This is a genomic window from Shewanella sp. SG41-4 (genome assembly GCF_014164505.1).
Taxonomy (GTDB): domain Bacteria; phylum Pseudomonadota; class Gammaproteobacteria; order Enterobacterales; family Shewanellaceae; genus Shewanella.
In genome coordinates this window covers 1-57,671 of the sequence record NZ_JACJFI010000004.1, presented here as the reverse complement: position 1 = coordinate 57,671, position 57,671 = coordinate 1, and the positions used below count along the sequence as shown (strand labels likewise).

The following is a 57,671-nucleotide window of genomic DNA, read 5'->3' as shown; positions in this document are numbered from 1 at the left end:
AAAAACAATTTTACAAACAGGTGTTTGCATCGTTTAAATCATCTATTTGAGCATTGTTAGCAAGGGTGAATATAAGTGATAGTAAGCAATTAACTCGACAAAGATTGCTTCAGTTTTAGCATACCTTGGTCGATACTCACCAGCGGCTGGTAGCCTAAGTCTTGTTTTGCTGCGCTGATATCAAAGTAATGACTGGTCGACAGTTGTCTTGCGACAAAGCGGGTCATGATGGGTTCTTGTTGCTTATTCAATAAGCCATAAACCGTTTCTAGCACCACGCCTGCGGCATAGGCGACACCTGCTGGCACACGCTTAGTTACTGGCGGTAAATCTACACAGGCTAGAATTTTATTGAGCATGGCAGCCATGGTGATAGGTTGATCGTTGCTTAAAAAATAGGCTTTCCCGGCACACTTGGCGTTTGCCACTAAATCAACGGCAGCCAAAATATGGGCGTAGGCGGCGTTATCAACATAGATGGTATCGACCAGTTTATCTTCACTTCCAACTAGCTTAAGTCGCCCTGCTTTAGCACGTTCAATCACTCGGGGTACAAGGTGAGGATCGTTTGGCCCCCAGATTAGATGCGGCCGTAAGGCTGTGGTTCGAAGTTGAGGAGTATTCGCTGCAAGGACGTTTTGTTCAGCAATGGCTTTCGATTCGCCATAATAATTGAGGTATTCAGCAGCGTAAGGTGCTGACTCGTTAATGCCGTTTTCGTCATGCCCAGCAAAGGTTACGCTTGGGGTGCTGGTATAAATAAGATTTTGAATATTAAGCGCTTTACAAGCATTAACAATATTAGCTGCACCGTCGACATTAGGCGAATAATAACTTTGCTTACTGCCCCACACGCCTGCCTTTGATGCCACATGGAACACCAAGTCACAACCTTGCATGGCTTGTTTGACACAATCATAGTCGCTGATATCACCTTGACGCATATCAACACCCAGTTCGACCAGTTTAGGATAATAGCCTCTGGCAAACCCCACGACTTCAATACCTGCAGACAATAGACGCTGACAAATAGCAAACCCTAAAAAGCCGCCAGCACCGGTAACAAACACTTTGTTGACCGATAATGCTAATTGCGTAAGCGCTGTTTGCTCTAGGGGATGTAAATCTGTCAGCTTCATTATTAATACCTTGTTGTTACTTTAGGGCCGGCCGTATTATTACGTTATGCTGAGCCTTATCATTACTGAATGACGGCCTTACTACAGTCTTAGTACAGCGGCCTTACTACAATCTAAGTACAGCCTTATTCTTTCCATTGCTTTTGAGCCCAAACGGCGAGCTTTTCTCTGAATATTTTTGCGTTATGACGTACATCGACCGGGAAATCGGGATGAATTAAAAAACGGCCGATACCTTGAGTATGTGGATGCAGCTCAGCCAATTGAGTTAATTCTTGAAATAGCGCTTTAGCCGTTGAGCAGACAATATCTTTATGCAATTCGATACACAAAACGGGCACAATATCCCCGTGCACATTGACACCAACAATGGCTGAACGTTTAACTTGAGTGTGAGTATTAAACACTCGCTCACAGGGCAGCGTATAAAAACGTTTTAATCTTTGCTTACCGCGCGTGGCATCTACAATATGTCCTTTACGACCACACATCCACAACAAGCCGTCATCATCAAGATAACCCACGTCTCCCATGCGGTGCATGACACGTTCACCGTGATTAATTTTAGCTACATCAGTGGCATGTTGACGTTGATAATAAGCTTGGCTGACCATAGGGCCACTCACCACAATTTCGCCAATTTCGTTGGTGGAAAGTTTTTTGACATCAGACCAATTAGGCTGTGCTGAATCTGTAATGGCAATAATGTTTACACTCACCGACGATATCGGTTTACCGACACAAATGCCTTTGCCTTGATCGGTTAGGTCACTGGTATTAAATAAAGCATGACTGCCAATCATACTGATAGGCAACGACTCTGTCGCACCATAAGAATTAAGTACTTCAACCTGTGGATTGAGCATGTTGCTAAAGCGCTTGATTGAGCTAATGGTTGCCGGAGCACCTGCTGATATCACTCGCTTAACACTTGTGAGTTTATGCTGGCTTTGCTCACCAGCTTGGCCTAGTCGCTCTAATAAAGCTGGGTTAACAAACATGTTGCTGCATTGATATTTGTCGATGGCGGCAAACAAATTGTCAGGATTCGCGGTAATCGGTTTGCTGGCATCCATGTCTGGCACAATTGACGCCATGCCTAATGCTGGGCCAAATAATGAAAACAGCGGGAAAGTCGCTAAGTCACGCTCGCCAGGGGTGATGCCATAATCGTGTTTAAGTGCGCTTATTTGTGCCTCAAACATACCATGGCTGTACACCACGCCTTTAGGGGTACCTGTGCTACCACTTGTAAACAAAATAGCCGCCATGTCGTCTGGCTTTAGTAGTGCCATATCGCAAGGTTGAGCAACATTACGGCCAATTTCGATAATGGTTTCTAAACTTGTTGCGTTAGCTAACCAGCGTTGAATGCCCGAGCCACCCACATTAATCACTTGCTTAACACTGCCTTTGCCCCACCCCAGAACACGCCTAGCAATATGCGCTTTTGGAATGCCGATAAATGCATCCGGCTGCGACTCTGCAAAACACTGTTTAAGGTTTTTGATACCCATGCCTGGGTCAACTAAAATAGGGATAATACCGGCTTTGAATAAGCCAAACGTTAACGCGAAAAACTCAATGCTGGGTGTGACCATCAATACGGCTTTCATGCCGCGCATAATACCATACTGAATTAACCCTTTGGCAATCATGTCCGATTGACGGTGTAAGGTAACAAAGTCTATTTCCTGATAACTGAATTTACCTTGTTTAGCGTGCTGCACAGCAACTGCAAGATCGGCAGGCATTGTTTGTGCAGCCGTTTTAAGGTGCTGACAGATATTGGCATTAGCAAGTATAGAGGTTTGAGTCATGTGGCTTCATTTTGGGCTAATGTGAAGAACGCATATGCTGGCTAACAATAACGCCAATATATAGATAATTTTAGACGGTTAAATAGCTAAAAGGCTCAAATGAGCCTTTTAGGGTGTAATTAATTTTTTGCGATAAAGTCTTTAATTAAGCCAATCACTTCGTCGCTGGCATCTTCAAGAATGTAATGACCGCAGTCAGCAAACTCATGCACCGTGGCGTGAGGCATTCGCTGTCGCCATTCTTCTAAGAAATACTTATCAAACACAAAATCTTGTAAACCAAAACAAATCAACGTCGGTACGTCAGCAAACTCGCTTAAGCTATCGCCAATGTTAGTCACTAAGTCGTAGTTTCTATCACCAGGCTTAAGTGGAATGTCTTGAACAAAGCGTAATGTTGAAATACGGTTTTTCCACGAGTTAAATGGGGCTACATACGCTTCGCGCACTTCTTTAGACATAGGTTTGCGTTTAACACCTACGTAAGATGCCGCTGACGAAAATGCATTTAAACCACGTACTAGCAAGGTACCTAATACGGTTTCGCGGCAAATCCATAATGCCCATGGGAACGGCTTAGTTTTAGGAAGATGAAACGCGGCAGTGTTTAAACACACAATGCGTTTAATACGCTCAGGGTGACGAGCCGCAAAGCCCATACCAATCATACCGCCCCAGTCGTGTACCACTAGAGTAATGTTTTGTTTTACATCTAAGCTTTCAAGTAACGCTTCTAAGTCATCAATACGGTTTTTTAGGGTGTAATCGTATTGTGGATCATCGGGTTTGTCTGATAAGCCGCAACCAATATGGTCTGGCACAATACACTGATGCTGATCGCTCAACGCGCTCACTAAATTACGATAGTAGTAACTCCAGCTAGGATTACCGTGCACCATAACGACAGGCTCGCCTTGGCCTTCGTTTATGTAATGGAGTTTATTGCCGTTACGGTCTAAATAATGACTTTTAAATGGCAGTAAGTTGTCAAGCATGATGCATCCTGTTAACTATTTTTATAATGATATGCAAAAAAATTCAGTGCAGCCCAAGGCTTACCACTTAATTCCTAACATCATGCAGTTCAAACCACTGCCTATCCCTAAAAAGCTGACTTGGTCGCCAACACGTAAAAAACCTTCATCGTGGGCAATTGCAGCAGTAACAGGTAATGATACTGTGCCCATGTTGCCTAAGGTTTGATAGGTGGGATATTCTTTTTCATGTGGAATGTTTAATGCGTTTAGCACTTGCCTGCGGTTTGATGCACCCACTTGATGACAAATCACTTTATCAACTTGCTCCACGACCCAGTCGCGTTGTTCTAAAAAGTGCTCCCAAGTGTGCTTAGCAAGCTCTACGCCTTCTTTTAGTAAGGTAACAGCATCGGTACGCATAAACTCGCGATACAATAAGTGCCCTGCTTCTTGTAAGCCCCACTGACACAATTGATGATGCTCTGGTGCAGACAAATGGCTCGCACCTAGTAATTGATGATGACGTGTGGTGGTAAGTGGCAAAGTACCGTCGGTTAAAATAACCGCTACCGCACCTGAACCACCGGTTAAGGTAGCCAATGACTGAGCAAAATTTTGCATTGTCGGTTCTGCTAGCATGTGGTCAATAGTCGCATCCACAATGTCTCGTGCAGATTCACACGACACAACCATACCGGCTTTGATTTGGCCTAACTCAATTCGGTTGGCAATATCTAAAATACCCGACAACACACCTAAACAGGCATTACTAATGTCGTATATTGCAGTGTCTTTAGACACGCCGAGTTCAGCTGCAATTCGGCAAGCGGTTGCGGGTTCGTGTTGGTCACGGCATACACCGGTGTAAACCACTGCACCTAAATCGCTGACATTAATACCGGTTTCATTCACGGCTTTACGTGCAGCAGCAATAGCACCGTCTGATAGACGATAACCTTTAGGCCACCAACGGCGCTCAGTAATACCCGTTAATGCGGCAAGTTGCCCCATTGGAATACGAAACTTTTGATATAGCGGCGCTAAGCGAGATTCTAAATCGCTACTCGACACTATTTGTGGTGCTAGCTCATAAGCCAGACTATTGATAAAGACGCGTGAATATTTCATTAAACCGTATAATTCGCTTCGCTCTAGCAAGCCCAAAGCCACTAGAATAATTGTTATTCGTTATTAACCCGCCATTTGAACAAGAATGGCCTAATTATTCAATCAAAAACAGCAATCCAATGCAGTAATTGGGAAGATTATTTGTGGCTAAATTTTATTGTGTGATTAACTAGCTTGTTGATTTTTACAGTTTTAAGGAAATTAGACCAGTATAAACAAAGGTTTAATTTACAATTTTGTGACAAAGGCTACCATTAGTTTGTTTTAATTGCTTGGATCATCGCATTTCGTGGCGTAACACTGTTTGCACAAAATTCAGTCAATGTAACTTGATAGCCCTGCTCTTGTAAAAAACACACTCGATCGAGCAACAGCCAATGCTCTAATGTGCGTCGAAATAAATGTGCCACTAAATCGATTCGCTTAGTCAGTCTTTGTCGCTCGATTCCAAGGTGCAAATAATGGCTCAAATTAATCTTACTGGATATAGCTAAATGCTTTTCATTTGCTGCCCATTGGCAAAAATCGTTAAAACTACCACTAAGCTGGCTTTTTTTAATGGTTGGCACCGGTAGATAAGCCTCTATGCCGCGTGTTTTTCGCTGCAAACTGTCAAAACCTAAGCGCCATGATATTTCTTGATTACGTAATGTTTGTTTTTTGGTGCCTGCAATAACACTTTGTTGCAATGGCAGCTGTAAGTCATGCTTTGAAAGTTTAATCGCACTCACTTTGGCTAAGGACGATAGTGGTTGATAATGGGTATGCTCAATCAAATGATAACAGCAAGGTGAAATAGACATCACTCGGGTGCCTGCCGATACAGCAAGTTTGAGTAAACGAATGTGTAAGTCACCACAAGCATGCAATGCGATTGCATGTTGTTGTTCTAACAAAAGCGGTTGATTCGGGTCGATTGGCGCAAACGCATCGGCACAAATAAAAGTTTGTGGTAATTGCCATTGCTTAGCAAAAATCTGGCCTTGTGTGCATAAGCCCGCTTGCCATTCAATACTGGTTACCTCAATGTTTTGCTGCTTAGCCACCAAACGGCCTAAATGGCCTTTGCCTGCACACCACTCTAAGATAGGTAATCGAGGTAATTGAGGGTGATATTGCGGATTAACTTGCTCCGTAAATGCGCTGATTTGTTGCCACTTGCGACCTTTAATATGTGCACTAAAATGGGCTAAATCGCTAGTTGGATGTTCATTACTCAGCTGTTCAGTGTCTTGCATCGCTTGAGTATCGTCACGGTTAATCGCACTTGTAGGCAAAGTGATGGCTAACAAGCTTAATTGGTTAATCAGTTGATCTTTGTCTAGAAACTGACCTTGCTGTATGTCTACTATCAAACTTGGTAATAATGCACCAACAAGATGTTGTTGATCTGCATCGAGGTTATCTATTTCAGCGTCATCTAGTTGCCACACGGTTTGGGCTAAATGTGGAAACTCCTGCTGCCAGGGTAAGTGGTCACACTCAAATGCGACTAGCTGCCACAAGGGTTTTAGGGCACCAAGAAGCGAATCAATGGCATTAAAAGTCTGTTGATAATTGATTACTGACATATTAAGACTTGTAGTTAACCTTAGCCGATTGAAATGATAGGATGCGAGTCATTAAATCGCAGAACTGGAATTGTAAACTATGCACTCACCTTGTGTCGCCCGTTGTGGCTTAAATGCTGACGATTATTGTATGGGCTGTTTTCGCCACATCGATGAGATTGTATCTTGGTCGCAAGCAAGTGATGAGCGAAAAAAACAAATTTGGAATAGTTTAGAAAGTAGAAAACAGCAGTTTTTAGGTGACAGCAACAACCAAACGTTGTCACGGGAAAAGTGGTTGGAAGCTGAAAAGCGTATAAAAAAATATTAAAAACCAATACTTTAATCGCCATCCCTTTAAATACTTTTATTACAGCTCAGAAACGCTGCCGAGACGGACCTAGGTGTTGTCACTGATTGTTGTGGCTTTAAATCATTAACACCTGGATTCCGGCTTAAAAGCATTACCGGAATGACGTGCGGGTGGATTACCGTTGTAACGTGTGGGTGGATTACCGTTGTAACGTGTGGGTGGATTAGCGGTGTGACGTAATAGTGAACATTAATTGAATGACGTTAGGGTGGATTGCCGTTGTAACGTGTGGGTGGATTAGCGGTGTGACGAAATTGCGCGCATTACTTGAATGACGTTAGGGTGGATTGCCGGTGTGACGAAATAGCGCGCATTCCTTGAATGACGTGTGAGTGTGCATTACTTCGCCCTAGCCCGTCATCCTCGAGATCTCTTATCGGGGATCCATTCTTAGCTTTTAAGTATCTAAAATGCTGCGCTGCAAGTGATATGGACGGCATAGTGAACTGGTATCTGCTTTACTCGTCCTTTGCCTTGCATCCTGAAGCACGCCGCGAAGCGACCTAGCTCCTAGGCTTTTATCGCTTGTCATCGATTTTTATCGCTCTTAACCGCTTCTATCGTCTTAGCTTTACTTCTTCATCATCGCTTTTAAGTCTGCGAACGGATTAAAAGTGGCGGCATCTTGTTTGGCTTCTTTAGTGCTACCGTAACGAATCAACTCTTCAAAGCGTGAATGTTCATTGTCGTGACAATACAGGCATAGTAATTCCCAATTAGTGCCATCTGAGGGATTATTGTCATGATTATGATCACGATGATGCACAGTTAATTCAGATAAGTTTTTATGTATAAATTCTCTAGTACAACGCCCACACACCCAAGGATATAGCTTAAGTGCTTGCTCGCGATATCCTTTTTCACGAGAGGCTTTGTAGTCTCTGGCTTCAGCTAATACTTTATCTAATTTACTTTCGTTGGCTGACATTGATTTATCACTCATAAATGAAATTACCCCAAGGATAATCACTGTTTTCGCTTGGGGCAATTATTTGCTAGATCTTATTTTAAGATTATTGTGTGATTAGCACTGATTAACAATGACAAAGCAATGATGAAACATCACTTAGCTTCTTCTAATCACCTAAAGCCTAGATGCTATACCTGCAAAATATAACACGATGAATCGCGATAAAATGAGATGACGAATGCAGCGCTGATTCATATCAGTGTGGTCGATTTAATCGTGTCAACCGGCTCTTGCCGCCGCGAAACCTACAAGCTGGAGTTAGTCGGCTCTAAGTTTCCGAGCTGTCGCTACTATCGCTTGATAACATCATTACAGATTGCTATCGCTTGATATCATCATTACAGATTGATATCTCTGTTTGCGCTTTATATCGCTTATTACCACTCCAAATAACGATTAGTCGGTTTTAGCTTCTTTACTGTTTGATATTCCGGCGGTTAAATTAAAGCGCATTGCATCTTCAAATGACCAATCAACAAAAATAAGGTCGTCGCGTTTAACCAAACTGGTCACCCCTGCGATTTGGTAACTCAGTTGAAATAGTACTGGCAACCAATCACCTTCTGGCAATGCATCAACGAGGGGCTGTGGTGCAGAGTCACTCATGATAAAACCAACGACAAAACTGCCATTGGCTTGTTTAACTAATACGGTTTTTTGGGTTTTAGGTTGGCCATCGCGATTCATTAAACTGGCGATATCACGAATACTGCCATAGACAGATTTAAACAAAGGAAACTTCATCAGTTGGTTTTCAATCCAACCGTACACCCATGCAATCGGACTAACGGAAAACAATAATCCCGCTACAAACACTAAACTCGCCACCAAACAAAAACCAGCGCCAACAAAGACAGTTTTTATGCCCACAATATCAAGCAATAACTTACCTAAGCCATCCAATGAGATGAACAATGACCAAAATAGCCAAATAGATAACACCATAGGTAATAAATTGGTTAAACCACGAGCAAGGGTATTTTTCATGAACGATTTCTTCTACATCAGATTTAGGCGCCAAAGATAACAAATATCCATCAAAACCGCTAAACAAAAACGCCCTATGCTGGGCTGTTTGATGGATAAACAGTACAACATAGGGCGTTTCTAAAGTCGCGAAGACCTTTTACAGCTCTTTTTCCATTTCTTCATAAGAAATATGTCGAACGTCTTTACCTTTCACATAGTAAATCACATATTCACAAATATTCTTACAACGGTCTCCAACACGCTCAACAGCACGTGCAGCCCATAGTACGTCTAGCACACCAGGGATTGAGCGAGGGTCTTCCATCATATGAGTCATTAATTGACGGATAATACCTTCATATTCTTTGTCTAATTTTGCATCTTCTTTATGTAGCTCAAATGCCTGGTCGGCATCCATACGTGCTAACGCATCTAACGTTGAGTGCAACATACGTGTGGCGTGACGCCCCATGTTTTCAATACTCACCAATAAAGGCTGTTGACTGTTAGCGCGTTTTTCTACCGCAGCTTTAGCTATACGGACACAAGCGTCACCAATACGTTCAAGATCGGTAATAGTTTTAGAAATAGCCAAAATTAAGCGCAAATCGCTAGCAGCAGGTTGACGCTTAGCAATAATACGAGTGCACTCTTCATCAATAGCCACTTCCATGCCATTGACTTTATGATCGCCTTCAATCACTTGTTGAGCTAATTCTGAGTCAAGTGTTGCTAGTGCATCTAATGCTTGCTCAAGCTGGCGCTCAACTAGACCGCCCATGGCTAATACTCGATTACGAATATCATCAAGCTCGGCATTAAATTGGCCAGATATGTGTTTACTTAAATTCATTTTTTCCATGATACCCACCTAAATTCTGTATGTTAATTAAAAGCGTTTTGAGCAAGATTAACCGTAACGACCGGTAATATAATCTTCTGTTTTACGCTTTTTAGGGGTCGTGAAAATGGTGTTGGTATCAGCGTACTCAACCAACTCACCCATGTACATAAAGGCCGTTTGATCGGACACTCGTGCCGCTTGTTGCATGTTGTGCGTCACAATCACCACGGTATATTTCTGCTTTAACTCAGTAATCAATTCTTCAATTGTTAAGGTTGAGATTGGGTCAAGTGCTGACGTTGGCTCATCGAGTAATAATACTTCAGGCTCAATGGCAATAGCGCGGGCAATCACTAAACGTTGTTGCTGACCACCGGATAAACCAAATGCATTGTCATGTAGACGGTCTTTCACTTCGTCCCAAATCGCTGCGCCACGTAATGAACGCTCTGCCGCTTCGTCTAAATCACGACGGTTGCTTAACCCTTGCAAACGTAAACCATAGACTACGTTTTCGTAAATTGACTTAGGAAACGGATTAGGACGCTGAAACACCATGCCGACATTACGACGTAGCGCAGCTACATCGACTTTCTTGTCATAAATGTTCTGCCCATGAAGTAATATTTCACCTTCAATTTTACAACTATCAACCAAATCATTCATGCGGTTAATACAACGTAACAGTGTTGATTTACCACAACCACTTGGGCCGATAAATGCTGTAACTTGTCTTTTAGGGATCTTCATCGACACATCAAATAGCGCTTGTTTGTCACCATAACGTAAATCAAGGTTACGGATTTCAAGTGCGGTATCCTGTGCCGGTAAATTAACTAAATCAACGGCTTCTGTTTGCATTGCTGAACTATCAATAGAAATCATTTTATCTTTCCTCAGGATATCGCTAATTAATGTTCTAGCGAACGGAATTTTTCACGTAAATGGTTGCGCACGCTGATAGCGGTTAAATTAAGAGCAACAATTACAGATACTAATAAGAACGAAGTTGCGTACACCAATGGGCGTGCAGCCTCTACGTTAGGGCTTTGGAAGCCAACATCGTAAATATGGAAACCTAAGTGCATGAACTTACGTTCTAAATGCACAAACGGGAAGTTCATATCAATCGGTAATGTTGGGGCTAGCTTTACTACACCCACTAACATCAACGGAGCCACTTCACCAGCTGCACGTGCCACGGCTAAAATCAAACCAGTCATAATTGCTGGGCTTGCCATTGGTATCACAATGCGCCATAAGGTCTCTGCTTTAGTCGCACCTAATGCCAAGCTGCCTTGGCGTACTGCACTAGGAATACGGCTTAAGCCCTCTTCGGTCGATACAATCACCACCGGCAAGGTTAAGATAGCTAATGTTAGGGCTGACCAAATAACTCCAGGAGAGCCAAATGTCGGTGCTGGTAGCGCTTCAGGGAAGAACAATTGGTCAATTGAACCGCCCATCATGTATACAAAGAAACCTAACCCAAACACACCATAAACGATTGACGGCACACCGGCTAAGTTAATCACCGCAATACGGATCATCTTAGTGATAGGGCCTTTCTTGGCGTATTCGTGTAAGTAAATGGCAGCAATAACTCCAAATGGCGTCACGATCACGGCCATGAGCATCACCATAAATACCGTACCAAATATCGCTGGGAATACACCACCTTCAGTGTTTGCTTCACGCGGGTCATCACTCACAAAGCGACCAATGCCCACAAACCAATGACCCACTTTACCCAGTAAACTCATATGATTGACGTAACTTACGTCTAAAATTGAGTCCAGTGGCAAAGTGACCTCAACGCCACGCATGTCTTTAATTACCACAGAATCACGAGCCGCTTTATCTCGCAGGGCAAACAAGTCTTTTTCAAGCACTAAGTAGTCTTTGTTGAGCTGTTCGATTTGCGCCTTGAAGTCTGCTTTTAGTTCAGTGGTTAATTTACCATCAAGCTCATAACCACGTTCTTTTAAACGTAGTCGCTCCATTTGATGATTTATCGAACCAATATCGCTTTTTTGTAACGCCAAGGCTTCGTCAGAAATCGCCACAGCGCGGTCGATGTGGTCGAACAAAGACGATTCTATGTCTGCTTCATTGGTTAACTCTAAACGTTTGCCGTCTTCGATTACCGCAACAGGATAACCGTAAAAATTACCGTTTTTAGTTCGTTCAAGTTTAGCAACATCAGCAGGCAAAGAACGGCTAACGATGTCTGTACCTAAAATCCAACGAAAATCTAAACCAACAAACTCACGGTTACCGGTTTTGACCAAGTAACGTGTTACAAACTCACCAGGGTGTTTGCTAAATTTATGACCCGCTGAAATTAAGCGCTCAGTAGGCACCTCTTCACGGTCGTAAATCTCACCAATTAAGGTGCTTTTAACACCATTGTTGTCTTCGAGTTGCCATTCATAAACATCAGCTGGCCAAAAGTAACTCAAGCCACGCCAAGCGATTAACAGTAATAAGCCTAATACGGCAATCAAACTGATACTAACGGCACCACCGGTCATCCAAATCCACGGTGAACCTGATTTAAACCACTTACCCATTGCACAAACCTCTCAAGGCGATTGGCGAATTAATCATTAATTGAGTCATCATCTTTCCTTACAGTGAGCTATAACGTTCGCGTAAACGTTGGCGAACAACTTCAGCAATGGTATTAAAGAAGAAGGTGAATACGAACAATACAAAGGCAGCTAAGAACAATACGCGATAATGCGTACTGCCAATGGCCGACTCAGGCATTTCTACAGCAATGTTTGCCGCTAAGGTACGCATACCTTCAAATACACTCCACTCAAGGATTGCAGTATTACCGGTTGCCATTAACACAATCATGGTTTCACCCACTGCACGGCCTAAGCCCATCATGATGGCCGAGAATATACCCGGACTGGCGGTAAGTAATACCACCTTGGTCAGGGTTTGCCAGTTTGTTGCACCCAGTGCCAAACTGCCGTTTGATAAATGACGTGGCACAGAGAAAATGGCATCTTCAGCAATCGAAAATATCGTTGGAATTACCGCAAATCCCATGGCAATACCCACAACCAGCGCATTACGTTGGTCGAATGTGATACCTAAATCATTGGTAATAAATTGACGAGTATTACCGTCAAATAACGCCACTTCAATTATTGGGCTTATCTCAAAGGAGAACCAACCTATAAATATAATCACTGGCAATAGCATTAGTTCTTGATAAGTTTCTGGTAAGCGTTGCTTCCATTTTTCTGGCAATTTACTCCAGGCAAATGCAGTAGCAAGTATTGATGTGGGCAATAACATCAACAACACCACAATGCCGGGCAAATGATCTTCAATCAGTGGCGCTAACCATAAACCAGCCAAGAAACCCAAAATAACCGTCGGTAATGCTTCCATGATTTCAATGGTAGGCTTTACTACATTGCGCACTTTAGGTGTCATGAAGTAAGCAGTATAAATCGCCCCTGCAATTGCTAATGGCGCAGCAAATAGCATGGCGTAAAATGCCGCTTTCATGGTACCAAATGCCAGTGGCATTAAGCTCAATTTAGCTTCAAAGTCGTCAGAACCAGAAGTGGACTGCCACACATATTGTGGTTCAGGGTAACCTTCGTACCACACTTTTTCCCACAACGCGCTCCACGATATTTCTGGATGATCATTTTCAACAGAGAAAAGGTTAAGTTTGTTATCGGCTTCAATCACCAAGGCATTTGAGCGCGGGCTAAAGCCCATTTTACCCGGATTGGTTAACTGAAACTTTTCGTCGAATAACTGACGTTCACTGGTTGTATAAAGCAGTGTTAACTCACCTTCTTCACTCAACACGGCAAAGCTTTTACGATAAAACTCTGTTGCCATTACACTGACAGGAGCAAGATCTTCAAACTCACGAATTTGCTGGTATAAACGACCTTTTTCGCTATTCACTTGGAAGTACTGACTCACAATACCGCTGTCATAACTCACCAAAATAGAGCTGGCACCAGCAAGTAAATTCACTTGCTTAACTTCAGCATTTACCTTTTGAACATCGACAACTTGAAGTAACTCAATAGAGTCGGCATCGCGAGTGTTATAAATAAACAGTTTATTATTCGCACTCAAAATTAGCTGACGGTGATCAGGGGTCATTATCGCTGATATAACATTACTAGGCGCATCTTCAATAAACACTTCAACTGATGACCATTCAACCTCTTCAGTCATCATGTTTTCTTCGCCTTCTTGGCGATTAAGCTTCCAAGCACCATTGGCGTCTTGGTATGCAAAGCTCATGCGGCTGTCGCTAAAATCAAACACCAAATTATAAACAGCACCATCGCGATTAATCGTCAATGGCGTTTCACCCATCGGATAACGTAACATCGGTGTAATGACACGTTTATTTTCTGGGTAGGTTAATCCAAACTCAATGCCGACAACAATCACTTGACCGTTGCTCAGGCCTAATGCAAAACGTTGCTCGCTTGGGCTCGATTTAGCACTGCTGGTTACCGTTGTACCTTCAGGGATTTTTGGTTTGAAAGACGAAATTAATTGACCGCTAACGGCTGAATAAAAATCAACCACACCCGATTCTGTCACTCGATAGAGCACTTCGTTTTGCTCATCACTGCCAACAGTTAAGGTTTTAGCATCAGTATGCTGATAGCTGACACTGGTAACCGGTTCTATATGTGCCCCATCAAAAATTGGCTTGATGACATATAGCAAGTAGAAAAATATTAATAACAGCGTGACAAACACCAATGTGCCGCCAACTGTTACACCAATCTCTGCTGCTTTATCCTTAAATGCTCTGCGGGTTGCATGTCTATCAACAAGTAGACTTTTTTCAGCAGAACCAGGTTGATTGACCTGACTTTCCATTAAGAACCTCTAATAATTAATCGATGCCATAATTAGCGCTTTGAATGTGTAGTCTACTATGCTAACAATAAATATTTATGACTAAATATATGAAAGTAAATCACAGTAAAATAATAACACAATCTTAAGTGGCTGCGATTATATGACGTAAATATGACAGTTGTGTTACAAACATTATTTATCGGAGAAATATCGAATGATGCGTTATCTTATTACTCTTCAAGCACCTGATAGAAAAGGCTTAGTAGAACAAATTGCCAATGTTGTAAGTCGCCATGGTGGCAACTGGCTAGATTCGGAAATGCGTCATATAGACGGCGTTTTCGCTGCAATATTACAGTTAGAAGTGCCTGCACAAAAATGGGACGAGTTAATTGATGCCTTAGAATGCATTGATGGCTTAACTTTAACCTTTGCTAAAACCACCTTAAGCGCTCAACCCATTAAACACCTTCATTACAACTTAGTTGCATACGACCGCCCCGGAATTGTGTTGCATATTTCTAATAAAATGAATGTTCTCGGTGTAAATATCGAACAATTTAGTAGCCAATACGAAACAGCAAGTCACACCGGTATTGCATTATTTAAAGCGACTATGACATTAGGCTTAAGCGACCCAAGCCAAGAAGATCTGATTACTGCATCACTTTATGAAATGGGTGATGATGTTGTGTTAGATAAACTCAGCAAATCAGCATAAGTTGGTTTGAACGTTTAGAACCAATTAAGCCTAAAATCCATTTTGATCATCTGTTAAACTGCCATAAATAATGATGATAAAATGGATTAACCATGTTTGGAACGCTCTCAAAACTCAAAACCCACCTTAATGAAAATCATGAGGTGGAGTACCATTTACCTCTTGGTGACGCGCGTTTAGCACTAAACCCGCTTATTGGTAAGTCATTAACCATGACTCACACTGGTAATATTTTTTGCAGCAACTGCGGTAAAAAGACTAAGAAAAGTTATTCTCAAGGTCATTGTTATGTTTGCATGTCTAAACTGGCCAGTTGTGACTTATGTATAATGAAACCAGAAACATGCCATTTTGATAAAGGTACCTGCCGCGAAGCAGAATGGGCTATGTCAAATTGCTTTGTGCCCCACTATGTTTATTTATCGAATACGTCAGGCATTAAAGTCGGCATTACCCGCCATACTCAAATTCCAACCCGTTGGATAGATCAGGGTGCGACTCAGGGCTTACCTATTTTCAAAGTATCGACACGTAAAATGTCAGGCTTAATCGAAATTGAATTAGCTAAATTCATTAACGACAAAACTCATTGGCAAGCTATGTTAAAAGGCCATAACGATGATGTCGATTTAGTTGAACAAGCAGCCCTACTGATCCCGTTAATTGAAGATAAACTACTAGCTCTTGCAGCCGAATACCAAGACATTGTTATTGAACGCCTTGATGCCAATATTCAAGCGATTAGCTACCCAATTACGCAGTTTCCGGTGAAAGTTAAATCACACAACTTTGATAAAATTGCTGAAGTCACTGGTATTTTGCAAGGCATAAAAGGTCAATACCTTATTTTTGATACTGGGGTGATTAATATTCGTAAATTCTCATCTTACGAAGTCGACGTTAGTTATTAACCGCCAACTCATTCACTGTTGTGTATATATTTGCTGAAGCTAGTGCATTGAAACTCAACAGTGAGTGAGGTATTGACCTATAAAACGAATAATTTAAGCAACCGCTAAAAAAATCATTATGGTGAATGACTAAAATCCCCTAAAATCCTGCTTCTAGAAAATATAACCCAAAGAGATTTGTTCATGGAGTTAGTATTCGCCATTGCTTTATTTGCTTTTTCCGCCGGAATTACCCCAGGCCCTAATAACATTATGTTAATGACTTCTGGTGTGAATTTTGGCATTAAGCGCAGCATTCCTCACTTAATGGGCATTAGCTTGGGTTTTCCGACCATGATATTAGCGGTCGGGCTTGGGTTAAGCGCAATATTTCAAGCTTATCCTTTTATTCATATTGTGATTAAAGTTATTGGTATCAGTTACCTACTTTACCTGTCATGGTTAATTGCCAATAGCAGCAGTAAAATGGAAGGTAAAAAAGTAAGCAAACCGTTTAGCTTTTTACAAGCGGCAGCATTTCAATGGGTAAATCCGAAAGGTTGGATTATGGCTGTTGGTGCTATCGCCACATTTACCTCGGTACAGCAAGAGATCAATAGCCAAGTAGTGACCATTGCCAGCGTATTTTTATGCGTGGCATTTCCGTGTGCGATTGTGTGGCTAGGATTTGGCGTGGCACTAAAACGTTTGCTTAAAAATGAGCGTCAGCAACGTATTTTTAATATCACGATGGCGTTATTATTAGTCGCCTCGATCATTCCTATGATGTTACCGCCGACAGCACAATAATCAATTTAATAACGTTAAAAAGGTTAAGCAATGGAACAACATGAATGTCTTACTCATACCGAAAATTGGGTAAAAGATGTCATTATGAAATACAACATTTGCCCATTTGCACGCCGAGAAGTCGAACGCGCGAGTATTCGCTATGTTGCCATTGAAGAAACTAAAACAAAGTCTGTGTTAAAGGCGTTAATTGAAGAGTGCCAATACTTAGATAGTCATCCCGACACTGAAACAACGCTGTTTATTTTGCCTCGAGGTTTTGAAGGTTTTTACCCTTATTTAGATTTAGTTGATTACGCTACCGATGAATTAATTGAGCAAGGCTACGAGGGTGTTTATCAATTAGCGACCTTTCATCCGGACTATTGTTTTGAAGGTGAACCACAAGATAGTGCGGCCAATTTTACTAATCGTTCCCCCTATCCTTGCCTGCATATTATCCGCGAAGCCAGCATGGAAATGGCATTAGCCAACTATACTGATCCAGAATCCATTCCTGAGCGAAATATTGCTTTTGCAGAACGTAAAGGAAGCGAGTTTTTTGTCCAATTACTGCAACATTGCACTAAATGAGTTGAGAAAGGTCACAGGCGATAAAGAGCGGTGACTAGCGATTAACAGCCTAGAGACTAGGGCGGACTTCGTCCTGCTAGACGCTGCGCTGCTATAAGAGCAGATTAAGCGAGCAAGTAATGAAAACGATAAAGAGCGATGACAAGCGATATCAAGCCTAGAGACTAGAGCGGACTTCGTCCTGCTAGGCGCTGCGCGGCTATAAAAGCAGATTAAGCGAGTAAGTGATGAAAACGATAACGAGCGTTGACAAGCGTTCTAGCATCTAGGCTCGTTCGCTGTGTTTTCGCTTGTCATCTTCGCGTAGATTGTCATCGCCGTTACCGCTTTTCTCGCTCGTTATCGCTTTACCGTTTTAGCGTTTTAGCTTGTAGTTGTAGATAAGGTGAACTTACTGACTTGTTGTGACATATCACTGGCATCACTTAATAGATTGTCATTGAGCAAAGCAATCTGTTGTGATATCTCCTGCGTGTGATGATAGATATCGGTTATTTTCATCGCATTACGATTCACTTCCTCTGCTACCGCTGATTGTTCATGTGTTGAGGCGGCTATTTGTTGGTTCATACTGTCAATCACACTAACGTGTTGAGCAATCAATTTAAGCTCATTGCCTGCATGCTGTGATTCTGCAACACTTTGCTGAGCTTGCACTTGGCCTCGTTGCATCGCGCTTACCGCAATAGCCGCACCCGCTTTAAGACGCTCGGTCATCGCTTTAATGTCTTCTGTTGAACGTTGTGAGCGCTGAGCTAAGGTACGAACTTCGTCAGCAACAACAGCAAAACCTCTTCCTTGCTCGCCCGCTCTAGCGGCTTCAATTGCCGCATTTAATGCGAGTAAGTTAGTTTGGTCAGCAATAGAGCTGATGACCGCTAAAATGGTCACAATATCTTGTACATCTTTATCTAAACGTTCGATACTTTCAGCGGCATTGGCTATTTCTTTGGCCAACAATTGAATCGCATCGCTGGTTTTACTGACGTCATTGTTACCACTCTGTACTTCGATGTTTGCATTGGCTGATGCTTCTGAAACCTGTACCGCATTGGCAGCAATTTCATGGACGGTTGCGCTCATTTCTGTCATAGCAGATGCAACTTGTTCGGCTTCTGACGAACCTTGTTCGACATCGGCTTGCATTGAACGAGTAAAGCCATTCATTTGTTCAACTGCATGAACCAAACTCAATGCATTTCGACGTACGTGGGTAATAACGTGTTCAAATTCTGCCATCATCTGATTAAATGCTATCGAAATTTGACCAAACTCATCATCTGACTGATGGCTTAAGCGAGTAGTTAAATCAAATTGAGTACCTGCATGTAGCACCTGTTTGTGTAGCACACTCAAGCTACGATGTAAGTAGCGAGAAACAACCATGCTCATCACAATAACAAAAATCAGAGCCAGCAATAACACCGCGCCTGTGAGATACATATGCTCAGTTGCTTGTGACAATTTGTCTTGGCTTAATTGCGACAAATCTTGGCTGAATTGTTTTTCAAGCTTAGTTAATAGCTCAATACGTACCGTTGCGATTTTAAACCAATCTTCAGGGCTTTGCTGCGCCATTGCAGCGCTGTCTTGTGCAAAAGCAATTTCACGAAGTTGACTAACATTTGCCATAGCACTGTCTTGTTGGGCTTGTTTAAAAATACGAATATTGTCTGGGCTGGCTGCGGCAACAAACCGTTCGGCATAAGTTTGTTGTTCCGCCACCAGAGTGACAAACTTTCGATATAACCCAGGGGGGAATTCACTGCGACCAAAAGTTGTGCTGAGTACTGCTCGCTCTATTCCTGCGCGTTCTTTTAATTGTAAAAATGCCGCAAATGCTTTGAGTGTTATACCTATTTGGTTATCTACACTCTGACTAGCTGCATTATCCACCATAGATAATAATAGGGTGTTAATGCGGGTGTAATAACTGACTTGCTCCGCGACACTGATGTTAAGAGCCGTGACATTATTACGCATTTGGCTTAGCTGATTAAATGCTGAAGCAACTTCATTATATGTGGATTGTAATTGTTGCGGAAAATCGTCTTGCTGAGCAGCAAGATTAAAACGTTGGATTTGTATGTCGGTTTCAGCACGTTGAGTTGATAAATTGTCTTTAAAGGCTTGTCCTTTAGAGCCGAGAAAACCGGCACTCATGCCACGTTCTTTTTGCAGTTCATGCACTAATGAACTGTTGATAATAGCAACCTGGGTTAAATCAATAACCAGTGCTAATTGATGCTGAGTTTTGTACTCATTATTAAGATACATACCACCGAATAAAATACTGGTTAGTAAAGGAGGAACTACAAGTAAAGCCAGTTTACGCGAAATATTGAGGCTGCCAATCCATTGCCAATTCATACATCATCCTTTGAAAGTTCTTTGGGTAAACGAATTTTTTCGATACCAAACAATAAACTACATTGATAGATTTGGGTAAGTTATTTAAAACAAATTCTGATCTTGCTCACAGCTAATTTAGTTTTGTTTAATTTAATAACGTTTTAAATACATATAATTGAGTAGTTAATACCTGTTCCTGATGCGCTAACGCAACGCCTGCAAGATTGTCGAACCATAGAATCAGTGAATAAATTTATCGTGCACGGTTGCTGTGATAAACCAACTAAACACTATTTTTTAGTGCTATCAATAACAACTTATAAATGCAGGCAAAACTCGCTGATCAATTCAGGCCATTCATTGACCTCATCTACGGAGTCTGCAATATGTAATATCGAATTGGGTAATGCTTTATGCAATTCAATGGCCGTTTCGACGGGATGGGCTTTATCACCGTGCCAGGCTAAAATAAGGGTTGGTATTGTCAATCCGGCAAGCTGCTGCTTGTTTGGTAAATCATTCATTGCGGCGGCGCGGAACAACCGGTCAAGAGTCTGACGAGTCATTAGCTTTAATCCATCGAGCATTCCTAACACGCTGTGTTCATGACCACTAATCAGCCAACTTGGAAGTAATTTATCCCAATGTTTAGCGTTTATTTTAGCTAAACCTTTACCACCCAAAATGCGCGCTGCTTTAGCAATTTTATGATAATCATCCACTTGCGCCGCACGAGTATGCCATGCGGTTGGTGGATTCATTAGGATCAATCCTTTTACCTTTTCTGGATACTTCAACGCAGCATATAAGCTTGTGGCACTGCCCATTGATTGACCGCCTAAAATAATCTCTGACGTGGCGTTAAAATGTGTCGCTATATTGATCATGTCATTGGCTAGTTCTGGCCATAAATAGTCTTCTACGCACTTACCGGCAGAAGATAAGCCATGGCCGACGGCATCATAGCGAATAAGCTGTAATTTTTTAGGGAATCGATGCCAAGCATATAAACCAATCGCATCTTCACTTTGAATGCTGCCAGTTGAGCCATGAGCCCAGATAAGAGTTTGCCCTTTACCGCTGATGGAACAATTAAACTGATTGATATTAAATTGCTCAGTCATGATGTTGAACTCCCCCTAATAAGTCTCTTACCCTTTTACTATTTCAATTAATCTATTTATAAATAATTTAATGGCATCTGTGGAATCGAATCTGAATGCTAAACCGTAATGAATTTCACTTAAGCCTTTGTTGCGACGAGTTGGAAATCGGGTCATTTGAGCATTATGATAGTAATCATATTTAGCGTGAACGCCGTCAATGGTAGCCAGTTCAGTCGAAAACACTTCAAATGCAGGGCGGATGATCAGTAATGGCGTTTTGCCTTCTACATGCAAATAAACAGGCTCTTTTAACTCTGGCAGCATGTATTCGGTGACATTCTTAATATTAAAATTAGTACGACATTTCAAATCATTCAAGGTTGATGCGACTTGCTCAAGGGTTATGCTCATAAAGTAGATGCCTGTGCTGGAGAATGTCATTGATTTATATCACTAGAGTATATGGCCTAGCCGAATAAATAAATAAAAACAAAAAGCCCCGAACATTTGTTCAGGGCTAATGGTGTTAATCAGTTATTTTGGCTATAAAAGCTATTTGCAATAAATGAAAACTAAGCTTCGATACCTTTACTGGCTAAAAATTCGTCGTAAGACCCTTTGAAATCATTAATTCCAGTTGGGGTAACTTCAAGAATACGCGTAGCTAATGATGATACGAATGCACGGTCGTGCGATACGAACATTAAGGTACCTTCGTATTTTTCAAGCGCATTGTTTAATGACTCAATTGATTCCATGTCCATGTGGTTGGTTGGCTCATCGAGTAATAAAATGTTCGGCTTTTGCATGATGAGTTTACCGAAATACATACGGCCTTTCTCACCACCAGACAACACTTTAACCGATTTTTTAATGTCATCGGCTCCAAACAACATACGGCCTAAAATACCGCGAACTGACTGGTCGTCATCATTTTCTTTGCGCCATTGGCTCATCCATTCGAACAAGGTCATGTCATTGGCAAAATCTGCTTCGTGATCCTGTGCATAATAACCAATATTAGCATTTTCAGACCAATTAATTGTCCCTTCGTCTTGCGGGATATCATGCACTAAAGTACGTAATAATGTGGTTTTACCTACACCATTTTGTCCCAAAATAGCTATACGTTCACCCACTTCGACCATGAGGTTAAGTTTACTGAATAATGGTGTGTCGTAGCCTTTAGCTAAGTTTTCAACCACTAATGCATTACGGAACAATTTCTTTTCTTGTTCAAAACGGATAAACGGATTCACACGGCTAGATGCTTTAATGTCATCTAACTTAATTTTATCAATTTGCTTAGCACGTGATGTGGCTTGCTTTGCTTTAGATGCGTTAGCCGAGAAACGTGCTACGAAGGTTTGTAACTCAGCAATTTGCGCTTTTTTCTTGGCGTTATCACTCATTAAACGTTCACGTGATTGCTGTGCAGCCATCATGTATTCGTCGTAGTTACCAGGGAACACACGTAACTCACCGTAATCTAAGTCAGCCATGTGAGTACACACTGAGTTCAAGAAGTAACGGTCGTGCGAAATAATGATCATGGTGCTGTTACGTTGGTTCAACATGTCTTGTAACCAACGAATAGTATCGATGTCCAAGTTGTTGGTTGGTTCGTCAAGTAACAATAAATCTGGATCTGAGAATAATGCCTGTGCCAATAACACACGTAGCTTAAAGCCAGGAGCAATTTCGCTCATTAAGCCAAAATGTTGTTCAATATCAATACCAACACCTAACAATAAATCGCCTGCACGAGATTCAGAGGTATATCCATCCATCTCAGCAAATGCCATCTCAAGCTCAGATACTTTGATCCCGTCTGCTTCACTCATTTCAGGTAAAGAATAAATACGGTCGCGTTCTTGCTTTACTTTCCACAACTCTCTGTGGCCCATGATCACAGTGTCTACGACAGAAAAGGCTTCGTATGCAAACTGGTCTTGGTTTAATTTACCCATGCGTTCGTTAACATCTATAGAGACGTTACCGCTTGATGGCTCTAAATCACCGGCAAGGATTTTCATAAAGGTGGATTTACCACAACCATTCGCGCCAATTAAACCGTAGCGATTTCCGCCACCAAATTTGACTGAAAGATTTTCAAACAGTGGCTTTGCGCCAAACTGCATCGTGATGTTAGCTGTTGTAATCAAAATGAAATTCCAAATCGTGTTGTGTGTTAAAGCTCATATCAAATTATAGTCTACTGGTTCGAGTTAACGTCTGTATGACTCAAGCAAGCAAAAATGATATTGAAACTGGATACGGCAGAGCCGAGGTAAATACGAAGCGCAATAGTGTAAGGATTTTTGGCCTATTTATCAACCTAAACTAGCCCTATATCGATGACGACAAAAAAGCCAACAACGACTCTGCGATGACAGTAAAATCATCGACAGCATAGAGACTAGAATACTTCATGCTCTGAGAACGGTGAAATATCAAATAGCCAATCATCTTCGTTTAATTCATCTTTGAAGTAGTGATATTAGATAAGTACTTGATATCACTTACTCCACTGTATTCGCTTTTATCACTAAGCAGCGATCTAGCTGGATGAAATCCTCACCCATACCTAGGCTTGTCATCACTCGATCTGCCCCCATCTTATTTAAAGCTTCAAATAACCAATAATATAATCCAATCCACCAGTAATGGCAGCGACTTGAGCATCGTTACATTCTTGTGCGGTCACGTGTGGACTGTCTGGATAAACCTCAGTAGTGGTATTGAAGTGATTGTCAGTAATACCTGCACATAAACTGAGTTTTTTAACCGGGTAATTAATGACGCCAAATTGCTCTATCGGCACTTCAATTAATTGTCCATTATCGTCAGGCGCGATATGAGTCACTTTAGCCACAGAGTCAATCACTGCTTTTTGGAAGGCTGGCGTTGGGTTATCACTGTCGCCGACTAAATAGAAACCGTCTGGAATAATACCTTTATCGTATTCAACGCCATCACGCGCAGATAGCAAAGGTCTAAACGCTAACGCATCAGTTTAAGTCGTTTAATGCAAATCAAAATGGGCATATACATCTCCCAAACTTGCCACAAAAGCCATCAGCGCGGCAGACTCTTCTGCAGGACTATTAGCATAAAAAGAGCGATTAGGGTCGATAGCTTTAGGGTTCCAACGGTTAATGGTCTCGTAACCCCACGGGCTAACACACGGCGCGATGGCCACATTAAAATACTGAGTATAATCCTGTGCTTTAGTGGCTAAAAACTGAATCGCGCCATGTACGCCGCTCGTTTCATAACCGTGTACCCCACCAGTCACGAGGATGGTTTTTTTATTGTTATCCCATTGCTGAGATTTGAACGCAAACAGTGGATACTTATCAGCATCATAAGATAATGCGCCGTATTGTACTTGTTCAAACGGACCAGTAATCTGAGCCAGTTTACTCACCACTTCATCTTGATATGAGCGCTTTATGGCAACTTGTGCCAACCATTGTGCTTTTTCTGCGTCGGTCCATTTTTGACCTGGTGTACCAATTGGATACGGTGTTGAATTGCTCATATAACCTCGTTAATCGTTTATTTTATTGAGTTATGTATGTGTAAGTCACTTGATTTTAACTGATGTTTATTGCTCAACTATTTGTTTACTTATATACCGTTTTACTGACCATTTCGCTGGCTAACTGGATGGGATTTAGCAAAGATAACCAATGCAATCCCAACAAAAATAATGCCCGCTGATACACTAAGATGAAAACTGATCACTTCATCTAAAAAGAGAATACCGCCCACTGCGGCAATCACAGGTACCGTTAATTGTAAAACCGCGGCATGGGTTGATGTGAGTCCACGCAATGCTTGATACCACAACGCATAACCAATACCCGAAGCAATTGCACCTGATAAGACGGCTAACAACACTCCTTTGGCAGACAATACCGTTGCTTGTGGTATTGAGACTAATTGCGACGCTGATGTTAATTGAGGTAAGAGCCACACCACCAATATCATCACCGCGACCAGAGGTAAACTGCGAATAAAGTTATAACCTGTATCAAATAATGGGTTAACTGACTTTTTGCCAAGCAAAGTATATCCACCCCAAGCACAGCCGCTAATCGCCATTAATACTAAGCCGGTCATCGAAGGCGCACTCACGCCGGGCAACACTAAATAAGCAAAACCACTAAAAGCCAATAATGCGCCAATCCATTCAAGTAGGGTTAAGCGTTGGCCTTGAAAATAGCTGATTAACATCATGCTAATTTGCACCGCTGCAAACAAAATCAACGCACCAGTGGCGGTATCAAGTAGCACATAGGCGTATGAAAAAGTCACCGCGTAGATAAACAGTAATCCACCCGCAAACATGCTGCCACGGCTAGCAGAGTTACTCACTGTGGTTTTAGTACTTCGCAAAAGCATTAACAACCACAATACCAACGCACCAGCGACTAAACGAATAGCAGTAAAACTACTGGGATCAATGAGTGCCGGAGTTTGTTGGGTCGATAATGCCATACGACACAAAACTGAATTGGCAGCAAAGGCGACCAAGGCAATTAAGGTATACAAAGCGATAGAAAACCTTGATAAAAATGCGGATAAGCTAGACATAACAGAGCTACTTAGTCGATTTTTTGAAACTAAATTTATGAGTAAACCACTGTATTACAGCCACTTGCTGTACGTGGGTTAAGCCAAAGTAAACACAAATCCACGGTGAAATGAGTAAAAACCACGGGAGCGCCGCAGTCGAGCGACCTGAAAACAATAAATACAAAAAACCGCCATAGATAATAATCACGCCCAGAATGCCTACGATTAGCATGATTTTTTTAAGCAGGTATTCTAACTTCGTCACGTCATTAATCCTTAAAAGTAAAAAAGCCACGCCGAGCATAAGCTCGGCGTGACAACATCATAACAAACTGAATGCAGGGAATACCAATCACATTCATTATATGAAAGTGCTCAACGCGTTATATTGCGCTGAACATCCAAATAATAAGTACGATTGATATACATTCGCTTATAAGCGAATACCACCATCAATTTCAAATACACGGCCATTAACGTAGTCGTTTTCAATAATAAAACGCACTGTTGCAGCCACTTCTTCAGGTTGACCTAAGCGCCCTACTGGGACCATTTTCTCTAAACGCTCTAATGCTTCAGGTTTCATCGCTGCTGTCATTTCAGTCGCAATAACACCAGGAGCAACTGCGGCACTGCGAATATTATGACGCGCTAACTCTTTTGCCCAACCCACCGACATAGCAGCAACGCCCGCTTTAGACGCAGAGTAATTAGATTGTCCCATGTTACCGGCTTTAGCAACGCTAGAGATATTGATAATCACCCCTGCTTGCTTGGTTTCAATCATCGCTGCGGCGGCTTCACGGCCACATAAAAAAGTGCCGGTTAAGTTAACGTTGATGACTGATTGAAACTGCTGATAAGACATGCGGTCGGTGACGACGCCATCTTTTGCTTTAATCATTAGCCCATCACGTAGAATGCCGGCATTGTTAATTAACACATTCACTTGACCAAAATCTTCAACGATAAACTTAAAGCCAGAAACCACATCTTCTTCATTGGTAATGTCTAAGGCATAACCTTGAACTTCAGTTACAGAACCTAAATCAGCACAAGCTTGCTCAAGTTTAGCCTGATCAACATCGATAAGCGCCAATTTAGCACCTTGGGCAGCCAAATCATGCGCCATAGCGAGACCTAACCCACCTGCTCCGCCAGTAATGACGACAACCTTATCTTTTAATTCCATCAACTGAATCCTTTATTTTTTCTTTGAAAATTGTTCAAAAATACTCGAAAAATCGCGACGACCATGGCCTTGGCGAGCATGATTAACATATAAACTGCGAGCCAGAGAACCCATAGGTGTGCTTGAATTTGAGGCCACTGCCGCTTCTTGCGACAAGCCTAAATCTTTAACCATCAAGTCAACCATAAAGCCGCCTTGGTAATCTTTTGACGACGGCACATTCTCCATCACATCTGGGCATGGATTGTACTTCTCTAACGTCCAGTTACCACCGCTGCTAACTTTCATGATATCAGACAACACTTTAGGATCTAAGCCATTATCTAAGCCTAATTGTAATGACTCGCTAGTGCCGACCATTAACACAGATAACAGCATGTTATTACAAATTTTAGCAATTTGGCCCGCACCTACAGCACCAGCGTGAAAAATATTGCCGCCCATAACGGTTAATACCGTTTGAGCTTGTTGATAGGCTGCATCACTACCACCACAAATAAAGGTTAAGGTACCGGCTGCTGCGCCTGCTGTACCGCCAGACACTGGCGCGTCCATAAACTCAATGCCCTTTTCGGCGGCTTTTGCACCCACTAAACGCGCACTGTCAGCATCTATGGTTGAGCAATCTATCAATAATGCCTGTTTAGACACGACATCCAACAAACCTTTATTATTATCATCACCTAAATATAAGCTGCGCACATGCTTGCCTGCTGGCAGCATGGTAATTACAAAATCGGCTGCAGCCGCGGCGCCGCATGCGGTTTTAGCGCTGAGCGCGCCTTGTGCAGTTAACGCTTCGACCGCGGCAGGATTTAAGTCAAACACGGTGACGGTCATACCCGCTTTAACTAAATTAGCCGCCATTGGGCCGCCCATATTCCCTAAACCAATAAATGCTACTGTTGCCATGTCGTTAATCCTTTTTAAGTAAAGTCTGCTAATGGGTGTTTATCTTCAGCCCAAGGCGAGGTAAGCAGTTGGGTCACTTTATTTGCATCCACTGCATCTACATCTGCAAATAACCATTTAGGTTGGCGATCTTTATCAATCAGTAATGCACGCACACCTTCGCAAAAGTCGCCCATAGAGCAACAGTTCACGCTGACACCTAACTCCCACTTAAAGCAGTCAGCTAAAGTCAGTTCAGTACCCAGTGCAGCTTGTGCAAAAATTAAATGCCAGCTAATAGGGCTGCCAGCTAATGCTGTTTTTTGGGCTCGTTTTAACCAATCAAGCTCAGTGTTTAGTGTCGATAATTGATGCTGCACATCAAGGATGTCCCCCGTCATCAACAAATCGATTTGAGCTTGAAATTGTTGTAGTGGGCTAATTGATAATTCATCTAAGTGTGGCTGACTCATATTGTTCAGCAATCCGCTCAGCAGTTGATGATTTTGCTCACTATCTCGACTCCAAGCGAGTTCAGCCATGGCATCGAATAGTGGCTCTTTTTCATCGCTATTGAGAATGTGATTTCCTAAACCAACATACAGTGCATCAGCGCAGTTCATGTTGTAAGCGGTTAAGCCTAAAAACAATCCTGTCTTACCTGGCATACGGTTTAAAAAGTAGCTACCACCAACATCTGGGTATAAACCAATAGTTACCTCTGGCATTGCAATACGGCTACGCTCGGTAACAACACGATGGCTACCACCTGCCATTAGCCCGAGTCCACCGCCCATAACAATACCATCACCCCACACCAAAACGGGTTTACCGAATTTATGCAGTAAGTAATCGAGTTGGTATTCTTGGGTAAAAAATTCACACGCTTCGGCAGTCATGTTGTTAGGATTAGCAACAGATGCATGGTAAATGGCGCGTACATCACCACCAGCACAAAACGCTTTGTCGCCGGCGCCATCAAGCATCACACAAGCAATACTGTCGTCTTGTTGCCACTTGGTGAGTTGTGCCTGCATTGCTGCAACCATGTCGAGAGTTAATGCATTAAGCGCTTTTTCAATATTCAGGGTTACCACGCCAATAGATTGACCTGATAGCGTGCCTAATGTTTGAAATATTACATCTTGAGTCATTAGCAGTTCTTCCAGTTTGGGGCGCGTTTTTGTAAAAAGGCATTCACACCTTCAGCCTGATCTTCGGTATCAAATAAGCCAACAAACAATTCGCGCTCAAGCGGTAATGCTTGAGATCGTGGCATAGTTCGTCCTGCTTGAATAAGGGTTTTGCAAACGCTAACACTGCTAGGAGATTGTTTACCCACTTTAGCAGCCAATGCAACTGCAGCATCCAGCGCTTTACCTTCCTCAACGACTTCTTCAACCAAGCCAATTTTTTCAGCCTTGGCGGCATCAATACGCTCGCCACATAAGATCATTCGTTTAGCCCACCCCTCACCCACTAATGCAGTTAAGTTTTGAGTGCCACCAGCACAAGGCAATAAACCCACAGAGGCTTCTGGCAATGCCAATTGGGCTTGCGTTTCTGCAATACGTAAATCACAAGCTAATGCCACTTCTAATCCGCCGCCCATGGCATAACCATTAATGGCTGCAATCGATACACCTCTAAATGCACTTAAGGCTTCGAACGCTTCACCGAAATGTTTTGCCATGGAGGCTGCATTGTCTTTATCGCCGTCGGCAAACAAATTCAAATCGGCACCTGCTGAGAAAAACTTGTCACCTTGACCGGTGATAACAAGCGCATAAACTTCTTTGTTTTGATTCAGTTCAAGCACAGTGTGTTTTAGTACTTGTAAACTGTCTGCTGTCCAAGTGTTTGCTGGCGGATTGTTCAAGGTCAAAATGGCCGTGTGGCCGACTATATGTTTAAGAATCGCAGGTGCTGTCATAATGTTATGTCCTTATGCTAGAGCTAGTGAGTCACGAGTGGATCTGCTAATTACAGGATCGGATGAGCATCGCTAGCAAGCAAACGACGAGCAATAATCAGGCGCATAATTTCATTAGTGCCTTCTAAAATCTGGTGCACGCGCACATCTCTGAAATGACGTTCTAACGGATATTCACGGATATAACCGTATCCACCGTGAATTTGCAGCGCACCGTCACACACTTGGAAACCCACATCGGTAGCAAAGCGTTTCGCCATGGCACAATAAGCACTGGCTTCTGGGTCTTGAGTGTCTAATTTAAAGGCTGCTAAACGCACCATTTGACGGGCTGCAACTAGTTCAGTTGCCATGTCGGCCAATTTGAACTGCAATGCTTGGAATGCCGCTAGCGGTTTACCAAATTGCTTACGCTCATTCATGTATTGAGTTGCACGAGTGAGTGCAGCTTGCGCCGTACCTATTGAACAGGTAGCAATATTAATACGTCCGCCGTCTAGGCCTTTCATGGCAAAGGTAAAACCTTGGCCTTCTTCGCCGAGTAAATTGGTAGCTGGTACGCGCACGTTTTCAAAACTTATCATTCTTGTTGGCTGTGCGTTCCAGCCCATTTTATCTTCAGCTTTACCGTAAGTTACGCCTACTGCATCTGCTGGTACGGCAATCGCTGAAATCCCTTTAGGGCCAGCTTCACCTGTGCGGCACATCACCACTAAAAGCTCGGTTTCACCCGCACCAGAGATAAACATTTTTGAACCTGTGATCAGGTAATCATCACCATCACGCACGGCTTTAGTTTGCAGTGACGCAGCATCACTGCCTGCACCAGGCTCAGTTAAGCAATAAGATGCCAATAACTGTCCGGTGGTTAGGCCTTCTGACCACTGTTTACGTAAGGTTTCTGTCCCCCACGTAGTCACCATCCAGGTTGCCATATTATGAATCGTTAACATTGCTGTGGTGGCTGTACAACCATGGGCTAATTCTTCAAAAATAATCGAGGAATCTAACCGAGACAAGCCCATGCCGCCTTCTGATTCTGGCGAGTACAAAGAACAGAAACCCAGTTCACCGGCTTTTTGAATAACGTCTTTAGGAAAATGATGTTCTTCGTCCCACTTGGCGGCGAATGGCGCTAATTCTTCGGTGGCGAATTGACGGGCTAAATCAGCAAACTGACGCTGATCTTCGTTTAAATTAAAATCCATGCTGGAGTCCTTTTATTGTCTTGGATGACTCTTGGGTCATTTGATGTTTTGCCCGCCTGCAGCTTAAGTTGCTTAGCCATTAGATTATTATGTCCGGCGTTGCGACATCCAATGGTGCGGGTCAAATTTGTGTTGTTGTGTAAGCAGATAAATATTGCCGTGATAAATCAATAAACTATCACGGCGTATGGAGACTAACTTGTACTGAGCTTATTTAAGATCAATGCTCATGTTAGGGCCGCTTACCGCTTCAGAGTCAAACCAACGGGTGGTGATGGTTTTAGTCTCGGTGCAGAAACGCACAGCTTGCTTACCATAGGCATGTTGGTCGCCATAAAAACTGCCTTTCCAACCAGTGAATGAGAAGAAAGGTAATGGCACAGGAATTGGCACGTTAATACCCACTTGGCCTACTTCAATTTCATGTTGATATTTACGCGCTGCGCCGCCTGATGCAGTAAAGATTGAAGTGCCGTTGCCGTATGGGCTGTTGTTCACTAATTCGATAGCATCATCTAAGTTATCCGCTTCCATACAACACAGTACCGGACCAAAAATCTCTTCTTTGTAAATGCTCATGTCGGTGGTGACATTGGTAAACATGGTTGGGCCAACCCAGTTACCCGACTCGTAACCTGCAACGGTAAAATCGGTTCCATCGAGTAAGCAATCAGCACCTTCAGCTTTACCTTGAGCAATCAGTTTTAGTACACGCTCTTTTGCTGCTGGACTGATAACTGGACCGTAAGCAGCTTCTTTGTCATCCCATAAACCAGGACGAACTTTAGCTAACGCGTCTTTTAGTTCAGGGATCCACTCTTTGGCTTTACCGACAAAAATCGCGACTGAAATCGCCATACAACGTTGACCAGCGGCTCCAACAGAGGCACCAACCATGTTATTGATCACTTGCTGCTTGTTCGCATCAGGCATGATAACGCAATGGTTTTTAGCACCTGCAAACGCTTGCACACGTTTTAGGTTGTCGGTACCGGTTTTATAAATGTATTGGCCAACACCCACAGAGCCTACAAACGAAATCGCTTTAATGGCTGGGTCTCTTAGCAAAATGTCTACTGCTGTTTTGTCGCCATGAATAAGTTGCAACACGCCTTTTGGCGCGCCTGCTTCAACAAATAACTCCACTAAACGCTGTGGCGTCATAGGATCTTGTTCTGACGGCTTTAAAATAAACGTGTTACCGCAAGCAATCGATAACGGGAACATCCATAGCGGGATCATTGCTGGGAAGTTGAATGGAGTAATACCGGCACACACACCTAATGGTTGAGTGTAGCTATAGGTATCAATATTACGAGCGACGTTTTCAACGGTTTCGCCCATCATTAACGAGGCAACACCACAAGCATGTTCAGCAACTTCAATGCCGCGCCATACATCACCTTTAGCATCTTCAAAAGTTTTACCCGTCTCGTGAGCTAAAATAGTTGCCAGTTCATCGTGATGCTCTTTGAGCAAATGTTGGTAACGCAACATGACGCGCGCACGTTCAGACACTGGGACTTCTTTCCAGGTTTTAAACGCTTCTTTGGCACTGTGAATGGCCTGCTCTACTTCGGCAGTAGTAGCACAGTTAATTTTGGCAATAACGCTATTATTAGCTGGGTTAGTCACATCAATATTGCGATCGCCGCTGCCATAAGTGAATTCGCCATCAATATAATGTTTAACTTGTGTGATCATGTTGTTTTCCTCGATCCTTGAATATCTTATGAGTGAATAACATCACTCGTATTGAGTTACTGCACAGGTGACGCGATTTGTTGTGTTTGTCAGTCTCACTAAAGTGGCTGCGTGTACATCTACCTGTGCGGTGGTCTTGTCGAACTTAACTTGTATTGTCTATTTACACTTCAATCGCCATTGCTGTGGCTTCGCCGCCACCAATACATAACGATGCCACGCCGCGCTTAAGGCCGCGTGCTTTTAGGGCATAAATCAATGTGACTAACAAACGCGCTCCAGAACAACCAATTGGGTGTCCCATTGCACATGCGCCGCCATTAACGTTGACCTTGCTGGCATCTAAGTTCAACTCAGAAATAGCTAACATAGTGACCATGGCAAACGCTTCGTTGATTTCGTATAAATCGACGTCATCTTTGTTCCACTGCACTTTATCGAACAGTTTTTGCATCGCGCCAACAGGTGCGGTGGTGAACATTGACGGTTCTTGTGAATGGGTAGTATGACCTTTAATGGTCGCTAATACGCTTAAGCCCAATTGCTGTGCTTTTTCGCGTGTCATTAGCATTAACGCTGCTGCGCCGTCTGATATTGAACTTGAGTTGGCAGCTGTAATTGTGCCGTCTTTGGTAAATGCAGGACGTAATGTCGGGATTTTTTCAGGGCGGGCGTTACCAGGCTGCTCGTCTATCTCAACAGTCACATCACCACGACGTGTGCTGATGGTTACAGGCACTACTTCATCTTTAAATGCGCCAGAGTTAATCGCTACATTGGCTTTTTCGAGCGAACCTAATGCAAATGCATCCATTTGCTCACGAGTTAAGCCAAAGTCATCAGCGGTTTTCTGGGCAAATGAACCCATTGCACCACCAGTGTAAGCATCTTCAAGGCCGTCTAAAAACATGTGGTCCATGACTTTGCCGTGGCCCATGCGCATACCGCTACGTGCTTTATCGAGTAAGTATGGTGCTTGGCTCATGCTTTCCATGCCACCCGCAACCACAACTTGACTGCTACCCGCTTTAATTAAATCGTGGGCTAACATGACGGTTTTCATACCAGAACCACAAACTTTATTGACTGTTGTTGCGCCAACGCTCAACGGTAAACCTGCACCTAAGGTGGCTTGGCGAGCAGGCGCTTGGCCTAAACCGGCAGGCAATACACAACCCATCAATACTTCGTCAACAGCATCTACACTGATCCCCGTTTGGGCGATAAGACCTTTGATAGCGGTGGCTGCTAATACTGGAGAAGCTACCTCAGACAATGCTCCTTGAAACCCACCCATTGGTGTACGTTTCGCGGCAACAATAACGATATCTTGACCTGTTTGCTCTGTACTCATAACCACTCCAATTTACTGCGCTTAAAAAATTAACATCAACAATATGGATATCACTTTGACGTTGACGCGAACGTAAAGCAAGTAAAAAATGGTCTAAATGCTGATGTTAATTGATTGGAATTGTCAGTGAAGATTTACAGTTTAAGAATGTCACGTTTAAATTTGATATAAGATATTGTTTTTATGATATATATCAATATCTATTTATCAGTAACATGATTACTGTTGAGTGATTTATTGAGCGTAAAACTTTAGTCTAAGTAAAAAGTAGCCGCAGCGACCAAACAACTGCATCGGCACTTAGGGAGGGTTAATGATCGACAACCACGACTTGATTGCGACCGTTGTCTTTTGCTTGATATAAGCCTAAATCGGCTTGCTTAATAATGTCGACAAGCTCATGAGTTTGCTGGGTTAACATAGCGACAGCCACACTGATAGTGAAATTCATTTTAACATCGTTAAACACAAACTGGTTTGACTCAATACTGGTTCGCAATCGCTCGGCTATTTCAACGGCTTGTGCTTGCTCTGTATCAGGTAAAATAATTAAAAACTCTTCGCCACCGATGCGACCTAAAATATCGTTTTTCTTGAGCCAATTACGTGCTCGTCTACCACACGCTTTTATGGCTAAATCGCCAATATCATGGCCATAATGGTCATTAATGGCTTTAAAATTATCTATATCGAACATAATAACGGCTAGTGACCGATTATGTTTTTTCGCCTGATAAAAGCGCTTGTTACCCTGTTCAAAGGTATGACGTCTATTAGCAATACCCGTCAAATAATCAGTTTGAGAGCGGCGTTTAAATTGCCGGCGAGATTGCCACAAGAAAATGACCACCACCAATAACACCAATGCAATTAGCACTGCGATTGCCATTGATAAGTTAGTAATTTTTTGAGAATCAATTTCGGCCTCTAAATTCAGCTTATTGATTGCCAATTGCTTTTCGAGCAGACGATTATTGAACTCAGCCACGGTAAGATTATGGTCTAATGATGAATTAACCACATCATTATTAATAATATTAGCAAAGTGCTTTTTTTGTAAATCGATGGTATCCAAAAGCTTATTCATACCAAGATTACTCGACCCATTGACGTAATCAATAATGGCAGCAATCATCAACTTCAATTCATTGGAATGGCCGTCATAAGTTGCCGAACCAGAAAATATTTCAGCATACTTAAAAGCTTTATCTGGTTGTTGTTGGCGAAAATAACTCAATGCCAACCATGCATGCGTAGCGTCAACAAAGTATTTTTCTTGGGTAGTATCTTGCACCGCTAATGCTCGTAAAAAATGATCAATACCTTCTTGAAATAAACCTTGAGCCCAACAGCTAATACCAGTATTAAATTGATAGAAAAAATCAAAGTCAGCAAACTCTGGCGATTGTTCAACCAACTGCTGCATTTGCGCTAAATGGGCTTTATTTTCCACCCACATGGCCAATTTAATCGATTCGCCCACCATGTTATGCAACATATTAAACATGTCTTGTTTATCTTGGGCTTGCTCCCAAAAGCCATAAGCTTTGTTAAAATATTCATAGGCTTTACGGTTTAAACCATTGTCACGATAGATAGCTGCGGTGGCATTAAATATCATCGCTTGGCGGCTCAGTCCTAATTGATGCTGTTGTGCTAATGCTAATGCTTCATTTAACCTTTTCAGACCTTCGCCAAAATCACTTGGTTTATTATAACAATACGCGCTTTGAGCTAACACTTCGGCCAAGATATCAACGTTTCCAAGCTGACGGGCTAATGTAATCGCCACTTCACGATCTGGGCAATAAACTTGGGTGTCGTTAGTTTGAAGGTAAAGTATGAATGAGCGTTCAAGATAGCTTTTGACGAGTTCTTGACTAAGAGGATGTGGTGTAAGTAATTTAATTGCCTGAGTATAGCTGTCAATTGCAGCAACAAGATCACTGTTAACTTCTTGCTCTATTGCTAGCAAATGCAACAACTGGCCTTGCTGTTCAATCGGCCATTGAGCACTTTGTTGTAGCTGTTGTTTTAAAAAGTCAATTCGTTGTTGTGGTGAGCTTAATGTGGCTAACTTTTGTTTGATATCAGTAATTGTTGCGCTAACGGTATTGTTGCCTACGATATTGTCGCTAACAGTATTGTTGCTAACGGTATTGTCACTAACATTGGCGCCATTCATTTTAGTGTCATTTGCATTAGCGTCACTAAAAACATCACTGGCCCCCCAAGACGTTAGCGGCCAGCTCATTGCACACACCAATAATATCATCAACTTGGTTTTAACCATTTAACCTCGACCTTACAATAAAAACATCTAAGTTTAACAATAGCTTTTATCGAAACGAAGTCAACGTTAAAACGCTGGTGAAACTATATTCAAATTTACTTCTTACTTTCCCATGGTGTTTTAGCATTCATGTCAGACAAGTCATATGGCGTTAGCTGATAAACATAATAATTGAGCCAATTACTGACTAATAAGCTGCCATGGCTATGCCAACGAACAATAGTATCTTGAGTGGGGTCATCTTGACGGTAATAATTTTGTGGAATATCTGGGTTGAGGCCTTCGCCAACATCGCGCACATACTCTTCATTTAAGGTGTCTTTTTGGTATTCTGGGTGACCCATAACAAACACATTATGATTATCACGACTCAGCACAATATACGCACCAGCCTCGTCTGATTCAGCCAGCACTTCTAAATCTGGATGTTGACGAATTTGTTCAATATCCATTTCTGCAAATCGTGAGTGCGGTGCAAAAAACTCATCATCAAAACCGCGCAATAGTGGGTGTGGGTCGCTAGTTCTACGATGATTAAATACACCTGAACGTTTATTCGCTAATAACTGACGATGTAAATCATAAAGATGATACAAACCAGCATGAGCTGCCCAACATAGAAACAGCACCGAAGTGACATGTTGTTGTGACCAGTCAATAATTTCGCGAATGTGGTCCCAATACACAACATCTTTAAAGTCAATTTGCCCTAACGGCGCACCAGTAATAATCAAACCATCGTAATTATTATTTCTGATGTCTTCAAAATCACGATAAAAGGTGTTCATGTGATCCACTGATGTATGCTTTGATTCTTTGTCATGAATACGTAATAAATCGACCCCAACTTGCAAGGGCGTATTGCCCAGTAATCGCAATAACTGGGTTTCTGTTTCGATTTTATTAGGCATTAAATTCAAGATTAATACCCGCATTGGACGAATGTCCTGATTAGCAGCTCGGGTTTCAGACATCACAAAGATATTTTCTGACTCTAAAATACCTGCTGCAGGCAGGTTATCTGGAATTCGAACCGGCATACTTGTTACCTTTAGATTAATTAAACACATGTACCTGATTAACCAACGCTCGGTTAACCAACCAACCTTTTCACAATAACGTTAATGTCTGTTATGTCACAGTTTTAACATTCAGTTAATCGCTAAAAACCGTGGTCATCATCGATTGTCGAATGTCGTTTGCAAACATTACTAGCATACTCAACCGGTCTACACCGCGGCAGAATGGCTTATTGTTAACGTTAATAGCGGTCAATCTGTTAGATAACCATCATACACTCGGATGGCTAGAAGTCTACACGTCTTAAGTTGAATTTTTTTCTCACTTGTTATCAACTGATGTTATTTCTATGATGAGTCATTATTTTTGATGAGATGAATCATGTCTACAGCGACAGCGATGATTATTGGTGCCAGCTCGCAACTGAGCCAAGCCTTAGCCAGACAGCTATCTGCACAGCAAGTTTCGCTGGTGCTTTTTGTTAACGACCCTGAATCACTTAACGAGTTTAGTCAAAGTCTGCCAGGTGAAGTGAGTGTTTACCCGTTAGCGATTGATCAACCTGATACGCTAATTACACAGCTTAATACTGCTTGGACCAAACATAATGGCGCCCATTTGGTGATTGTTAATACTGGTATCAATGACTACGACCCTTCCCTGCCTTGGGCAATTGATAAGCTCGCCATCGATATTAACGTTATGGGATTTGCTGCTGCCAATAACTGTATTTTTAAATTAATGTGCGAACAAGGTTATGGGCAACTCGCCGCCATTAACTCTATAGCTGGTCAGCGTGGAGGACCTAATGTGGCTTATCATGCCTCCAAAGCCTTTGCTGAAAATTACCTGCAGGGCTTGAGTATGCATGCGCAACGATTAAAGCTGCCTATTACCATTAGTGATATTCAATTAGGGTTATTTGATAAAGCCGTTCATTTGAATACACAACTGCTGCTGTCGCCTATCGATAAAGTGGCTACACAAATTATCTCAGCGTTACAAAAAGGTAAACGCCGAGTATATGTCACTAAACGCTGGCGCATTGTCGCGTGGATAAATCGTTTATTACCAGAGTACATTTACAATACTCGCCATTGGAAACCGCGTAAAAAATCTCCATAAGTGCCATCAACAAAAACAGGAACCGGTAGGTTCCTGTTTCATATGTTCGTTTTTCGCTAACGTATTCTACCCTAGCTTAATAAGTATAACCGACGCTGATCATGTAAACCCAAGGGTCAATGTCTGTATCAACCACAACATGATCTGCCCCCATATCAAAGCTCACATCCGTAGCAATTTGTGCATACCAAACTGACGCGTTAACCAACCATTTCTTGTCAATTTGATAATCAAGCCCAACTTGAGCCGCCACGCCCCAAGAGTTCGATAAGCTCAAATTATCTAGGCCAAGATCTTTCGCTTCTTGAGTAAATTCACTGTCATAGAAGTTAGTAAAGTTAACCCCTAAACCAATATATGGGCGTAAAGCAGATTGTGAATCACCAAAGTAATATTGTGCTACCAGCGTTGGAGGTAATTGCTTTGAGTCAGCAATTTTACCTAGCTCACCCAGTGACACATCGTGACTAAAAGGCGATGCGGCTAATAATTCAATACCGATATTATCAGTTAGCATATAACCAAAATTTAGCCCTAATTGGACATCGTTATCTACGCTAAATTCAGCAATATTTGCGACTACTGGGCTTGACTCATTTGGATCAACCATCGCCACACCGGCACGAACAATAATATCTCCTGCTTGATGGGCCGCAGCACCAAATGAAAAACCAGCAGTTAATAAAGAAGCAGCAACTAAACTTAGGGTAATTTTCTTATTCATTTTTTAACACTCCTTGGCAATGACAACTAGATGCAATTCTGTGCACCCTCAACATTTGCCGTTAACCTACTGAAGTTAATCGCTAAGATTATTGATTCAGATCAACAAAACAGCAGTACCACTATAGAGGTACCCAATTAGATCCCAGACTGTTGATTTGGATCACAAAACGAGAGCGTATAGAGACAAAAGAAGTATCTTACAGTTAGGTTTTGTGAGGTTGATCAAGCGAATTTTTGCTGATGATTATTCTGTTACCAATAGTTTGGCGTATTGCATTAACCATCCCTTTTGGGAAACGCGATGATTAAAAATAGCCTTGTCACGCTTTGGATTTGGACTTAACGACAAATCAAACAAACAGGATAATCCAAACACACTCGTCACCTGTAATTGAAACTCAGCGGATGTTAAGTCATCAATTGAAGCTAATTTCACTCCAATAGCCGTCTGTTTTTCTGGCCAAAATGACATGGCATCGGCACAGGAAGTGTATGGCACATCGCCATTGTTAAGGTGCATTCTAGCTTGATTTTTTACAGACCATGGCAGACCTATTTGCTTAACGAGTAAAGCTTCAATCGCCTGGTCTTCTGCGGAAGATGGGTTATTATCACGCCAGTAAATCACATCAATGTCGTTTAAGGATTTTGAGGTCATGCAGTGCAAATTATCCCAAATTAAATTGCGTATAAAACCCGCACTAATTAACCAATCTGTGATCCCTTGTTGTTGCATCACTTTCTGGCACACCATTAACGCAGCTAGTCTGGTTTCATCTTGTTGCAACCACTGCCACAACAAGGACAATCGTTTAGCCTGTCCTTGTTGTAACTGATCAATGGCCACTTGATTTAACTGGGGCGGATTAAACTGGTGCTGATTAAACAAGGGCAGATTAAACAAAGTTTGATTACGTCGCGTCATGCTGTTGTTCTGGAGCTGCATCAGCAAATGCAGGTAACTTATGGCACTCATCCCAAATTCTGACAATATTAGGATACGCCGCAAGCTCTAAATTAAAGCGTTTGGCATTATACACTTGCGGGATCAGACAAATATCGGCCAGCGAAGGAGTATCACCAAAGCAGAAACGTCCGGAATATTGGCTTAACTGCTGTTCTAAAGCAGCAAAGCCAAGGTGTATCCAATGGTGATACCAACGCATTTTATCTGCTTCTGATACGCCCATTTCGTTAACTAAATATTGTAATACTCGTAGATTATCTAAAGGATGAATTTCACATGCTATGGCTTGAGCCATGCTGCGAACAATAGCTCGCTGCTCAATATTGCTGGGAAGTAACGGTTGCTGAGGGTGTTTTTCGTCGAGGTATTCTATAATCGCTAACGATTGCGATAAGTTAATCTCGCCTGACTCATTATTGTCGACAAAGGTCGGCACGAGACCTGAGGGGTTAAGTTGATGATAAGCCTCTGAGTGTTGCTCACCACCATTATTAACCAAATGAACTGAAATATGTTCAGCCGTTAACTGCTTTAAATTTAACGCAATACGTACGCGATATGCCGCACTTGAACGCCAGTAGCCATAGAGTTTCATGTCAATTCCCTTATTTTTATTTTAATCTGCCTAACAAAAAGGCAATAACGATTAATCGCTATTGCCTTTATATTTCGATTTATATCGCTTTCATAATCTTAAGCTTTGTATTCAACCACTTTTTGATCGATAGAACCAAAGATACTCACACCGTTATCATCAAACATTTCAATGCGAACAGTGTCGCCAAAATGCATAAAGGGTGTTGATGCTTTACCGTCGGCAATGATTTCAAGCATGCGTTTTTCAGCTAAACAACTTGAACCAGCACTGCGATCGTAGTTAGAAATAGTACCAGAACCAATAATTGCACCTGCGCCTAATGGACGTGTTTTAGCCACATGTTCGACTAACTGGCTAAAGTTAAACGTCATGTCAACGCCAGCATTCGGGCGGCCAAACAACTCACTGTTTAAATGAGTCACTAACGGCAAATGTACTTTGCTGTCTTGCCATTTGTCACCTAACTCGTCTGGGGTAATCGCAATGGGTGAAAAGGCACTAGATGGCTTAGATTGGAAAAAGCCAAAGCCTTTGCCTAATTCACCTGGGATTAAGTTACGCAGTGATACGTCGTTAACCAACATCAATAATTTGATGTGCTTAGTCGCATCTTCGCTGTTAACACCCATGGCAACATCATCAGTAACAATAGCGATTTCTGATTCGAAATCGATACCGTATTCTTCGCTGGCCATTTGAATATCCGCTTTAGGGGCGATAAAGCTGTCAGAACCACCTTGATACACTAAAGGATCTGTCCAAAACGATGCTGGCATTTCAGCACCACGTGCTTTGCGTACTAACTCAACATGGTTAACATACGCACTGCCATCGGCCCATTGGTAGGCTCGTGGTAAAGGTGATAAACAACGTGCTTCATCAAAATCTACTGCATTGTCCATCTGGCCTGCGTTTAGTGCTTCATACAACTCATTAAGTTGTGGGTATAACAAATCCCAAGCATCTAATAATTGCTGCATAGTATGGGCAATAGCGGGTACCGCGACTGTTTTGGTCAAATCTTTACTGACTAACATCAATTGGCCGTCGCGACGTCCGTTGTGATAACTTGCAAGTTTCATTACTGCTCCTAAATTCTGGGTGAGATCTGCGTTCTGCTAGAGACAAGACTCTCAATCTAACCATAGAAATAACCGATCGAGATGGAAAATCCTATAGTAGGTACTAAATCACATTTTAGCGGTGCTAATCGTGATTTGTAAATTATTCGTTACAAAACATAAAAGGCCACGTCAGCACTGATTGTCAGCGTTAAAATGACCAAAATGCCAGCACTTGGCTGGCATTAAATCGTTACATTACTTTTTCTTACTAATACTGTAATCACGCAACTTGTTAGCAATAGCAGTGTGAGACACACCTAACTTTTTGGCTAATTGGCGTGTACTTGGGTACGCGGGATATAACCGGCGTAATAAACTGGCTTCATACTCTTTCATCGCCTCGTCTAACGTGCCCTCAAACTCTTCATCAAAATAACCAAAACCTTCAGCATATGAAGGTAGTTTAAGTTGTTCAACGGTCAATTCTGTTGAGCCATCCCACATTGATACCGCTCTAAAAATGGCATTTTTCAATTGGCGCACATTACCCGGCCATGCGTAGGTAAATAGGTAATCGCGACAACTTGCTGATATACGTCTTAAGGGGCTCGATAACTGCTGACTATAATGCTCTAAAAACATCTCAGTTAATGGAATCACATCCACACGACGCTCACGCAGTGATGGCATGTGGTAACTTAAAACATGGATTCGATAATACAAATCTTCTCTAAACTCACCGGATTGGCAAAGTTCAGCTAAGTGTTTTTGGGTTGAACAAATAATTCGTACATCGGCGCGCACTTCTTCATCGCCACCAATCCGTCTAAAAGTCCCGTCTTGTAATAAACGCAGTAATTTAACTTGTGCGGTTTTAGACATCTCGGCAATTTCATCTAGAAACACCGTACCGCCTTTTGCTTCTTCAAATAGACCGCGTTTAACGACGGTGCCATTACTGACAAAGCCAAACAGCTCTTCTTCTGCAACACTATCAGGCAAAGCAGCGCAGTTAATCGCAATAAAAGGATGTTCACGGCGCATACTGGCGTCATGACTCGCACGAGCCATCAACTCTTTACCCGTTCCCGTTTCACCGGTGATAAGTAACGGTGCATCAAGTTGCGCCATACGTTTGGCTTGCTTGAGTATGTCTTTCATTTTGTCGCTGATAGCCAATACATTATCAAAACCAGTAGTTTGATTTTGCAGGGCATTAAACTGTTTACCCACTCTAGCAGGTGATTTTAGCGAAATAACCGCACCCGCTAAAATGGTCTTGTCATCATCATCGGGTAAGTAAATTGGCAGCATTTCAGCCAAATACTCGCTCGAGTTAATTTGTACTCGTGTGGCTTGCGCCAACACCGGTATTTCACTCATCCAACGAGCAAAGTTAAATCCTTGCACCCAATGATTAAGTGACTCACCCACCACTTCATGTTCAGCCATACCAAGCGTCAATAAAGCCGACTCATTGGCTATGCGGATCCGCCCTTTCGCGTCCGTTGAAAACACCGAATCGGGTAACGTTTTAAGTAAGGTTTTTAAGGCGTAATGTTCTTGTTCTGACGGCATAAAAGATACGGTACGGACATCATGCACACTTTCGACTTTACGAATTTGTGGCATAAGCTCACGCAGGGTTTCGAAACTGATTTCTGCAAACTGCAAAAACAGGAAACCTTTATTACTGGCATCAATGGCAATTAAGTTAATACCATGTTTTTCAAGCACGACGAGGATGTCTTTCGCTAAACCCACGCGATCGATACAGCTGACTTCCAAACGCATAATGTAACGATTCCCTATTTATTAATGTTTTATTACGGAAATTTGGCATTACGTTAGAGGGATATGGCTTCGGTGGCAAGTGAAGTTTACAGTAGAATTGTAACAGAGAACTATTTCAGCATATTACGTTAACGTAACATACTGAAATGGATGGCGATAGTCACTAGTCTAACAACTGGTCTGTCTTGGCAGCCATAATGAAATCGTTTTTGTGTAAACCTTTAATTGAATGTGACCACCATGTCACAGTGACTTTGCCCCACTCGGTTAAGATACCTGGGTGATGAAACTCAGCTTCAGCTAAATCGGCCAACTTATTAGTAAAAGCCATCGCTAACTTAAAGTTTTTAAATTTATATACCCGCTCTAACTGCATAATGCCGTCACGAACTTCAACGCCCCAATCTGGGATCATACCGACAAGCTCTGCTAACTCTGCATCCGTTACTTTTGGTGCATCTGCTTGGCATGCTTCACATTTCATCTCGGTTAATGCGTTCATTTGTACTCCTTGGCTAAATAAAATAGTGTCTAACTTGCAGATTGTTGAGCCACAGCCCTCCTGCAATAAATCGTTAACTGGCTTTGACTTTTGGAGCAAATTTAGGCTCAAACATGCCTAACTGACGCGCTTTAGTCACCATGCTCATAATGTCCATACGAGCAATTTCATCTAAATAATCAATATGCTCTATAACATAGTAAATAGGCTGCATGATATCAATACGATACGGCGTGCGCAGTACCTCGAGTAAATCAAACGGCTTACGCTCAGGACTGTCACTCAATGCATACATGGTTTCACCTGGTGAGCTTAAAATGCCGCCGCCATAAATTTGCAGTGATTCATTTTTAGCTTGCACCAAACCGAACTCAATAGTGAACCAATACAATCGTGCCAGAAATACTCGTTCTTCTTTTGAAGCCGCTAGCCCTAACTGACCATACATATGCGAAAAATTGGCAAATGATGGATTGGTTAATAATGGACAATGACCAAATATTTCATGGAAAATGTCAGGCTCTTGTAGGTAATCAAACTCTTCTTTACTACGAATAAACGTCGCGACTGGAAACTCTTTATTGGCCAGTAACTCAAAGAAACGGCCAAATGAAATCAGTGCAGGCACTGCAGCGGTTTTCCAGCCCGTGGCATCAAGTAACACTTTATCGATTTCAGGCAATTGTGGAATGCGATCAACTGACATGCCTAATGCATCTAAACCTTGTAAATAGGCTTGGCATGCACGGCCCGGCATATTAGTCACTTGGCGCTGATACAATTGTTGCCATAATTGATTCTCATGTTCTGAGTAATCAATGTAACCTTGGGCATCAGGTTGGTGTGCAATATACTTTGTTGCTGTACTCATAGGTTCCACTTTACGTCAACTTCACTCCCTACATAGTGTGCTAAGGTTGGCGTTTTGTTAACTCCTTCACAGTTTATTGTCCTGCCGTAATGTAGTGCTAATCGTAAACAAATAAATACAACTACCAATTTAGCAGTCACAATCAAGGGGTTTCCGAGTCCCTTTTGAATCTATTTGTAGGCAAGCTAACCGCTATTAATTTAAACGCTCTATCAATAATTTAACTGACGATTGAACTATGATAATTTACAATACATGAGAGGCTATTTATCTCACTAAGCAGATAAATGTTGATCGCCAAAAATCAACCCGCCCTATAACTTGACTCATTAATTCACAGGAAGATTAAACTATGACAATTTTGGTAACCGGTGGCGCTGGCTATATTGGTACACATACCGTAGTAGAGCTATTAAAGGCCGGACAGGAAGTGGTCATCGTAGACAATCTATCAAACTCAAGTGTTGAAGCGTTGGCGCGAGTTAAAACCATTACAGGTAAAGATGTCACGTTTTATCAAGGCGACATTCTAAACAAAGCCTTACTGCAAAAAGTATTTGCAGATCACAGCATCGAATCCGTCATTCATTTTGCGGGATTAAAAGCGGTCGGTGAATCGGTCGAAAAACCATTAAAATATTACGAAAACAACGTCACTGGCACCATCATCTTATGCCAAGTCATGGCTGAAAATAACGTCAAAAACTTAGTTTTTAGTTCATCTGCCACCGTTTATGGCGATCCTGCTAGCTTGCCAATTAAAGAAGATTTTCCTACGGGTGCAACCAACCCTTATGGCCAGTCAAAATTGATGGTTGAGAATATTTTAGCTGACTTACATAATTCGGATAATAGTTGGAATATTGCTCGTTTACGTTACTTTAATCCTGTTGGCGCTCACGAAAGTGGCTTGATTGGCGAAGATCCTAACGATATCCCTAATAACTTGATGCCATTTATTGCCCAAGTTGCTGTTGGTAAACGTCAACAATTAAGCGTTTTTGGCGATGACTATAATACTCCAGATGGTACTGGTGTACGTGACTATATCCACGTTGTTGATTTAGCCATGGGTCACTTACAAGCACTTAAAAAACTGCAAACTAAACCTGGTTTGGTGACTTATAATCTTGGTACAGGCATAGGCTACAGCGTGTTAGACATGGTCAAAGCGTTTGAGAAAGCTTGTGGTAAAACCATTGCTTATCAAATTAGTCCACGCCGCCCTGGTGACATTGCAGCCTGTTATGCAGACCCAAGTTTTGCCGCTACAGAATTGGAATGGCGTGCGACCCATACCGTTGAAGACATGGCAAATAGCAGTTGGAAATGGCAATCAAATAATCCTGATGGGTATAATACCAACTCCAATAATTAAGTGACCAATCAGAGCCACTCAGGTTTTTCAGTTTAAGGCGCATTGTTGAAAGAATGGTTATTCCCTTATGAAATAATGCAACATAAAAATGGAAAGCTTGAGTGGCTCCCGAAGGGCGATTTTATGCGCCTTATATGCTACTTAATAGTATTTTGACGGAGGACTGCATGGATGCAGGAGCTGTTGCCGAGAACAACTATGCCTACAATCCTATTACTTGCCTATAAGGTGCAAAATTCTCGCTGAATGACCAGTTAATTATTGGTATTGGTATTTATTGCCAAGCGCTTAACAATTTTGTGCTGCAGTTAATGCTAATATTGGCTGCAGCAAATATATTTAAGCTCAATTGGAACCGAAATGAACCAAGGTATTAATCAAAGTCGTCGTAATCTATTTAGTCGCAGAAAATCCAATGTCACCCGCCCGCCTTGGAGCAAAACGGATCAAGAGTTTACTGACAATTGCACACGCTGTGACAAGTGTATTACCGCCTGCGAAACCCAAATAATTAAACGCGGTGAAGGTGGTTTTCCTGAAATAGATTTCACTAAAGATGAATGCACCTTCTGTAAGCAATGCGTTGACGTGTGCCCAGAGCCAGTTTTTGATCTCAATCAATCCTTACCTTGGTCAATTACGGCTGCGATAAAAGACAACTGTTTAACCCATGAAGGAGTTTGGTGTCAGAGCTGTAAAGATGCATGCGATCCTCGCGCAATTAGCTTTATCATGGCTGTAGGCCAAGTGCCTAAGCCCGTGATTGATAGCGATGCCTGTACTGGATGTGGTGCTTGTGTGTCTCCGTGCCCTGCTGATGCGATACTTATAGGTCATCCGGACTAATTTAACTAAGAGCTAATTTAACTAAAAGCTGATTCATCTACAAAAAAGTCACCGTTTTCACAAATACGATTAGCGCTTTTGATATTGTTTATCACGCTATATTACCGACATAATACAAACATAAGAGCACTAAGATGTTTCGTCAAAAACAGCCAGCTAACCCACTCAGTTTTATTGCCCAAGAATGCCATTTAACCGGTAAACTCATTTTCAGTGGTGATGTGCTAATTGCAGGGTATATTAGTGGTGATATCAAAGCGCAAGGCAATGTGACCATTGAACCTAGCGGCACTGTCGATGGTGATATTTTATGTCGCGAGTTAATGATTGCAGGGCAATTGACAGGTAAAGCACGCTGTAAAAAAATCACCATTCATGAGCAAGGGATTTTTGAAGGCGATGCTTATTGTGAAAATATTGAAATTTTAGATGGCGGCCAGTTTTTAGGTTATCGTCACAGAGAGCCTCTTACGAGTACTCCCTCAGAAAGTTAATCTGGCTGTTTAACAGCTGTTTTACCTGCCTGATAGCGCGGACAAGAGTCATCTATGTTTAACCAACTAACCTGATCGTCAGTGTGTATATGATAAGTCGGCCGCACTAGGTTTGGTTGGTCTAAAGAGGCTATCGACAATGTAGTGTATTGTGGATAATCCAAGTGTCTGTAAGTCAATGAACAACCACAGTGCTGGCAAAAGCCACGTCGAATGTTATCTGAAGAGGCAAATTCAGTCACCTGTCCTTGTAACCACTGCACTTTGTCTGTATGAAAATCCATCCAACTCATGACTACCGCACCAGCGCTTTTACGACATTGATTACAATGGCAATGATCGGCATCAAATGGCATACCGTTAACTTGGTAACGTATCGCACCGCATAAACAACCGCCTTGTAATACCATTTGAACACCTGCTAATTGATTATGAGTCGTGTCATTCGATATCTGTCGCAGATACCGTGTGCTGCTGAGTTTGTAGTTGGGCTTGCTGTTGCCATTGACGCAACAAGGCCACAAACTCTTTCGGTTCTCGGTCTAAACTATCAATCGATAAATACACATGGTAACCCAACTGTTCGTTCAACGTTTGACAGCGATGGCCAAACATTGCCAATACCCCACGGTAACGCTCACCGTTTACCACTAGCGGCGTAAATTCAGCCCCCAAATAACCTTCTAAACTTTGTAAATCTTCATCTTGTGTGGCCGCCGTCATGAGTAATGGCCGCTGTTCGGTTAATAAGCCGGTCGCAAGGCGAGGTGAAATACAGTCTAAAATGGGATTGATCTGTTTAAGCTTAACGCCGATATAAGGTAGCTCAATTAACTCCAAGTTTTGATTTACTCGGGCACAATCGACTCGTTGAATATTATGCCATTCAATAAACACTTGGCCGCGGCGATGAAAAAATGCTACACCTGCAGCAGTTAGCTTAAAACTAACCGCAGGCTGATACACTTTGGCGACACCTAAAATGAGTGCCACGGAGCCTAATGCAAAGCACAACATTCCAACGGCAAAAAAACCTTTAAGTCCGATAAAAATAATCAAGCTAGCCATTAAACTCATGGCACCTACCACCGTTAAGGTTATGCCATTTCGTTTGGCAAAAGGGCTAATTAGTAACTCATCATTGACCACGATTTATCCTTTAACTGAATATAATAAATAAAGTTTTTTAATATCGACGTAAACATTTAGCGATTACAGTTAATCTGCAATCCTAACGTTAATTTGAAGCCATGCTTTTAATATTAAGCCACAGCATGCCAACATATTCATGGATAGATTTTTGCGATGCTAACAGTTGAGCGGCATCTAAACGCCACCAAAAACCTTGATAAGCAATAAAATCACTCGGAGCAGGCTGTGGTTGCATTCCTAATGAGGTGAATATCATCATCGCCCTAGGCATATGAGTCGCTGAAGTGACTAATCTGAATGGCTGCTGACCAATTTGTTGTTGTAAAGCATGGGCCTCTTCAATGGTGTCTTTAGGGGAATCAAACTTAATAATATTAGCCTGAGGAACACCCAGTTCTATTGCTGCTTGAGCCATTAATGTGGCATGAGGCGTAGGTTGTTGACCACCACTAAAACCGCTGACGACTAAAGTACAATCATCACCTAAATGAAACTGCCTAATACCTTCGCTTAATCGTGCTAACGCAGTTGATGATAACTGTTGCACAGCTGTCAAACCTGGTTTTTCCATATTCGATGAGCCGAGCACCATCACAACACAAGAACCTTTAATCGCTTGATGATTAACGTTAAAACGTGACTCTAACGAGTGAGTTAACCAATAACTTATTTGCGACTGGCTTAATAACACCAATAACATGATGGCTAATCCTAGGACCACTTGACCTATATACACCATGGCTTTTTTTTGACTACGCCACAATATTCCTGCTACCAGCAACAGTATGACAGTCAACGGAATGGGCATTACCAATTGCGACAATAGTTTTTTAAGCCAAAACATGAATCATTCACTTCGTTAATCATTATTGCGGCTAGTTTATCGTTATAGCGCACTAAAACAAAATCAAAACAAAAACGGCACTGTTTAAGTGCCGTTTTAGTGGGTTTGCAAAGTGAGTTATTAACGATATGAATCGAGATGACTTTTAGCAAGTTTTGAATTAAGACTACTTTTCGTCTTTGCCCCACAACCATGCAGCACCGCGAACACCTGATGATGCGCCAAATTTATTTTTAACCACTTGGGTACCACACTCGCGGCCGACAACATATTTAGGTAGCACTTTAGGCAATTCAGTATAAATAGCTTCGATGTTAGATACACCGCCGCCAAGTACAATCATGTCTGGGTCCATCATATTAATCACGTGTGCGAGTGAACGCGCCAAGCGATCGATATAACGATCAAACGCGGCTGTGGCTAACGGGTCGCCTTGTTGCATCATCTCAGAAATTTGAATACCACTGGTGGCATCGCCACCCGCTTCACGGAAATCACGGACAAAGCCAGTACCAGAAATAAAGGTTTCAATACAGTCACGATTGCCACAAAAACAGGTGGTAGTATTAAATTCATCAGCCGTCATCCACGGTAATGGGTTATGTCCCCACTCACCGCCAATACCATTACCGCCGCCATGTACACGACCGTTAATCGCAATGCCTGCACCGCAACCTGTACCAATAATGCCACCAAAAACAACCCCTTTACCTGCAGCTGCGCCATCAACGGCTTCAGATACTGCAAAACAGTTTGCATCATTAGCAACACGGACTTCACGGCTCAATACTTCACTTAAATCTTTATCAAGCGGGTGACCGTTAATCCAAGTTGAATTTGAGTTTTTTACCAAGCCAGTAAACGGTGACACAACACCTGGAATGCCGACACCCACAGATCCCGTTTGACCGGTTGCGGTTTCAGCATCTGCCACTAAGCTGACAATAGCTTCTATGGTACCAGGATAGTTTTTTGGCGTTGGAATGCGCTTTCTGAAAATTTCAGATCCATCATCGGCTAAAGCCACTATTTCAATTTTTGTACCACCGAGATCGACGCCCATGCGCATCATAACTTGTCACTCCATTTGCTTATTATTAATTGGGGTTCCATATTGGGTTTGCAAAGACAGATAACGATTAGCGCTATTTGTGTGCAAACCATGCCGTTGATGCGGCAATAAAATACGGATTTAAAATATTTTCTTTTTGGTTGTATTGCAGCGGCGTTAACGCTGGGTATTCAACCACCTGCCCACCAGCACTTTCTAATACTGCTTGCGCTGCAGCAGTATCCCACTCACTGGTTAGGCCTAATCTTGGATAAACATCGGCTTGACCTTCAGCCACCATACAAAATTTTAATGAACTGCCGACGCTTAACATTTGGTGTTCGCCAATCGTCTGTAAATAAGCGGCAACATCTGGGCTTACGTGAGAACGGCTTCCAACTACGATAGGTGGCGATTGCACTGCTCTGTCACGAATATCGAGTACCGATATTTGCCCGTTATGTTCAAGCCACGCACCTTGACCAACAATACCGCTATAACACTTGCCTAATACTGGTGCATACACCACTCCGGCAATCGCTTTGCCTTGGTGAATAAGGGCGATGTTGACGGTAAATTCACCATTGCGTTTAATAAACTCTTTGGTGCCATCGAGCGGATCGATCAACCAATACGTTTGCCAAGTTTGTCGTTCTGCCCAGCTAATATCAGCCGCTTCTTCACTCATCACAGCAATATCAGCAAAGTGCTGTTTAAGGCCAGCAACAATCACATTATGGCTGGCAATATCGGCTGCCGTGACAGGGCTATCGTCTTGTTTAACCTCAATCTGCAAATCAGTTTGAGCATAAACCTGCATAATCGCAGTACCTGCATCTTTAGCAATGGCGACTACCTGTTCTAGCTCAGCTAGAGAAAATGTAATGTTCGACAAATCAATTCCTTAAAATCTATAACGGCTTCAATACCATTAAGGTGCATTTGCACCATTATGCCATTGTTGACATCATAAATTTATATAATCATTTGATCGCACTTAAACCAAAACACTCTGATCATGCCATCACATGATTACAACATACTGACAACACCTCTAAACTTGCTCGATACTAAGCTAAACGACTCACCACTCAAAGCAAACAGTGCATCTTTGCATTCGTATTCAGTTAAAAATCAACATCATAAAATGACACTATTCACTGGGATATCACAGTAAAAAACCATTGTTACTCACAGTACTGGCTGATGATTATTGACTACATAAAACAAAATCCACAGTCAAATCGCTAAGTCTAATGACATAATTTCTGGTGCTATTTTGCCTAAGGTAACGTCAACACTGCCGTCAATTGTTTCGCATCCCGCACCTGTTTTAGGTGATTTAGCACATTCATATACACGCACGTAATCCACTAACATCGACTGCGGAAAAATTGACACATCGATACCGGTTTGATTCACGTTAGCGGCCCATGCGCCACCCACAGCAAGATTAAGTAACATGTGAAATGGTTGATTAAACGGTGCATCATCAGGTGCGTTGACCACATCACCATTGTCATCGACATACTGGCTAAACCAAGCCGATGCTCGTTGAGTGGCAAAATGAACATCATCGACATACCAACGGATTTCACCTTGTTGCCATTCAACAGCATACACATGGAAGTCGTCTGCAGGATTGAGGTCATCAGGTAAACGATATTCGGTTCCCGTATAAACATTATTGGGCCATTGTTTGCCGTAATGTAATGTGCCATGTACTGCAGACTCTGGCGCCTTACCGTCGGTAACAACCTTGAGGTTTACAGCCTCCATAATGTCTATTTCACCTGAACCAGCCCAAGGGCCATATACCCAATCTGTCGGTAACATCCATATAGCGGGCCAAGTACCCTGACCTTGCGGTAATTTTGCGCGAATTTCAAAACGGCCGTATTTCCAATCCCCTTTGTTTTTCGATACTAAACGAGCGGAGGTGTAATCTAATGTTTTCGATGTATCGTTTACGTCATAGCTTGGATCAGAATCATTTACTGCAGGCCCAGAAAAGGTTTCTCTTAATGCCGTAATCGCTAACAAACCATCACTAACTGCAGTATTTTCAGGCCGTGCGGTATAGCACTGAGCCTCATCATTGCCACCACCATAACAATCAACGGCAAAGCTCCACTTAGCAGTGTTTATTTGGCTACCCTCAAACTCATCTTGCCAAACCAGTTGCCAACCTGATACTGCGGTATTGGATACCACTGTATCTGTTGCTTGTTCTGTTACATCATCAGCATTACAGCCAGACAAAAATATGACCGACAAAGTCAACGCTGTTAAGCAGGATACAAATGAATGATGTTTATTGAGCTTGTTCATTTTTGTCCTTATCCATTTATCGTTCTCTCTTTGCCGCACGCAGTAGTAAAAAAAATAACAAGCGTCGCCAACCATTACTCTTTAAAATTGAGTTTAACTAGCCCTATCTAATGACTCAGATAGGGCTAATTCGCTTTTAGTTACATTGAATGGTGTTTTCTGTTGATGCAGCTTGAATTACCACATCACTGAAACGAATTTCAACTGCCGCGTCGGTGGTAAGATAAAATGGCATAACAACTTTACCAAAGTCCATCGGTTCAGCCGCAAAACAAGCCAATGAAATGCTCACGGTTTGCCATTCACCTAATTGAGTATTCACCTGCTTGGCAATATCGATTTGCTTACGGCAATCACCTTCACATGCCATACCAATCCATAACGGCTTTTGCAGTGCTTGTGTTGCATTAATACTCACTGATAACGTGGCATCACTATTACTGTAAGCCCTCAAATCACGAGGGAAATTACTAATTAAGCCAACGGTACCTTGCTCATTGCCGTTAAAAGAGACTAAGCGCGCATCTTCTTGAACCACACGATCCATAGTACGAATAGTTAGTGCACTGTTTTGCGCAACGCTACTGCTTAATCCTTGGCGCTCAGACACGTTAGCGATGAACATTGACCAAGGCGATTTAACTGCGCGTTCAAATAAAGCTAAGTCTTCTAGTGTTTGAGTTGCAGCTAAGTTGTCTTCTGACAAGTTGTCTAACACAACAGCATCACTGGCAGTAGATTGATAAGTTAACCCATAGCCATAAGGTATAAGCGGTTGATAATCAGCTTGTGCTTGCTTGGTGTTATGTTGCGCTAATGGCACATTAACCTTAGTTTGCAGGGGGGTTGCAGGCCATGAGAATGACAATTTACCAACAAAATCATGATTAACCTTGCCATCTGTTTGAGTGAACAATACATCTGCAATACCTTGACCTTCAGAACCTGGCAACCAGGCTGCGACAAATGCATCAGAACTATTAAATTCCGCATTGACCCACATAGGACGACCACTGATAAACACTGATACCACTGGAATACCTTGGGCTTTTAACTTCTGCAATAAAGCCAAATCGCGCTTATCACCACGTTGATATTCTACGTTATCAATATCGCCGTTACCTTCTGCATACGGCTCTTCTCCAAACACCACTATTGCAACATCAGGTTTTTGCTGCGGGTCAAATTCACCGGCAACACTCAATGTGGCTTTACCACCAGCTTGAGTCACTAATTTATCAATACCTGCGTAAATTGATGTAGCACCAGGAAAGTCGCTATTTTGGTTATCAGTGCCCTGCCACGTAATGGTCCAGCCACCCGATTGTTTACCGATATTGTCAGCGGCATCACCTGCGACCAATACTTTTACATTCGGGGCTAACGGCAATAAACCTTGATTGTTTTTAAGCAGTACTAATGATTCTCGCACCGCTTGACGCGCCACTTCACGGTGACTTGCTTGGCCAATTAATTCTGTTTTACCCGATAACGGACGATTGGCAGGGCTAGGTTTGTCAAACAAACCGGCACGGAACTTAACCCGTAAAATACGTTTAACCGCATCATCAATACGCGCTTGGCTTATTTCACCATTATTCACCTGTGCAATGGTGTTTTCATATAACGGTTTCCAAGCTGCAGTTGGTACCATAAAGATGTCTAACCCTGCGTTGACGGCTTGCGCACACGACTCATTAGTACAATTAGCAACTTGTCCGTGACCATTCCAATCACCCACCACAAAGCCATCGAAATTTAATTTATCTTTAAGCACATCCGTTAACAGGTATTTATTGCCATGGTTTTTAACCCCATCCCAGCTGTTAAATGAAGCCATGACGCTTTGTGCACCGGCATTTAATCCACCCACATAACCTTGAGCATGGATGTCATATAAATCTTGTTCGCTGGCAATATTATCGCCTTGATCAATACCGTTTTCAGTGCCGCCATCGCCTAAAAAGTGTTTAACCGTTGAAATGACATGTTGATCAGATAAAAAGTCACCGTTAACAGAGCCTTGTAGGCCCTCAACAATGGCGTAAGCATACGCTTTCACAATTTGCGGATCTTCTGAATAACCTTCGTAAGTCCGGCCCCAGCGATCGTCTCTCACTACGGCGACAGTGGGTGCAAACACCCAATCAATCCCGGTCACCATCACTTCTTTGGCTGTAATAGCGGCAATTTTTTCGATTAGCTTAGGGTTATTCGTCGCTCCTAAACCAATGTTATGCGGAAACAACGTCGCGCCGATAACATTGTTATGACCATGCACAGCATCGGTGCCCCACATGGTTGGAATGTTAATGCCATCAACACTGTCATCGACCGATGCTTGATACAGGGATTCTGCGAGTGCAATCCAATCTGCTGGCGTCGCGTGTTTGTCATTGTTAGGGTATGCACCACCACCATTGAGATACGAGCCAAAACCATATTTACGCATGTCTTCAACGGTAATATCGCGAATTTCAGGTTGGATCATCTGCGCGACTTTTTGCTCAATAGTCATTTTAGCCACTAACGTATCGATTTTGGCTTCTAACGCCGCATCTTTGGCGATAGCAGGCTTGAGATCTGGCCAAATGGATAATGAAGACTTAGCCGCTGTATCATCAACCATAGCTGGTGCTACTGCAGTTTGTTTATCCTGTTGAGTGGCGTTATTGTTCTCGCCGCATCCACTTAAGCCTAGCAATACGCCTAAAGCTATCAAGCTTGTTTTTGTCGGTGTGCTGATTTTATGCATGCACTGTAATTGAATTGACTTCATGGTCTTTCCTTATACCTTATCTGCGAATACTGGACGTTTTGCAGCACATCCAATCAAACCGTAATAACCAATAAAAACGTAACATAACAAAGGTAAAATAAAGGCTAATTGAATGCCTAAACTGTCAGCTAACATACCTTGTAATAATGGTAATACTGCACCACCGACAATGGCTAAACATAAAATGCCCGAACCTTGGCTGGTATGCTGTTTTAAATCTTGTAGCGCTAAGCTGAAAATGGTTGGGAACATAATTGAGTTACATAAGCCCACCAGCAGTAATGCCCACATGGCAACGGTACCTGAACTCAACATGGCTGCGGCCACTAAAACACACGCACATAGCGCATTAAACGCGAGTACTTTGCCAGCGTTAATTTTTTGCATTACAGCAGCACCAATAAAGCGCCCAACCATCGCGCCACCAAAGTAATAAGCAATGTAATGTGCAGCCTGCGATTCAGACACGCCACCAATATCATCTTGAGTTAAAAAACTGATTAAAAAGCTGCCGATACCCACTTCTGCACCCACATAAACAAAAATACCCACAGCACCCAGCACTAAATGCGGGTATTGCCATGCACTGCCTTTTACAGCGGCACTAGACTGGGTGTCTCGTTTGCCCAGTAAAGGCAGTTTTAACAACATAAAAATGAATGCCAACACAAACAATGCGCCCGCTAAAATAAGGTAAGGTGTTTGTACTGCTGATGCTTGTTGCTGAATCGATAGCTGGCCAATAACTTCGCCAACCTCAGTCACTTTACTGTCATGCTCAACGGTCGACAAAATTAACCAGCTACCAAAAAATGGCGCCACAGTAGTGCCTAATGAATTGAATGCTTGAGTTAAGGTTAAACGCGACGATGCGGTTTCGGCTGGGCCCAACACGCTCACATAAGGATTGGCTGATACTTGTAAGACGGTAATACCAGAAGCAAGAATAAAAAAAGCAAATAAAAACATATTGTAAGAGCCATAACTGGCCGACGGATAAAACAGTAAGCACCCTATACAGGCAATCACTAGTCCGGTAATAATACCTTTCTGATAACCAATCTTACCCACTAATGCTCCCGCAGGAATTGACACGATAAAGTAAGCACCAAAAAAGCAGAACTGCACTAGCATTGCTTGGGTGTAATTTAGGTCGAACATGTTTTTTAAGTAAGGGATTAAAATATCATTTAAACAGGTTAAAAAACCCCACATAAAAAATAACGAGGTTAACGCTATCAAGGCAAAACGAAAGTTACCTTGCTGGTGAGTCGAATCGGCATTAGCCAACTCTGGTTGAAGCGGTGAAGTCGCCATGACATTCCCTTATTGTTGTTAATAGTTATCTTGGGTTGCAGTACATAACGCCAGTAAATGGAATTCCAAAATCTCACGCCAAGAGTTAATTCCCCATAAACCCTGGACATTTAACCGGTGAACATTTCCACTCTTGTGCAAGTAGATGAGGATTTAATAATTAGCCAAATCAATTATTGACCTTTGGATAATTAATCACTAATCTCAATGTAAGCGCTTTCATTTTTAACATATCGATAACTGATGTCAACGATTTTTAAACGCTAGAGCTGATTTTTACTGCGCAGCTATCACAGTGCAAGGCCTTTTATCAGGGTGTTTCAACGTAATAAGTTAGTCATAAAAATAGACACAATTAATTAATACTAAGTGAATTTAAATATGAAAATTATGTTACCAGCCGATTCCAAAACGCATTCAAAAGCGTTCACCTTTGGTGTGGCGACTGCTTCTTTTCAAATTGAAGGCGCGGTTGCATCACGTCTTCCTTGTATATGGGATACCTTTTGCGCAACGCCTGGCAAAATCCGTGATGGTTCTGACGGCTCTCAAGCATGTGAGC

The 57,671-nt window shown here is 42.3% G+C and carries 51 protein-coding genes and 1 pseudogene; 10 read left to right on the top strand and 42 right to left on the bottom strand.

What is annotated here, in order from left to right:
- Positions 1 to 89: 89 nt before the first annotated feature.
- From oleD to H5202_RS01170, 5 genes are all read right to left on the bottom strand, one after another.
- Positions 90 to 1,139: a 2-alkyl-3-oxoalkanoate reductase gene (gene oleD, locus H5202_RS01190; protein WP_182770216.1), complete on the bottom strand. Its 1,050-nt coding sequence runs from the start codon at positions 1,137 to 1,139 to the stop codon at positions 90 to 92.
- A gap of 125 nt (positions 1,140 to 1,264) precedes the next feature.
- Entirely contained in the window at positions 1,265 to 2,959 is a 1,695-nt protein-coding gene (oleC, locus tag H5202_RS01185) for an olefin beta-lactone synthetase (protein WP_182770214.1), read from the bottom strand.
- 119 nt (positions 2,960 to 3,078) lie between these two features.
- Positions 3,079 to 3,954, bottom strand: a complete 876-nt coding sequence (locus tag H5202_RS01180; RefSeq protein WP_182770212.1) for an alpha/beta fold hydrolase — start codon at positions 3,952 to 3,954, stop codon at positions 3,079 to 3,081.
- A gap of 60 nt (positions 3,955 to 4,014) precedes the next feature.
- Positions 4,015 to 5,064: a 3-oxoacyl-ACP synthase III gene (locus tag H5202_RS01175; RefSeq protein WP_182770211.1), complete on the bottom strand. Its 1,050-nt coding sequence runs from the start codon at positions 5,062 to 5,064 to the stop codon at positions 4,015 to 4,017.
- A gap of 254 nt (positions 5,065 to 5,318) precedes the next feature.
- Positions 5,319 to 6,635 (bottom strand): methyltransferase, encoded by a 1,317-nt coding sequence (locus H5202_RS01170; RefSeq protein ID WP_182770209.1) that lies wholly within the window; start codon positions 6,633 to 6,635, stop codon positions 5,319 to 5,321.
- Positions 6,636 to 6,714: 79 nt separating this feature from the next.
- On the opposite strand from H5202_RS01170, the gene H5202_RS01165 reads away from it, so the two are divergent.
- Positions 6,715 to 6,945, top strand: coding sequence for a DUF1289 domain-containing protein (locus H5202_RS01165; protein ID WP_182770207.1), 231 nt, complete (start codon positions 6,715 to 6,717; stop codon positions 6,943 to 6,945).
- Positions 6,946 to 7,558: 613 nt separating this feature from the next.
- On the opposite strand, the gene H5202_RS01160 is transcribed toward H5202_RS01165, so the two are convergent.
- The 6 genes from H5202_RS01160 to H5202_RS01135 all read right to left on the bottom strand — a co-directional run bounded on the left by H5202_RS01160 (position 7,559) and on the right by H5202_RS01135 (position 14,657).
- Entirely contained in the window at positions 7,559 to 7,915 is a 357-nt protein-coding gene (locus tag H5202_RS01160; RefSeq protein ID WP_182744720.1) for a YajD family HNH nuclease, read from the bottom strand.
- Between the two features lie 438 nt (positions 7,916 to 8,353).
- On the bottom strand, positions 8,354 to 8,944 hold the full coding sequence (locus H5202_RS01155; protein ID WP_182770205.1) for a DUF502 domain-containing protein: 591 nt from the start codon (positions 8,942 to 8,944) through the stop codon (positions 8,354 to 8,356).
- A gap of 139 nt (positions 8,945 to 9,083) precedes the next feature.
- On the bottom strand, positions 9,084 to 9,788 hold the full coding sequence (phoU, locus tag H5202_RS01150; protein WP_041412865.1) for a phosphate signaling complex protein PhoU: 705 nt from the start codon (positions 9,786 to 9,788) through the stop codon (positions 9,084 to 9,086).
- 48 nt (positions 9,789 to 9,836) lie between these two features.
- Positions 9,837 to 10,655, bottom strand: a complete 819-nt coding sequence (pstB, locus tag H5202_RS01145; RefSeq protein ID WP_182770203.1) for a phosphate ABC transporter ATP-binding protein PstB — start codon at positions 10,653 to 10,655, stop codon at positions 9,837 to 9,839.
- 26 nt (positions 10,656 to 10,681) lie between these two features.
- Complete coding sequence (gene pstA / locus H5202_RS01140; RefSeq protein ID WP_182770201.1) at positions 10,682 to 12,343, bottom strand: phosphate ABC transporter permease PstA; 1,662 nt, start codon at positions 12,341 to 12,343, stop codon at positions 10,682 to 10,684.
- 58 nt (positions 12,344 to 12,401) lie between these two features.
- Positions 12,402 to 14,657: an ABC transporter permease subunit gene (locus H5202_RS01135; protein WP_182770200.1), complete on the bottom strand. Its 2,256-nt coding sequence runs from the start codon at positions 14,655 to 14,657 to the stop codon at positions 12,402 to 12,404.
- Between the two features lie 196 nt (positions 14,658 to 14,853).
- Between H5202_RS01135 and H5202_RS01130 the strand changes: the two genes are divergently transcribed.
- The 4 genes from H5202_RS01130 (at position 14,854) to H5202_RS01115 (ending at position 17,633) form a co-directional block, all read left to right on the top strand.
- On the top strand, positions 14,854 to 15,360 hold the full coding sequence (locus tag H5202_RS01130; protein ID WP_182770198.1) for a glycine cleavage system protein R: 507 nt from the start codon (positions 14,854 to 14,856) through the stop codon (positions 15,358 to 15,360).
- Positions 15,361 to 15,452: 92 nt separating this feature from the next.
- A complete protein-coding gene (locus tag H5202_RS01125) occupies positions 15,453 to 16,271 on the top strand; it encodes a DUF2797 domain-containing protein (protein WP_182770196.1) in 819 nt (272 codons plus the stop codon).
- 183 nt (positions 16,272 to 16,454) lie between these two features.
- On the top strand, positions 16,455 to 17,060 hold the full coding sequence (locus H5202_RS01120; protein ID WP_182770194.1) for a LysE family translocator: 606 nt from the start codon (positions 16,455 to 16,457) through the stop codon (positions 17,058 to 17,060).
- A gap of 30 nt (positions 17,061 to 17,090) precedes the next feature.
- Positions 17,091 to 17,633 (top strand): DUF1415 domain-containing protein, encoded by a 543-nt coding sequence (locus H5202_RS01115; RefSeq protein ID WP_182770192.1) that lies wholly within the window; start codon positions 17,091 to 17,093, stop codon positions 17,631 to 17,633.
- A 363-nt stretch (positions 17,634 to 17,996) separates the two neighbouring features.
- Here H5202_RS01115 and H5202_RS01110 read toward each other — a convergent pair whose 3' ends face one another.
- The 16 genes and pseudogenes from H5202_RS01110 to metA form a co-directional block, all read right to left on the bottom strand.
- Positions 17,997 to 20,003, bottom strand: coding sequence for a methyl-accepting chemotaxis protein (locus H5202_RS01110; protein WP_182770190.1), 2,007 nt, complete (start codon positions 20,001 to 20,003; stop codon positions 17,997 to 17,999).
- 299 nt (positions 20,004 to 20,302) lie between these two features.
- Positions 20,303 to 21,109 carry an alpha/beta fold hydrolase gene (locus tag H5202_RS01105; protein WP_182770189.1) on the bottom strand — a complete coding sequence of 269 codons (807 nt, stop codon included), beginning with the start codon at positions 21,107 to 21,109 and terminating at the stop codon, positions 20,303 to 20,305.
- 27 nt (positions 21,110 to 21,136) lie between these two features.
- Positions 21,137 to 21,502 (bottom strand): hypothetical protein, encoded by a 366-nt coding sequence (locus H5202_RS01100; RefSeq protein WP_182770187.1) that lies wholly within the window; start codon positions 21,500 to 21,502, stop codon positions 21,137 to 21,139.
- A 161-nt stretch (positions 21,503 to 21,663) separates the two neighbouring features.
- Positions 21,664 to 23,256 (bottom strand): ABC-F family ATPase, encoded by a 1,593-nt coding sequence (locus H5202_RS01095; RefSeq protein WP_182770185.1) that lies wholly within the window; start codon positions 23,254 to 23,256, stop codon positions 21,664 to 21,666.
- A 458-nt stretch (positions 23,257 to 23,714) separates the two neighbouring features.
- A pseudogene (locus H5202_RS01090) lies at positions 23,715 to 24,635 on the bottom strand (M14 family metallopeptidase).
- Positions 24,636 to 24,736: 101 nt separating this feature from the next.
- Positions 24,737 to 25,693: a DMT family transporter gene (locus tag H5202_RS01085; protein WP_182770184.1), complete on the bottom strand. Its 957-nt coding sequence runs from the start codon at positions 25,691 to 25,693 to the stop codon at positions 24,737 to 24,739.
- A gap of 7 nt (positions 25,694 to 25,700) precedes the next feature.
- Positions 25,701 to 25,907, bottom strand: coding sequence for a hypothetical protein (locus tag H5202_RS01080; protein WP_101087206.1), 207 nt, complete (start codon positions 25,905 to 25,907; stop codon positions 25,701 to 25,703).
- Between the two features lie 201 nt (positions 25,908 to 26,108).
- Positions 26,109 to 26,867 (bottom strand): SDR family oxidoreductase, encoded by a 759-nt coding sequence (locus H5202_RS01075; RefSeq protein ID WP_182770182.1) that lies wholly within the window; start codon positions 26,865 to 26,867, stop codon positions 26,109 to 26,111.
- Positions 26,868 to 26,879: 12 nt separating this feature from the next.
- Complete coding sequence (mmsB, locus tag H5202_RS01070; protein WP_182770180.1) at positions 26,880 to 27,779, bottom strand: 3-hydroxyisobutyrate dehydrogenase; 900 nt, start codon at positions 27,777 to 27,779, stop codon at positions 26,880 to 26,882.
- A 14-nt stretch (positions 27,780 to 27,793) separates the two neighbouring features.
- Positions 27,794 to 28,912, bottom strand: coding sequence for an enoyl-CoA hydratase/isomerase family protein (locus H5202_RS01065; RefSeq protein ID WP_182770178.1), 1,119 nt, complete (start codon positions 28,910 to 28,912; stop codon positions 27,794 to 27,796).
- The gene (locus H5202_RS01060; protein ID WP_182770177.1) at positions 28,912 to 29,691 is read right to left on the bottom strand and encodes an enoyl-CoA hydratase; all 780 of its coding nucleotides are present in this window, start codon (positions 29,689 to 29,691) and stop codon (positions 28,912 to 28,914) included. Before H5202_RS01060 ends, H5202_RS01065 begins: the two co-directional genes overlap by 1 nt.
- A 50-nt stretch (positions 29,692 to 29,741) precedes the next feature.
- A complete protein-coding gene (locus tag H5202_RS01055) occupies positions 29,742 to 30,899 on the bottom strand; it encodes an acyl-CoA dehydrogenase family protein (RefSeq protein WP_182770175.1) in 1,158 nt (385 codons plus the stop codon).
- A 210-nt stretch (positions 30,900 to 31,109) separates the two neighbouring features.
- Positions 31,110 to 32,603 (bottom strand): CoA-acylating methylmalonate-semialdehyde dehydrogenase, encoded by a 1,494-nt coding sequence (locus H5202_RS01050; RefSeq protein WP_182770174.1) that lies wholly within the window; start codon positions 32,601 to 32,603, stop codon positions 31,110 to 31,112.
- Between the two features lie 163 nt (positions 32,604 to 32,766).
- Positions 32,767 to 33,957 carry a thiolase family protein gene (locus H5202_RS01045; RefSeq protein WP_182770172.1) on the bottom strand — a complete coding sequence of 397 codons (1,191 nt, stop codon included), beginning with the start codon at positions 33,955 to 33,957 and terminating at the stop codon, positions 32,767 to 32,769.
- 310 nt (positions 33,958 to 34,267) lie between these two features.
- Positions 34,268 to 36,250 (bottom strand): GGDEF domain-containing protein, encoded by a 1,983-nt coding sequence (locus H5202_RS01040; protein ID WP_182770170.1) that lies wholly within the window; start codon positions 36,248 to 36,250, stop codon positions 34,268 to 34,270.
- A gap of 95 nt (positions 36,251 to 36,345) precedes the next feature.
- Positions 36,346 to 37,290 (bottom strand): homoserine O-acetyltransferase MetA, encoded by a 945-nt coding sequence (metA, locus tag H5202_RS01035; protein ID WP_011636810.1) that lies wholly within the window; start codon positions 37,288 to 37,290, stop codon positions 36,346 to 36,348.
- A 361-nt stretch (positions 37,291 to 37,651) separates the two neighbouring features.
- On the opposite strand from metA, the gene H5202_RS01030 reads away from it, so the two are divergent.
- Positions 37,652 to 38,395: an SDR family NAD(P)-dependent oxidoreductase gene (locus H5202_RS01030; protein WP_182770168.1), complete on the top strand. Its 744-nt coding sequence runs from the start codon at positions 37,652 to 37,654 to the stop codon at positions 38,393 to 38,395.
- Between the two features lie 76 nt (positions 38,396 to 38,471).
- Here H5202_RS01030 and ompW read toward each other — a convergent pair whose 3' ends face one another.
- The 7 genes from ompW to phhA form a co-directional block, all read right to left on the bottom strand.
- A complete protein-coding gene (gene ompW, locus H5202_RS01025) occupies positions 38,472 to 39,119 on the bottom strand; it encodes an outer membrane protein OmpW (RefSeq protein WP_182770165.1) in 648 nt (215 codons plus the stop codon).
- 246 nt (positions 39,120 to 39,365) lie between these two features.
- Complete coding sequence (locus H5202_RS01020; RefSeq protein ID WP_182770163.1) at positions 39,366 to 40,046, bottom strand: nucleotidyltransferase family protein; 681 nt, start codon at positions 40,044 to 40,046, stop codon at positions 39,366 to 39,368.
- Positions 40,033 to 40,683, bottom strand: a complete 651-nt coding sequence (maiA, locus tag H5202_RS01015; RefSeq protein WP_182770161.1) for a maleylacetoacetate isomerase — start codon at positions 40,681 to 40,683, stop codon at positions 40,033 to 40,035. The genes H5202_RS01020 and maiA overlap by 14 nt, the downstream gene beginning before the upstream one ends.
- A 98-nt stretch (positions 40,684 to 40,781) precedes the next feature.
- On the bottom strand, positions 40,782 to 41,768 hold the full coding sequence (locus H5202_RS01010) for a fumarylacetoacetate hydrolase family protein (RefSeq protein WP_102037636.1): 987 nt from the start codon (positions 41,766 to 41,768) through the stop codon (positions 40,782 to 40,784).
- Positions 41,769 to 42,005: 237 nt separating this feature from the next.
- Positions 42,006 to 43,544 (bottom strand): transcriptional regulator TyrR, encoded by a 1,539-nt coding sequence (gene tyrR, locus H5202_RS01005; protein WP_011636804.1) that lies wholly within the window; start codon positions 43,542 to 43,544, stop codon positions 42,006 to 42,008.
- Positions 43,545 to 43,707: 163 nt separating this feature from the next.
- On the bottom strand, positions 43,708 to 44,046 hold the full coding sequence (locus H5202_RS01000; RefSeq protein ID WP_059747329.1) for a 4a-hydroxytetrahydrobiopterin dehydratase: 339 nt from the start codon (positions 44,044 to 44,046) through the stop codon (positions 43,708 to 43,710).
- 73 nt (positions 44,047 to 44,119) lie between these two features.
- On the bottom strand, positions 44,120 to 44,917 hold the full coding sequence (phhA, locus tag H5202_RS00995; protein ID WP_182770159.1) for a phenylalanine 4-monooxygenase: 798 nt from the start codon (positions 44,915 to 44,917) through the stop codon (positions 44,120 to 44,122).
- 352 nt (positions 44,918 to 45,269) lie between these two features.
- On the opposite strand from phhA, the gene galE reads away from it, so the two are divergent.
- The 3 genes from galE to H5202_RS00980 all read left to right on the top strand — a co-directional run bounded on the left by galE (position 45,270) and on the right by H5202_RS00980 (position 47,635).
- Complete coding sequence (galE, locus tag H5202_RS00990) at positions 45,270 to 46,295, top strand: UDP-glucose 4-epimerase GalE (RefSeq protein WP_182770157.1); 1,026 nt, start codon at positions 45,270 to 45,272, stop codon at positions 46,293 to 46,295.
- Between the two features lie 360 nt (positions 46,296 to 46,655).
- On the top strand, positions 46,656 to 47,141 hold the full coding sequence (napF, locus tag H5202_RS00985; protein WP_182770155.1) for a ferredoxin-type protein NapF: 486 nt from the start codon (positions 46,656 to 46,658) through the stop codon (positions 47,139 to 47,141).
- A 134-nt stretch (positions 47,142 to 47,275) separates the two neighbouring features.
- Positions 47,276 to 47,635, top strand: coding sequence for a bactofilin family protein (locus tag H5202_RS00980; protein WP_182770153.1), 360 nt, complete (start codon positions 47,276 to 47,278; stop codon positions 47,633 to 47,635).
- On the opposite strand, the gene H5202_RS00975 is transcribed toward H5202_RS00980, so the two are convergent.
- The 8 genes from H5202_RS00975 to fucP all read right to left on the bottom strand — a co-directional run bounded on the left by H5202_RS00975 (position 47,632) and on the right by fucP (position 57,109).
- Positions 47,632 to 48,045, bottom strand: a complete 414-nt coding sequence (locus H5202_RS00975) for a GFA family protein (RefSeq protein ID WP_182770150.1) — start codon at positions 48,043 to 48,045, stop codon at positions 47,632 to 47,634. The two genes, H5202_RS00980 and H5202_RS00975, sit on opposite strands and share 4 nt — an antisense overlap.
- Before the next feature lie 31 nt (positions 48,046 to 48,076).
- Positions 48,077 to 48,787, bottom strand: a complete 711-nt coding sequence (locus H5202_RS00970; protein ID WP_182770220.1) for a DUF2982 domain-containing protein — start codon at positions 48,785 to 48,787, stop codon at positions 48,077 to 48,079.
- A gap of 85 nt (positions 48,788 to 48,872) precedes the next feature.
- On the bottom strand, positions 48,873 to 49,631 hold the full coding sequence (locus tag H5202_RS00965) for an ElyC/SanA/YdcF family protein (protein WP_182770148.1): 759 nt from the start codon (positions 49,629 to 49,631) through the stop codon (positions 48,873 to 48,875).
- 166 nt (positions 49,632 to 49,797) lie between these two features.
- The gene (mak, locus tag H5202_RS00960) at positions 49,798 to 50,703 is read right to left on the bottom strand and encodes a fructokinase (RefSeq protein WP_182770146.1); all 906 of its coding nucleotides are present in this window, start codon (positions 50,701 to 50,703) and stop codon (positions 49,798 to 49,800) included.
- 73 nt (positions 50,704 to 50,776) lie between these two features.
- Positions 50,777 to 51,577 carry a 3'(2'),5'-bisphosphate nucleotidase CysQ gene (gene cysQ / locus H5202_RS00955; RefSeq protein WP_182770144.1) on the bottom strand — a complete coding sequence of 267 codons (801 nt, stop codon included), beginning with the start codon at positions 51,575 to 51,577 and terminating at the stop codon, positions 50,777 to 50,779.
- A gap of 344 nt (positions 51,578 to 51,921) precedes the next feature.
- Positions 51,922 to 53,013: a glycoside hydrolase family 16 protein gene (locus H5202_RS00950; protein ID WP_182770141.1), complete on the bottom strand. Its 1,092-nt coding sequence runs from the start codon at positions 53,011 to 53,013 to the stop codon at positions 51,922 to 51,924.
- Positions 53,014 to 53,149: 136 nt separating this feature from the next.
- A complete protein-coding gene (locus H5202_RS00945; protein WP_443019297.1) occupies positions 53,150 to 55,768 on the bottom strand; it encodes a glycoside hydrolase family 3 protein in 2,619 nt (872 codons plus the stop codon).
- A gap of 33 nt (positions 55,769 to 55,801) precedes the next feature.
- Positions 55,802 to 57,109: an L-fucose:H+ symporter permease gene (gene fucP / locus H5202_RS00940; protein ID WP_182770138.1), complete on the bottom strand. Its 1,308-nt coding sequence runs from the start codon at positions 57,107 to 57,109 to the stop codon at positions 55,802 to 55,804.
- Positions 57,110 to 57,490: 381 nt separating this feature from the next.
- On the opposite strand from fucP, the gene H5202_RS00935 reads away from it, so the two are divergent.
- Positions 57,491 to 57,671: family 1 glycosylhydrolase (locus tag H5202_RS00935; RefSeq protein WP_182770136.1), on the top strand; the 181-nt coding region annotated here is incomplete at its 3' end.

Bases quoted from the DNA above. Each gene is read 5' to 3' on its own strand.
- oleD (WP_182770216.1), bottom strand. From the start codon at position 1,139: ATGAAGCTGACAGATTTACATCCCCTAGAGCAAACAGCGCTTACGCAA.
- oleC (WP_182770214.1), bottom strand. From the start codon at position 2,959: ATGACTCAAACCTCTATACTTGCTAATGCCAATATCTGTCAGCACCTT.
- H5202_RS01180 (WP_182770212.1), bottom strand. From the start codon at position 3,954: ATGCTTGACAACTTACTGCCATTTAAAAGTCATTATTTAGACCGTAAC.
- H5202_RS01175 (WP_182770211.1), bottom strand. From the start codon at position 5,064: ATGAAATATTCACGCGTCTTTATCAATAGTCTGGCTTATGAGCTAGCA.
- H5202_RS01170 (WP_182770209.1), bottom strand. From the start codon at position 6,635: ATGTCAGTAATCAATTATCAACAGACTTTTAATGCCATTGATTCGCTT.
- H5202_RS01165 (WP_182770207.1), top strand. From the start codon at position 6,715: ATGCACTCACCTTGTGTCGCCCGTTGTGGCTTAAATGCTGACGATTAT.
- H5202_RS01160 (WP_182744720.1), bottom strand. From the start codon at position 7,915: ATGTCAGCCAACGAAAGTAAATTAGATAAAGTATTAGCTGAAGCCAGA.
- H5202_RS01155 (WP_182770205.1), bottom strand. From the start codon at position 8,944: ATGAAAAATACCCTTGCTCGTGGTTTAACCAATTTATTACCTATGGTG.
- phoU (WP_041412865.1), bottom strand. From the start codon at position 9,788: ATGGAAAAAATGAATTTAAGTAAACACATATCTGGCCAATTTAATGCC.
- pstB (WP_182770203.1), bottom strand. From the start codon at position 10,655: ATGATTTCTATTGATAGTTCAGCAATGCAAACAGAAGCCGTTGATTTA.
- pstA (WP_182770201.1), bottom strand. From the start codon at position 12,343: ATGGGTAAGTGGTTTAAATCAGGTTCACCGTGGATTTGGATGACCGGT.
- H5202_RS01135 (WP_182770200.1), bottom strand. From the start codon at position 14,657: ATGGAAAGTCAGGTCAATCAACCTGGTTCTGCTGAAAAAAGTCTACTT.
- H5202_RS01130 (WP_182770198.1), top strand. From the start codon at position 14,854: ATGATGCGTTATCTTATTACTCTTCAAGCACCTGATAGAAAAGGCTTA.
- H5202_RS01125 (WP_182770196.1), top strand. From the start codon at position 15,453: ATGTTTGGAACGCTCTCAAAACTCAAAACCCACCTTAATGAAAATCAT.
- H5202_RS01120 (WP_182770194.1), top strand. From the start codon at position 16,455: ATGGAGTTAGTATTCGCCATTGCTTTATTTGCTTTTTCCGCCGGAATT.
- H5202_RS01115 (WP_182770192.1), top strand. From the start codon at position 17,091: ATGGAACAACATGAATGTCTTACTCATACCGAAAATTGGGTAAAAGAT.
- H5202_RS01110 (WP_182770190.1), bottom strand. From the start codon at position 20,003: ATGAATTGGCAATGGATTGGCAGCCTCAATATTTCGCGTAAACTGGCT.
- H5202_RS01105 (WP_182770189.1), bottom strand. From the start codon at position 21,109: ATGACTGAGCAATTTAATATCAATCAGTTTAATTGTTCCATCAGCGGT.
- H5202_RS01100 (WP_182770187.1), bottom strand. From the start codon at position 21,502: ATGAGCATAACCCTTGAGCAAGTCGCATCAACCTTGAATGATTTGAAA.
- H5202_RS01085 (WP_182770184.1), bottom strand. From the start codon at position 25,693: ATGTCTAGCTTATCCGCATTTTTATCAAGGTTTTCTATCGCTTTGTAT.
- H5202_RS01080 (WP_101087206.1), bottom strand. From the start codon at position 25,907: ATGCTAATCGTAGGCATTCTGGGCGTGATTATTATCTATGGCGGTTTT.
- H5202_RS01075 (WP_182770182.1), bottom strand. From the start codon at position 26,867: ATGGAATTAAAAGATAAGGTTGTCGTCATTACTGGCGGAGCAGGTGGG.
- mmsB (WP_182770180.1), bottom strand. From the start codon at position 27,779: ATGGCAACAGTAGCATTTATTGGTTTAGGGAATATGGGCGGCCCAATG.
- H5202_RS01065 (WP_182770178.1), bottom strand. From the start codon at position 28,912: ATGACTCAAGATGTAATATTTCAAACATTAGGCACGCTATCAGGTCAA.
- H5202_RS01060 (WP_182770177.1), bottom strand. From the start codon at position 29,691: ATGACAGCACCTGCGATTCTTAAACATATAGTCGGCCACACGGCCATT.
- H5202_RS01055 (WP_182770175.1), bottom strand. From the start codon at position 30,899: ATGGATTTTAATTTAAACGAAGATCAGCGTCAGTTTGCTGATTTAGCC.
- H5202_RS01050 (WP_182770174.1), bottom strand. From the start codon at position 32,603: ATGATCACACAAGTTAAACATTATATTGATGGCGAATTCACTTATGGC.
- H5202_RS01045 (WP_182770172.1), bottom strand. From the start codon at position 33,957: ATGAGTACAGAGCAAACAGGTCAAGATATCGTTATTGTTGCCGCGAAA.
- H5202_RS01040 (WP_182770170.1), bottom strand. From the start codon at position 36,250: ATGGTTAAAACCAAGTTGATGATATTATTGGTGTGTGCAATGAGCTGG.
- metA (WP_011636810.1), bottom strand. From the start codon at position 37,290: ATGCCGGTTCGAATTCCAGATAACCTGCCTGCAGCAGGTATTTTAGAG.
- H5202_RS01030 (WP_182770168.1), top strand. From the start codon at position 37,652: ATGTCTACAGCGACAGCGATGATTATTGGTGCCAGCTCGCAACTGAGC.
- ompW (WP_182770165.1), bottom strand. From the start codon at position 39,119: ATGAATAAGAAAATTACCCTAAGTTTAGTTGCTGCTTCTTTATTAACT.
- H5202_RS01020 (WP_182770163.1), bottom strand. From the start codon at position 40,046: ATGACGCGACGTAATCAAACTTTGTTTAATCTGCCCTTGTTTAATCAG.
- maiA (WP_182770161.1), bottom strand. From the start codon at position 40,683: ATGAAACTCTATGGCTACTGGCGTTCAAGTGCGGCATATCGCGTACGT.
- H5202_RS01010 (WP_102037636.1), bottom strand. From the start codon at position 41,768: ATGAAACTTGCAAGTTATCACAACGGACGTCGCGACGGCCAATTGATG.
- tyrR (WP_011636804.1), bottom strand. From the start codon at position 43,544: ATGCGTTTGGAAGTCAGCTGTATCGATCGCGTGGGTTTAGCGAAAGAC.
- H5202_RS01000 (WP_059747329.1), bottom strand. From the start codon at position 44,046: ATGAACGCATTAACCGAGATGAAATGTGAAGCATGCCAAGCAGATGCA.
- phhA (WP_182770159.1), bottom strand. From the start codon at position 44,917: ATGAGTACAGCAACAAAGTATATTGCACACCAACCTGATGCCCAAGGT.
- galE (WP_182770157.1), top strand. From the start codon at position 45,270: ATGACAATTTTGGTAACCGGTGGCGCTGGCTATATTGGTACACATACC.
- napF (WP_182770155.1), top strand. From the start codon at position 46,656: ATGAACCAAGGTATTAATCAAAGTCGTCGTAATCTATTTAGTCGCAGA.
- H5202_RS00980 (WP_182770153.1), top strand. From the start codon at position 47,276: ATGTTTCGTCAAAAACAGCCAGCTAACCCACTCAGTTTTATTGCCCAA.
- H5202_RS00975 (WP_182770150.1), bottom strand. From the start codon at position 48,045: ATGGTATTACAAGGCGGTTGTTTATGCGGTGCGATACGTTACCAAGTT.
- H5202_RS00965 (WP_182770148.1), bottom strand. From the start codon at position 49,631: ATGTTTTGGCTTAAAAAACTATTGTCGCAATTGGTAATGCCCATTCCG.
- mak (WP_182770146.1), bottom strand. From the start codon at position 50,703: ATGATGCGCATGGGCGTCGATCTCGGTGGTACAAAAATTGAAATAGTG.
- H5202_RS00950 (WP_182770141.1), bottom strand. From the start codon at position 53,013: ATGAACAAGCTCAATAAACATCATTCATTTGTATCCTGCTTAACAGCG.
- H5202_RS00945 (WP_443019297.1), bottom strand. From the start codon at position 55,768: ATGCATAAAATCAGCACACCGACAAAAACAAGCTTGATAGCTTTAGGC.
- fucP (WP_182770138.1), bottom strand. From the start codon at position 57,109: ATGGCGACTTCACCGCTTCAACCAGAGTTGGCTAATGCCGATTCGACT.